The following is a 57671-nucleotide window of genomic DNA, read 5'->3' on the forward strand; positions in this document are numbered from 1 at the left end:
ACAATCCCCCACAAGACGCCTTGGAAACAGCCAGATCATCGTTCGCCGAATGCTTCTCTCGAGCACAGATGATAGTCCCGGAGCCCGTCCTGCTAAGAGCTCAGGCAGCATCGTATGCGCTGGGTGACGCATATCGACTACTGACGACCAGGCCTGCCCAGGATGCGCCGGCGCTCTCAGCGAGGGAGCAGACCGAAATCGTCCAGGGCAGTACTCGAACCGCAGTGACCGCGCTGCGGGACGCCATGCGCGCCGATCTGGGAATCAAGGTCGTCCAGGGCGCGCAGGTCGCGGTAGCGGCGCGGGGCCCCGGATTCGAGCATGCCGTCCTGGACGAACGCGGTGAGCAGGTCGTTGCCGGATGGCGATCCCGCTGAGGGGTCGGCGGCGGCCCACAGCGCGGGCATGGCGGTGCCGATCGGCTCGCCGACGCGGCGGGCTTCCACGGCGCGCGTCCATAGCTCGGCGTGGAAGCAGCGCACCGGCCAGCGTTCGTCGAGCAGGTTCTCGGCGGTCAGTTCCGGCTTGCCCAGCAGGGCTTGCAGGCCGTCGTAGGTCTGCACCAGGTCGTTGTGGTCGAGTTCGACGTGCATGTGCGGGGCGAGGTGCAGAATGTCGGCGGGGCCGGCCTCGCCGGCGTCCTGGAACAGCCGCCACAGGCCGCCGCGGCGCCGGTGGCCGCGGGGTGCGTTCTCCGCGCGCAGGCGTGCGTAGTCGAACAACCGCTCCCACCAGTCGAACAGCGCGGCCTGCCGGCCGAGGGTCGGCGCGACTCGCTGGTCCTGGGCCGGTGTCGGGGGCAGGTAGGGGTCGGTGACCGGCAGGAAGTCGAGGTCGAACCAGGCGGGTTGGGCGGTGAAGCCGCCGCCGGTCCGGCGGAACGCGGTTCCGGCGAAGTGGTCGGGGTGGTCGATCCGGTATCCGAGCTCTGATTGTCCGTCCTCGTGGCGGCGGGCCGACAGCTCGAAGCGATCGGTGAGGCGCAGTGCCAGAAACGCGCGCTGGTAGGTGCGCCGGATGTCGCGCAGGGTGGAGGGGTAGCGGCCGTCGATCGCGGCGCGGGCGGCCTCGGAGTCCAGGTCGAGGTCGGCGCCGAGGGTCCCGGTCTTGGCGGCGATGAACAGCCGGCTGCGCGGGACCGTCACCAGTTCCTCGCCGGTGTCCGGGCCGGCGTACTTGAGCTGGAAGCCGGTGTGCTGACGGCGGATGTCGTCCGGCTGCCGGAATCCGGGAGCGGGCCGCTGGAATTCCACGGTGATCGTGTAGGCGCCGCGCCGCATGTCGAGTTCGGTCTGGTGCGCGGTGTCCGGCTGGCCGGACCAGCCGTGGCTGAGCAGCAGCCAGGTGCGCGGGCCGCGGTCCAGCCGGATGCGCCAGGCGCAGTGTTCGGCGCGCTCGAAGTCGGGGTATTCGCCCTCGGCGGTGGGCGCGCCGGCCGCGAAGCGGTGGCGGCCGCCGTGCTCGATCAGCAGGACGCCGGTCCAGGCGACGGTGTGGCCCTGGGCACCGCCCAGGAGCCGGTCGGACTCTTCGGAGAAGGCCAGGCCGTTCTTGACGGTGGCGTTGACGCCGGCCGGGGTGCTCGCGTCCAGGGCCGGAAGCAGGGTCGGCAGCGGGGCGTCCGCGTGATCGCGGACGCGGCCGAACGCGTCGAGCCCGCCGGAGGTCTCGCGCCACAGGATACTGCCATCAGCGTTCGAATACTCGGTGCGCAGTCCGGTCCCGCACAGGCCGAGCAGCGCGGCGAAGGCTCCGCCGGTGGCCTGGGGCCAGGTGAGCGGCGGGGGCGAGCCGCCGGACTGCTCCCACGGTGTGGTGGCGGCGTTCTCGTCGGCGTGGAGCGATTTCAGGACGAGCCAGGAGCGGTCGAAGGCTTCGCGCTCGCCGTCCTCATGCTCATGGCAGTCCGGGTCGGCGTGCCGGGCCAGATGCTCGGCGATGATGCGGCAGCGCTTGCGGGCCAGGACGAAGGCGTGCTGGAAGTAGTGCCACCGCGCGTTCTCGTCGCCGTGCTGGATCAAGTGCCGGTCGGCGTCGGCGAGGTCGGGGAACAGGAGGCCGAGGGCCGCGAGGTCCGCCCGCGGCTGCCAGTACAGCTCCTGGACCGCCAGCAGTTCGCTGCTCCCGGCGGGGCCGTCCTTGAGCTGCCGCAGCCGGGCCAGCGACTTCAGCACATTCTCGTCGGACAGCGGCAGGTCGGTCCACAGGTTCGCGGTGGCCGCGTCGTAGTGGAAGGCGCCGTCGGGGTCGCCGTTCCACATGCCCGGGGTGGTGCTGCCGACGCTCAGGGGACTGAGATAGCGGCGCTGGACCGGGGTCACCGGCTGGCCCTCGCGCTCCAGGACGTGGGGGAACGCGTGCCGGGCCAGCGAGGTCAGCGGGTCGCCGGAGCCGGTCGGGGCGTATCCGAACTCCTCGGCCAAAGCCGCCTGGATCCGGGGCCAGGTCCAGCGGTCCAGGTCGTCGTGGTCCACCGTTGCGTCGAGCAGCCGCGCGCGCAGCGCCCACAGTGAGTGCCCCCGGCCGTCGTCGGGCAGCTCCAACGGGTCGTCCTCGGCGTCGCCGGCGGACTGCGGCAGGAACGGGTCGTCGCCGCTGACGTGGGTCCCGGTGCACAACAGCTCGAGCTCGCCGACGGTGAACGACGAGGCGTCGATCTTCGCCAGCACCTCGACGAACCGCAGGGTGCGGGTCGGCGAGGCGTGCCAGGTGTCGGTCGCGACGGTCGGGTCGAAGCCGGCCAGCACGGACAGCCCGTCCAGCACCGCCGGCTCCAGCTTGACGTCCGGCGCGTCGCGGCGCGGACGGTGGTGGACCCTGACGGCGTACTCCTGCAACCGGTCCAGCAGCTCGCCGACCGCCCAGGCCCAGTCCTCCGGCGCGGCGTTCGGATCCCAGAGCGCGAGCAGCCGGAGCCGGACAACGCCGGTGAGGAGCTGTTCGGTGTCAGAGTTCTGGATCGTCACTTCGCCAAGCGGCAGGCACAGCAGGTCGCGGAGCATCTGGAAGGCGGCCAGCTGGGCGATGAAGTCCGGGTTCAGGGTCCCGTCGGCACCGAACAGGCCCAGGACCGTGCAGATGTCGGCCAGTTCGGCGAAGGTGTAGCCGCCGCAGCGCTGCTTCTTGAGCTTGCGCCACAGGCGGATGAACACGGCCAGCTGGCCCAGCGCAGTGGCGGTCGGCGATCCGTTGCCGTCGCTGGAGTCAGAGTCCTGAGTGAAGCGGAGCCAGATCTTGTCGGGGTAGCACGGCGGACAGGTGTCGAAGCCGCCGCCTTCCCGATCGCCTTCGCGGTCGCCGCGTGAGAAGGGGACGAAGCCCGAGCGCCACAGGTCGACGAAGTCGCAGTAGTCCAGGCCGGTGCGCTTGAGGAATTCGCTGAGGATGACCGCGGTCTGAGTCCAGTCACCGGTCGGTACCCCATCACCAAACTGTGTCTTCGATTGCGCGAAGCCGTACAGGGTCCAAGCCGCGATCGGCGTGGTGAACAGCGCGTCGGCTTCGGCCGGATCGATGTGCAGGTACTCCACCGCGATGTCACGCTGTACCGGGAACCGCCACAGCGTGCTGTCGAATCCGGCCGGGTCGGGGCCGGCGAGCACGAATTCGGTGATCTGGGCCCGGAAGTGCCGCAGCAGCTCGAACCGGTCGGTGCCCAGCTCGCACAGATGTGAGCGCGAGACGTCGAGCGGCTGGCTGTAGGGCAGTTCGGGGCTGGAGAAGTCGGTGGCGAGCGCCGGATAGCCGCCGGGCTCGGCGACCGGGCTGGCGGGTGAGGAGTACTCGGGCAGCGCGCGGAACAGGGCCGCGGCCTCGTGCCGGAACGGCGGTCCGGGCTCGCTCGCGGCTCCGGGCGGCGCGAGGCGGTGGTCGCGCACCGAGGACACAGCGGTGTCGTGGACCACGCCGCCGACCCCGGTCGCGGTGCCACCGCCGGCCACCACCGCGGCGGCCAGGTGTTCCAGGCTCTCGGTCACCAGGTCGACGAGCGGGATCGGGGTGATGAGGTTCGCGGCGTCGGCCTGCAGGGCCGCCAGGTCGCCGCGCCTGGTCTTCAGCAGCGTGGCGAAGTCGACCCCGGACGGCGACACCGGTTGGGCGCAGGTGGAGTCCGGGCCAGCCTTCAGCAGTTCGCTGAGATACGCGATCGGGCCGAGCGGGGACAGTTCTTCGGGCGGAACGCAGTCCATCAGGTCGCCGTCGGCGTTGACCGGGACGAACGGGCCCGTCGACCCGCCGGGCGGGGTCAGGCTGCCGCCGGCCGCGGTCCAGATCGCGCCGGCCCACTGGTGGGCCACCGAGCCGGCCACCGCGGTCTGGAAGTCGGCCTCGTCCAGCACGGTGATCGCGTCCTTGCCGGTGAAGCCGCGGGTGTACAAGGCCTCGATGATCGAGAACTGGAGGCTCGCGGCGTTGGCGGACGCCGCCGGGATCAGCCCGTCGGTCACGGCGGCGAGCTCGCCGATGCTCTTCACCGCCGCGGCCAGCCAGGCCGCCGCGTCGGCGTCGTCCGGGAACACCGCGGCGATCGCGGTCTGGGCCGCCGCGTCGTCGGGCGCGGTGGTCCCGAAGACAAACGCGGTGCCGGTGCCGTTGTAGTACTCGACGAGGAACGCCTGCAACGGATCGAAGCCGTAGCGGTCGAGCTGCGGCGCGCTGCCCGGGGTGAGGACGACGTCGGCCGGCGTCGTGGTGCCGACGCTGTAGAAGTGCTGCAAGATGCGCAGGAACGCCCGGATCCGGTCCGCTACCGAGACCGTCGCGCCGGGCGGGCTCGTCGAGGCGGGCAGGAACTGCGGGTGCGCGGTCAGGAAAACGGTCCACTCGTCGGCGGTGACGGCGGCCAGTCCGTCGGCGTCGGTGATGCCGAGCCCGCCGCTGCCCGGCGGCGTGCCGAGCGGCTGTTGGACGGCCGCGACCAGATCGCTGAGCGTGGTGGCCGGGGCGACGTCGTCGAATCCGGTCAGCGCGCACAGGATCAGCCGCAGCTGGCCGCGCCGGTTGGCGGCCTTGGCCGGGGTGCTGCCGGTGAGCAGCGTGCTCCACAGGGTCTCGTCCGGTTTGTCGCTGGCCAGCCAGGCGGTGACCAGCTTCACCGGGTCGCCGATCGGGCCGATCTTGCAGTGCGGGTCGGTCCCGCTGGTCAAGGTCAGCGCGATGATCCGGCGCGCCGCCTGCAGCGGTGTGATCAGCCCGGTGACGTCGATGGTGCCGGCGTCGATCGTCTGCTGGAAGAGGTCGACGAGCGCGGACTCGGACTTGCCGCCGGCGATCGTCAGCCGGGTGGCGGCGTCGATGCTGGTCGGCATGGTGCAGCCGAGCGCGTAGAAGTACTCTGCGGGAACCTCGAAGCTCGGCGTCAGCCCTGGCATGGCTGCCCCTCATGGTTGCTCTGCCGGACCAGCTCGGCTGGATCCGGGTCGCCGGCCTGATCGGATCAGGCGTCGTCAGTTGTGCAGGACCACGCGGGCCTCGGCGGCCTGCGCGACGCCGGGCACCGAGGTGACGCGCACCGGGAAGGTGAGCGCGGCGTCGGGGGCGGCCTTGGTGGTGGCGTTGCAGTTCAGGGCGGCCGACCAGGCGTAGATGAAGCCCGCGAGACGGCTCGCCTCGGCGTCGAGGGTGGCGTAGTAGGACTGCAGGGTCGACTCGAAGTGCTTGCGGTCGTCGTCGCTGCCGGTGGTGTAGAGGACCGGCACCGCCGAGGAAGGGGCCGGCAACGGAGCCGCGTAGCGGTTGCTGACCAGTTCGCGGGCGATGTGCAGACACTGCTGCGCGGTGAGGTCCGTCGGGTCGGCCATGCCCGTCGGGTCCTCGGCCAGGATCGCGTCGACCGCGTTCTTGATGTCGGTGAACGAAGGCGCGCTGCCGTCGGCCGGCGGCACCAGGTAGGCGGTCCCGGACCCGGCGTCGAAAGCCGGATCGGGCAGCGGCAGATACCGGCCGACGACCCCGCCGCCCGGCGAGCCGTCCAGCGTCAGCGATGTGCCGGCCACGCCGAGCGCGAAGGACGCCGGGACGGCGTAGGGGCTGCCGGTGCTGCCCCACAGCTGCACGTCGTAGTCGAGGCTGTCCTCGCGGATCGTGTTGCCGTCACGGGTCACCGAGAGCACGACGTTGACCAGGCTCTCCGGCGAGGTGTACTTGGCCAGGATCGCGCTGTCGACGTCGATCACGGCCACCGCCGCCGAATACAGCTTGGTGTCGAACAGGTCGGTGAGCTGGTAGATGGTGTTCGTCGAGTCGTTGGCGGCCGTGTACTCGGCCGACCCGATCACGGCGTGCGGGGGCTCGGGGAGCGTGTCCGGGTGGCCGAAGTCGACCTGGTACGCGGTCACTACGAGCTTGTGGAGGTACTTCTCGAAGTCCAGCGGATCGCCCACCACTTTGGGCGGATGCAGGACCACGAGCAGAGCGACACCGCTGCTCATCGGCCGACCTCACCGGAATCCATGCGTCCCGCCTTCCGCAACGACGTCTCGCCACGGCGGTGGTACCCGACGAATGCGGTGGTGATACCAGGTTTCATGAGAAACCCCTATAAGAGTCGAGATACTGGACATTCGACTGTTAGGGCCTTCTAAGTTGCTCAGACGCTACCTCTGCGGCACGGGCTCGGACACTCGGTCATAGCCCTTACGTGGCCACGCCACGACCAGACCGAGGACGCACCCGGCGAGCAGACCCACGCCGTGGTTGTTCGCGATCGCGCACAAGAACACTCCGGCCGCCAGGATGGCGGTTGCGTTCGCCCGCTGGCGCTTGGGGCTGGCGGCACGCACCAGGCACAGCGCGGCGAGCGCCCCCACCAGCCCGCAGATGGCGACGGAGCAGCCGCCGCCAGTCCGGCTCCAGCCGGCCTCGCTGACGACGTTGGCGGCCACACCGCTACCGAAGAAGACCAGCAGCCAGCGCCGGGGCCCGAGGACGCGCTCGGCGACCGGGCCCGCGACGGCTAGCGCGGGCACGTTCACCACGATCTGGACCAGGCCGGAGGACTGGATGAACAGAGCCGTGAACACCCGCCACCACCGGCCGTCGCGGAGTGCGTCCGGCTGCCGCATCAGGTGCCCGGACAGACCGGGCACGGTGTACTGCAGACCGATCATCACGAGCACCACCGCCAGGACCACGGCGGTGGCCCACGGCCAGGGCCTGCGGCGCCAGATCGCCGACAGGACCTGGACCGGGCTCCGTTCCTCATTCCGGGCGCCGGACAGCGCTATCAGCAGCGGCTGTCCGGCACCGATGACGACTGCTGCGCTCGCGTAGAGCTCCAGCTCATGCGCGCCGGCCATTCCCGACCCCCCTCGGCCTTGATTTTCTTGATCACCTTAGCCGGAAACCGCGGCCGGCTTCGGCGTCAGGGGTATTCGGTGTCAGGGGTATTCGGCGTCAGGGGTAGATGTATTCCGCCTGCCACTGGTCCCGTGGCTGCCGGTGCAGCTCCAGATAGACCGGAGCGATGGCGGCGGGGGCGAAGCGTGCGTCGTCCGGGCGCAGCAGCCCCCGGATCGTGACCGTGGAGACGTGCACGCCGGCCTTCAGCTGTTCGGCGTGCAGGGCCAGGGCGTAGGCCCGCAGCGCCGCCTTGCCCACAGACAGCGTCGTGTAGTCGGGGGACGGAGCCACGGCGAAGCCACCGCCGGTGAGCAGAACCGTGCCCCGGCCTTCGCGGAACGCCGGGATCACATGGCCGGCGGCCACGGCGGCACCCGTGACGTTGACCGCCAGGCTGTCCGCCCAGTGCTCCGCAGTGGCCGCGGCGGCGCCGGTCGGGGTGTCGGGCCGGGCTGCTGCCGCGTTGTAGACCAGCACTTCCGGGGCGCCCAACTCGGCGATCGCCGCGTCCAGCGCCGCCTGAAGGTCCTGCGGCCGCGCCGCGTCGGCCGGTTGGACGTGGACTCTGTGGCCCCCGCCCTGAAGGACGGCGGCCAGTTCCCGAAGCCGCGATTCGCCACGGCCCAGCAGGGCGACCGCGTGGCCGGCTTCGGCGAACACCCGCGCCACCGCCAGACCCAGCCCCGGCCCGGCGCCGAGAATCAGGACGCTGCCTTGCTCGGTCATCGCTCTCCCCCAGAGTTGTCTCCGCTGCCTGCACTGCCTGCACAGCCTGCACTGTCTGCGCTGCCTGCACTGCCTGCCGCCGGTGCGGCGGGCCGGAACCCGTACTCCTGCCAGTTCGCCAGCACCCGCTGCCGCACCTCGGCGGGCCAGTTGTGCGCGAAGTCCGAGGCCACCGGCCGCTGATCCGCCGGGAAGCGGTCGGCGAGCAGACAGTTGTAGACGACCTTCGTCGCGTGGTAGCTCAGCCGCTCATGTTCGTCCAGGTAGACCGGGATGATGTTCTGCGGCTGGTTCTCGAAGTGCTCCTCGCCGTGCTCCGGGTGCGCCCGGCTGGCGAAGGCCCAGATCAGCTGGGCCGGATCGGCGATGTCGAAGTCGTGCTCGACCAGCACCAGCTTGGGCACGCCGAAGGCGAGCTTGCCGGCCCCGAACACCACCTCGCCGACCCGCCGGGCCATCTGCTGCGAGGTCAGCCCGGACACCTCGTGCCAGTCCGGCCGCAAGGCCACGACCCACCAGTGCGCCGCCGACTCCAGCACGCCCCAGCACGCCGAGACCGGCAGCCGGCCCTCGCGCAGCACGTACGTCATCTCCGCGGCGTGCGGCAGCCCCCAGCCGGTGTGGTCCTCCTCGACCGGCGCGCCCGCGACGGCCACCGGCAGGATCGCGTCGTCGCGGTAGGTGACCGCGGTGACGTGCAGGACCGGCTTGGGCGAGTGGCTGCCCCGATCCAGATAGCCGGGGTACTCCCCCATCGGGCCCTCGTCGGCCACGTCGGTCAGCGAGACCCGGCCCTCGATGACGATCTCGGCCGTGGCCGGGACCAGCAGGTCCACCGTCTCGGCCGGGACCAGCTCCAGCCCCTCGCCGAAGTAGCCGCCCAGGAAGTGCGCCTCGTCGTCGCCCTCGGGCAGCGGCATGCCGCCGACGTAGGGCAGCGCCGGTTCGACGCCGAGTGCGACGGCGATCGGCAGGTCCTCGCCCCGCTTCTCCCACAGGGCCCTGATGATGCCCAGGTGCTGCGGCGGCGGAATGAGGCAGGCCAGCCGGTTCCGGTCGACCAGCATCATGCGGTTCACCGACCAGTTGGTCCAGGAACCGTCCGGGGTCTTGGCGATGTTCATGCCGTAGGACTGGATGTAGCGCCCGCCGTCGCCGTCGTGGATCAGCGGCGTGGGGAACTTCAGCAGGTCGACCTCGTCGCCCTTCATGATGTTCTCCTTGCACGGCGCCTCCGAGGCGTCCACCACCCGCGGCGGCACCGGCTCGCGCTGCCGCGCGTCGGCCAGCGCGGTGACGATGTCCGCGCCGCCGGTGCCGGCCGGCAGGCCCAGCGCCAGCGCGATGCGGGAGTACGTCAGACCGGGCTGCGCCGACAGCCCGCCCGGCGCCGACAGGACCCGGAAGCCCTTCTCGATACCGGTGATCGTGGTGAACAGCGGAGCCGGCGCGCGCAGCTCGTACGTCCGGCGCGCGACGGCGCCGATCTCCAGGTTCCAGTCGACTTCCTTCTCGATCGGCTGCACCTCGCCGATCGCCGCCAGGTCGTCGATGAATTCGCGCAGGCTCTTGGGGTGTTTCAGGGGTTCCACGGGGACGTCCTCCTTCGGTTCGGAGGCCGACGGTAGGAAGGCGCGACAACGCGGACGTATCTCGGCGATATCTCCGCCGCTCAGGCCGTGGCGGACGCCGCCGCGGTCCCGATGGTGTCCGAGCAGGCGCAGGAGCAGGCCCCGAGTCCGCCGGCGGCATGGTCCTGCCCGGCCCGGTGATCCCGCCGACGGGGGTGCGCTGCGGCCAGGCCGCGCTCGGATTCGCAGACGCCTGCGACGTCGCCGAGGGACCGGTACAGCCGCAGGGCGCGCCCGAATTGGAAACGCGCGGTGTCGTACTCGCCGGCGAACGCCAGGGCGCGCCCGATCTGCCGATAGGCGCGCGCCTGGGCCGCCGGGTCGCCGAGCCGCTTGGCCGCAGCCAGGCCGATCCGGGCCTGGCGGGCGTCGTCGTGCCAGCGGCCGCGCAGCATGAGGCTGCACGACTGGGTCGCCGCCAGGCGCCAGGCGTAGGAATCGAAGCCGGCCGCCGCGGCGTGCGCCACCAGCGCCATCAGGACGTTCTGCTCCTGGTCCAGCCACGCCATGCCCGCGCGCTCCTCGGTGAAGGGCCGCGCCGCCAGGCCCGGCGGCAGCGGTACGCGGTCGGGCTCGATCCCGGTCGGCAGCGAGGTGTGGCTACGCTCCCCGGCCACGGCCCACAGCAGGTGGTATTCGAGCAACCGGTGCTGGGCCGCGCGGCGCTGCTCGGCGGTGGTGTCCTGCTCGACGAGCTCGGTGGCGAAGGCGCGCACCAGGCCGTGCATCGTGTAGCGGCCCAGGGTCGTCTCGGTCAGCAGGTTCACCGCGGCCAGCTCGGCGACCAGCGGCGCCGCCTCGGACGGCGGGAGGTCCGCCAGGGCCGCGACCGCCGGCACGGTGATCTCAGGGCCCGGATGCAGTCCGAGGAAGCGCAGCGTCCGGGCCGCGGCCGCCGGCAGCTGCCGGTACGACCAGGACAGGACGTTGCGGACGTCGCTCGTGTCGTCCCCGGGGTTCAGCGCGTTGAGCGCGTTGGACTCCAGCTGGGCGGCGAGCGCCTCCAGCGGGACGTTCGCCAGGACCACGGCCCGGGCGGCGGCGACGGCCAGAGCCAACGGCAGGTTGCCGCAGCGGTCGGCGATCGCCTCGATCGCGCGCTCCCGGCCCGAGACCCGGCCCGGCCCCAGCCGGCGCGCCAGCAGCTCGTGCGAGTCGGCCGCCGTCAGCGGCTCCAGCGTGAGCGCCTCGGCGCCGTCCAGCGCGACCAGCCCGGTCAGGCACCGGCGGCTGGTGACCAGGGCGCGGGCGGCGCCGGCGGGCAGAAGGGGACGGGCCTGGGAGGCGTCGCGGGCGTTGTCGATGACCAGCAGGACCCGCCGGGCGGCGACCCGGCTCCGGTACAGCGCCGCACGGCCCTGCGGCGTGGCGGGCACCTCCTCGGGCGGTACGCCGAGGAAGTCCAGCAGGGCGCTGACGGCGGCGTCGGTGGACAGCGGCCGGCCGTCGGCGGCGAATCCGTTGAGGTCCAGGTACATCCGGCCGTCGGGGAAGGCCGCGGCGGCCTCGTGGGCCCAGGTCAGCGCCACGGTGGTCTTGCCGACCCCGGCCGGGCCGGACAGCACTCCGACCCGGCAGACCGACTCGGCTTCGCGGGCATCGCTGGCATCGCGGGCGTCACGGGGGTCGCGGGCCTCGTCGGGACCGGCGAGCAGGCGTGTGAGCGCGGCCAGTTCCGTACGCCGGCCGACGACCAGCCGCGGTCGGGGCGGAAGCTGCGAGGGCGCGGCCGGGGCGGGTAGCAGGTGCTTGCCGCCGCGATGAGCCACCTCCCGATCGGCGCGCCACACCGCGACCACTTCCGACACAGGCGCTTCCTGCAGCACCAGCTGATGCAGCAAGCGCAGACACGGCGACGGATCCGATCCGACGGCCTCCCGCAGCCGGGCCCGGACCGCGCGATAGGCGTCCAGCGCCTCGGTCCGCCGGCCGGCGCCGTACAACGCGACCAGACGCCGCTCGTGGAGCGTGTCGAGGAACGGATGCGCGGCTATCAGGGCACTGAGCAGCGGCAGGGCCCGCTCGAACTGCCCCAGGCACAGCAGCGCGTCCAGGCGGGTCTCCTCCAGACGCAGACGCAGCGCGTCGAGCGCCGGACGGCAGTCGCCCTGGAGCCGCTCGCAGGGTACGTCCTCCAGCGGGTCGCCCCGCCACAGCGCCAGCCCCTCGTCGGCCAGCTGCCCGCCGGCCTCGAAACCGCCGCCGCACAACGCGTCTCGGGCCCGGGACTCCAGGGCGGCGGCGTGGAGGTGGTCGAGCTCGCACGGATCACGCACGTCCAGCAGATATCCGCCGGACGCCGTCCGGAGCCGCCCGGACGCCTCTCCCATGGTGCGGCGCAGCCGGGCGACGTAGTTCAGCACCGCGGCCTTGGCGCTCGACGGTTTCGCCTGCGGCCACAGGGCTTCGGTCAGGAAGTCGGTGGAGACGGTGTGGTTCGGGCGCAGCGCCAGGGTGGCCAGGATGACGCGCTGCTTGGCGGCGGCGACCGGCGTCGGGTCCGCGGCACCGGTCCCGACCCGCACCGGTCCCAGGATCGCCACGTGCATCCCAGCTCCTCCCCGCTGATGATCTGCTGGCATCCAAAACCCTAACTCCTCTTCTCAGTGGGGGGCGCGCGTTATCGGCGGGATAGGTCTGGCTCCTAGCTTGCGGCCGTAAGCACCCTGACCCGAGCTTGAGGAGCAACCATGCTGTCCGTCCCCACGTACTCCGCGGCCGAGCGCGACCGGCGCTGGGAGGTGGCCAGGGAACTGATGGCCTCCGAGGGCCTCGACGCGCTGGTCGCCTACGGCGAGCGCGAATGCGCGGACCTCGCGCCCTTCGCCCCGGACACGTACTTCACCAACGACCGGCCCGGGTCGATCGTCGTCTTCTGCCGCGACGCCGACCCGGTGCAGCTGGTCTGGTCCACGCTGCCGATCCAGGACCACATCGAGGCGATGAAGCGCGGCGACCAGCTGTGGATCCCGCCGCACGACATCCGGGTCGGCCGGAACGCGGCCGGCGTCGTGGAGGTGCTGCGCGAACACCGGCTGGAGAACGCGACGATCGGCGTGCTCGGCCTGGACCCGTTCCCGCCGTTCCACATCCTGCCGATCATGCCGTACGCGCTGTGGTCCGAGGTCCTGGCCGAGCTGCCCGGCGCCACGTTCAAGCAAGTCGGCATGAGCTACCTGTTCGCGACCATCCGCCAGTCCGAGGAGGAGCTCGCGGTCATCCGCTACTCGGCCGACGCCGGGGAGGCGATGGCGCGCGCCATGCTGGAGGCCACGGCCCCCGGCGTCGACGAGGCCGAGATCTTCACCGCCGGCATGTCCGCCGCCTTCCGGCGTGGTTGTGCGGCCCCGCAGATGCTGCTGTGGTCCGGGCCCGGTTTCATCTCCTGGGGCTCCCCGGCTTGGGCGTACCGGCCGCAGAGCCCGCGGGTCGTCGCCGAGGGCGACGTCGTCATGGCCGAGGCGTTCTGCCGGTTCGGGATGAAGGAGACCCAGACCCAGGTCGCGATCGCGGTCGGCGATCTTCATCCGGACCTTGAGGAGGCCGCGGTCATCGCCCGCGCGGCGTACGAGGCGGGGCTGGCCGCGGCGGTCGTCGGCAACACGTTCGGGGACCTGGCCGGGGCGATGCTCGGAGTGCTCAAGGAAGCCGGCGCGTGGAACGTGCACCCGATGGTGCACACGCTCAACCCCTACGGACCGGTGTGCGGCTTCGGCCAGGGACTGCGCCGGGTGCCGGAGGCGCTGGAGTACGGGCGGCTGTTCGAGCTGCCGACGATGGGCGGCGAGCTGCCGCTGGCGCCCGGCATGACGTTCGCGTTCGAGCCGAACGCGGTGGTCGACGGCAAGGCGGTGAACCTGGGCTGCACTGTCGTCATCGGACAGGACGGCCCGATCGAGCTCAATCCGTTCACGGCACAGTTGCTGCGGGCCTGAGGCCGGTGCGACGTTTCACTCCTCAACGCCGATGAGGACGACGAACACGCGACCACCGTCCGCCGGCAATCCCCCGCCGCGGCGCGCATAGGCCGCAACGGACACCGAACCGCTGGTGGAGACACCGCGCCTGCCACCGCGGCCCCGGCATGACGTAAGCGATCCAAGCCGACCGCCCCGCGAACCAGAGCGTCAATTGACTGATGTCCCACCGACGCCGCGCGGGTCAGGGTGACCTGGCCCGCAAGCGTTGAAAGGACAAGCCACCACCATGACCGTCATCGGCGACCCCGAGGATGAGCGCGCGACACCAGCGGCCGGCATCACCGGAACAGTCCTAGTGCCGGGAGACGACGAATACGCGGCGCAGACCGCGCTGTTCAACCTCCACCTCCCACTGACCCCGGACATCGTGGTGATCCCGGCCGACGCCGCGGACGTGCAGGCCGCCGTCCGGTACGCGGCCGACCGGAAGATGCCCATCGCGGTGAAGAACAGCGGCCACCAGGTCGTCCTGCCCGCCGAGGGCGGCCTGCTGATCAACACCCATCTCATGCGCGGCGTCGCCGTCGACCCGGAGCGCCGCACCGCCCGCGTCGAGGCCGGCACGCGCTGGCACGAGGTCCTCGAAGCGACCGAACCGCACGGCCTGGCGCCGATTCCCGGCTCCGCCCCGCACATCGGCGTCGTCGGCTACACCCTCGGCGGCGGGCTCAGCCCCGTCTTCGGCCGCAGCAAGGGATACGCGGCCGACCATGTCGTCTCCCTGGACGTCGTCACCGCCGACGGGGAGCTGCGCAAGGCCGCCGCGGACAGCGAACCGGACCTGTTCTGGGCCGTGCGCGGCTGCAAGGGCAACTTCGGCGTGGTCACCGCGATCGAGATCGAGCTGTTCCCCGTCACCCGCGTCTACGGCGGCGGCGTCTACTTCCCCGGCGAGCACACCGCCGAGATCCTGCACGCCTGGCGGTCCTGGGTGGCCACGCTGCCCGAGGAGGCCACCTCGTCGGTGGCCGTGCTGCGGCTGCCGGACCTGCCGCAGCTGCCCGAACCGCTGCGCGGGGCGTTCGTGCTGCACCTGCGGTTCGCCCACCTCGGCAGCGCGCAGGACGGGGAACGGCTGCTGGCGCCCATGCGCGCGATCGCACCGGCGCTGATCGACGCCGTGGCGGACATGCCGATCACCGGGATCGGCGCCATCCACAGCGATCCCGTCGACCCGGCGCCGTACTGGGACCGGGTGACGACCCTGCGGGACCTGCCCGCCGAGGCCCTCGACGCGCTGATCGCCGCGGTCGGGCCGGACTCCGGCTGCGGCCTCACGAGTGTGGAGATCCGGCACCTGGGCGGCGCACTGTCACGGGAGGCGGCGGTGCCGAACGCGGTGCCCAGCCGCGAGGCCCGGTTCACCGTCTTCGGGATCGGGATCGGGCCGGCGCAGTTCGAAGCCGGGCTCACCGCTCAGCTGGAGAACTTCGTCGACGTGCTCAAGCCCTGGTCCACTCCGCACCTCATCCCGAACTTCCTCTCGCCCTGGGAGGCGACCACCCCGGAAGCGGTGCGTGAGATCTACGGCGCGGCGAAGTACGAGCGGCTGCTCGAGGTGAAGGCGACGTACGACCCGGAAAACCTCTTCCGGGTCAACCACAACGTCCGCGCCCTCTGATCAGCCCTGACCGTGCTGGTCGCTCGGGGCGGGGTCCGGCGAGTACGAACCCTGCCCCGGCACCTGCAGCGGGACGCCGAGCTGCTCGGCACCCTCGACGGCGTGCGGCATGGCGGTGATGAAGTGCTGGACGTCGGAGTTCCAGATCCGGTGGAAGTTCAGCCGCTTCGGCTTGGTCTCACCGGGGAAGGCGAAGTACATCCGGCTCCAGAGCAGCCAGCCCTTCTTGATGCCGGTGATCGGGGAGGCCGTGATCGGCACCGCGAAGACGAACTCCTTCGGCTTGTTGGTCACCCGGGCCGCCCGGTGGATGACCAGGCTGGTGTTCGTCAGGGTGATGAAGTAGTAGTCGCGCATCGAGTAGATCACGATGCCGATCAGCCCGCCGACGAACGGGATGCGCTCCAGGACGTGGGCCAGCCACGGGCTCAGCCCGGTCTCGCAGTGGACGCACGCGACGAACCGCTCCCCGGGCGGCGCGACCTGCGAGAGGTTCTCGATGACTTGCTTGCGCATTCCCGCTCTGGTCAACGCCATGAAGGTGCCTCATCTGGGGTAGTGGCGGGCCGGCTGTGCGCCGGGGCCCGGAACCGGCGACGTGCGCGACGGCTCGGCCGAAGGTATCGGCCCGGCAGGGCGGATTCAATGTCCGGTCAAGCTTCGAGTCCGGTATTGAGGGGAAACCCCGATACGGCGCGGCCACGGTCAGACGGGCGGCATCAGATCACTCTCGCTGACGGTGTACGCCAGCAGGGGGTAGGTGAAGTCCACTTCGGTGTTCTCGCGACGCCGTAGTCGGTAGAACTCGCGCCGCTGGTCGTCGTCGGCCGCCGTGAGGCGCGCGCCTTGCGGAAGGCGCACCTCCTCGTCCCGGAACCGGACGAGGGTCTTCGACGTTCGAAAGGTCACGCCCAACCATTGGTTGTCCGCGTTCTCGGCGGGCCCCTCCAAGACGATCCTGTGCCTGAGGCGCCGGTTCAAATCGACCGAGAACACGACGACTCCGTTGTGGACCAAGGCGACCTCGAACTTCTCGCCGCCGGATTCCTTCGATTCGAAGATCAGCTTTCTCGGCGGACCCGCCTCAGGATGCCGGTAACAGGAGAAGACGGCGATGGACGACTCGTCGGCCAGGTCGAGGGCCTGGTCGGAATGGGCGCCCATGGTGGTGTAAGCGTTCGTGTAACCCTCGATCAGGGCATTGTTGAAGCCGACCGAAAGCGCCGCGCGTTCTTGAATACGCTGCGCCAGCTGGTCGTGCACCGGTCGGAAACGCTGCGCCGGGTTGCCGTAGCCGGTGGTGGTGCGCACGAGCGGCACATCACCCGCCTCGCCGACCTTGACCAGCACGGCGCCTCGCCGGCCCTTTCCGACGTCTTCCCAACTGACCGAGGCGGACAGCTCCTCGACGACATCGGCCTTGGCAGACAAGGCAAACGAGCGGATCCCGTCGGAGATCCTAGATTCGGGGAGCATCGTAATCCCCCATGTTCATGCTGAAGAAGATCTCGTCGCCGTAGTCGATGAAAGCCGAGGTCCTGTTCTCCTCGGCGTACAGCCTGCGCAGCTCGTCCATTCCCTCGGGCGTGGGCGGTTCCAGCTGCACCAGTTCCCCGGCTGCTTTGAGGAAGGTCTGGCCGTCCTTGTGAACGGCTTCGGCACTCGAACAGCGCACCACGTAGCCCAGGCGGGTCGGGAGCAGATCTGCGTCCAACATCGACGGCCGGATCTCGTGCGTGTACAGGCGGTTGGTGGACAACGGCATGAAGAACACGGAGCCGGGATAGAGAGTCAGAGCGAACTGCGCGGGGAACGCAGCCTCATCACGTTCTTCGGCCGGCTTCTTGAGGCGGAAGTGGAGTCTGGTCAACGCGCTGGCGTTCTTCACGCCGTAGTCGAAGGCGTCTCCGGCCAGCGGCCGCAACGTGTCGAGTCCGTCATAGAAGGTGCAGAAGGCCATGATGCCGTTGCCGGGCATGTCCTTGGTCTTGTCGGCATGGGACGAGATCTTGGCCTTGGACTGCTTGCGCTCAGCCGTGGCGAGGGTGTTGTGGTAGATCTGGGCCAGGACATGGTTCAGCGGCGCCGGGTTGTCGAAGACGGTGGTCGCCTCACGGTTCAAGGCATCCACGACGTCCCGGTCGGTCGGCTGGAAGCCTTCGGTCGGCCCCGAGAAGTTCGTGGAGCACCGGAGCAGGCGGAAGTGGAGTTCGTCGCCGTCTCGGGTGACCGGCGTCAGGTAGATCCCGCTGCGATGGGCCGTTCCGGGCTTGGTGGACTCCGTCAGGGACTGGAATTCATGCTCGGCGCTGATGCGTCCGAAGTGATCGGCACCGGGCTCGAAGAAGCGGCGGTAGTACACGCCGACGCCGTGCACGCGCATGGGAACCCGGCCGATGTCGATGAGGGTCCAGGGACTGCCGGCGTCCTCCGGGTAGCCCTGTGCCAGCTCCCGGACGACGAACACCCGGGCAGCCGTATCCAGCAAGTGGCCGCTGATCTCCGATACGTCGCCGCAGAGGTAAACGGTCTTCCCGGCGGGGTCGGACGCGCCGGCGGCAAGGTCCTCCGGCGTGATGACGGTCCCGAAGAAGCCCCTGATCACGTCACTGTCGTGCACCGTCGCGGGTGCGACCAAGATGTTGCCGGCATCATCGATGCGGGCTTCCGTCAGCTCTGATATGCGCATCGAGCCTCGATGCTCTCACGAGGGCCTCCGGCTTCATGGCCCGGGGCTGCACCATGATGCGGAGCAGGGCGAAGAAGCCGATGGCGACGGCTCCGGCGATCACCACGAGCACGCCGCGCTGCCACCACGACAAGCCCTTCGCCACGATGCTCGCCGCGCTTCCGCCCAGCACGGCGATGATCGCGGTGAACACGCCGAGGATCTCCACGACCCGGACCAGGCTGTCGTTCATGGTCCGCCGCACCTCGGCGACCTGGTCGGCCACGAGGCGCTCCAGATCCGCGGTCGCGGCCCGGACCTGCTCGTCGGCCGCGAGGCGGGCGGCCTCGGCCTGCTCCCGGATGGCCTGTTCGGCCAGGATCAGGTCGCGTTCCTGGACGATCCGCACGCGGTCGCGCACCTGGAGCGGGGATATGCGCTGCAGGCATTCGTCGACGGCCCGCAGCGCCTCGTCGTAGCGGCCGAGCTTCCGCAGCGCGAACGCCTTGCGGTACAGCGGATCGGGGCTGGCGGACTCGGCCATCACCGGGCGGTCGAGCAGGCGGAGCATCTGCTCGCCCTGGTCCGGCACACCGCGGCTCAGGCGCAGTCCCTCGACCAGACTCAGGGTGACGCGGTAGTCGTCCTCGGCGACCTCGAGCAGCGCGTTCATCTCGGCCAGCGCGTCCGGGTGGTTCTCGGCCAGCAGCGCGAACACGTGGTAGGCGCGCGAGTAGGGGTCCAGCTCGCCGATGTCCGGGCCGAGCGAGACCAGGCACTGCTCCATGTCCTCCCAGCGGTAGGCCAGACGCAGGGCGGCGAGGTGCAGGTGCAGGAGTGCGCGGCCGACAACGGACCTCGGGTCGCTGCCCTTGATCGCCGCCAGCGAGATGGTGTCGGGCTTGTCCGTCAGGTAGGCCTGGAACCCGACCTCGGCACAGACGTTGGCCGACTCCTGCCAGGTCGCACCGCCCAGGTCGAGCCAGGCGACGGTGGTGTCGACCCAGGACTGGCCGTCCTCGGCCAGCTTCGCGATGGCGTCGAACGCGGCGAGCCGCCAGATGCCGCGGCGGGCGTCGGCGCTGTGCGGGCCCAGCTTCCTCAGCCGGTCCAGTGCGTAGTCCCGGGCCCCTGGGAGCCTCAGCAGGGCCTGGGCGGGATCGCGACGGTGCCCTTCGTCGGTCGTGAGGTAGGCCTCGAAGGCCGCGGCGAGATCGGCATCGGCCCGGTGGCCACGGATCACCGGCGCAGGCACCTCGCGCACCCCCTGAAGACCGTCACAGACCTCGGCAGCGTCGTCCGGCCCGCGAACGCGCCGTTTCGCCAGTAAATCAGTGGTCTGTTTGACCGTCCAGACCCGCGCGGCCCCGCCCGGAAGGTCATCCGGGCGGGGCCGACGCGTGCCCATGTGATGGCTACTTGTAGCTGACCACCAGCTGCTGGCCCACCGACTGGGCCGGCGCCTTGACGGTGAGGGTGTGGGACGCGCTGTCCCACGTCCACTTGTCCGCCCTGACCCTGGTGCCGTTGATCGACACCGACGTCGGTGCCTGGGCGTTCTGGAACGCGATGGTCCATGCCCGCTGGCGCACCTGGCCGGTGAAGGTCCCCTTCGCCGGGGCGATGGTCACCTTGTGGTCGGCGTAGCGGATCTCGGTCGTCGCGCTCTGGGCGGTGTTCGTGGTCGTTCCGTTGTCCTCGTAGAGGGTGAAGGATCCCGGTGTGCCTTCGGCGACGGTCGCCGTGGCGTTGGTGAGCGGGTTCTGGTCGTCGTTGGCGACGGTGCCGGTGCGGGTCGCCATGATGCCGCCGGACTTGATGAACACCGGCATGGTGTCCAGCCCGGCCGTGATGTTCTGGACCGTGCCGCCCTGGTAGGTCTGTCCGGTGAAGTAGTCCGTCCAGGAGCTGCCGGCCGGGAACCACACCTGGGTGGTCGCCGAGTCGCCCGCCGTGGTCACCGGCGCCACCAGGACGTCCGGGCCGTAGAAGTACTCGCTGTCGTCGAACGCGTAGGCGTCCTGCTGGTCCGGGTACTGCAGGTAGGTCGGCCGGGTCACCGGGACGCCGGTCGCAGCGGCCTGATGGGCCAGCGTGTAGGTGTACGGCACCAGGTCCTCGCGCAGGTTCAGGAACTTCTCCGCGGAGTCCTTCGCGGCCGTACCGTACTGCCACGGCAGCCGGTCGCTGTGGTTGCCGTGCAGCCGGTCCACGGGCTGGAAGGCGCCGAGCTGCACCCAGCGCGCGTACAGGTCGTCCGGCAGCTTGGTGCTGCCGGGCTCGGCGCCGGTGGTCTGGTCGCCGGCGTTGTTGAAGCCGCCGATGTCGTGGCTCACCGCCGACAGGCCGGTCGAGGCCGACTCGCCGGGGGTGTAGCCGACCTCCATGGCGAGCGTGGCCCAGCTGGAGGTGGTGTCGCCGGTGAAGTGCACCGTGGTGCGCTTGTCGGCCCACGGCCCGGTGGCCAGCCCGACCGAGCCGCTGTAGCCGCCGGCGTTGAGCGAGGAGTAGGCCCGCGAGAACGCGAAGCCGCGGCCGACGGTGGAGTCGGTGTCCCACGCGTAGTTCTGGTTGATCCACGAGTCCGGCGTGACGCCGGCCAGCGAGGAGGTGGAGCTGTCACAGCACCAGTCCAGCCACCAGAAGTCGTCGCCCTGGTTCTGGATCTGCTGGTGCAGGCCGAAGTACGCCGACAGCTGCGCCGGGTTGCCCCAGTCGAAGCAGTACTGCCCCGAGCCGCACGACGGCAGCGAGCCGCCGGCCGCCGCCAGCGCCGCCGGGTACTGCGGGTCGGCCTGCTGGACGCTCGGGTGCACGTTGAGCGTGGTGTGCAGGCCCTGCGAGTGCGCCCACGCGAAGTACGCGCTGGGGTCGGGGAACTTGGAGGAGTCCATCTCCCAGCCGTCCCAGGTGCTCACGGCCTTGAAGTCGGTGTCCGTGACCAGGACGTCCAGCGGCGTGTTCTGCGACCGGAAGGTCGGCAGGATGGTGTTCTCGTAGTCGGCCGCGGTGTGGTCGTAGTACTCGGAGTACCAGACGCCGTAGGCCCAGCGCGGCAGGAGCTCGGACGGGCCGGTCAGCGTGGCCAGGTCCTTGAGTCCCTGCTGGTAGTCCTGGCCGTAGCCGAACACGTAGCCGTCCTGGTAGGGCTTGCCGCCGGTGGACGGACGCTGCGACACCTGGTGCGCCGAGCTGTTGAAGATCGCGGAGGCGGTGTCGTCCAGCAGCGTCCACCCGTCCTGGTAGAGCAGGCCGGGCGTGCTCAGGACCTCGCCGTTCTGGCCGTCCAGGCCGCGCCGGTAGCCGCCGAGCGCGGCGTGCGGGGCCAGCAGCGGGGTGCCGTTCTTGACGACCGCGACGGTGTCGAGGTTGACGTGGCAGGCGTCCGCGGTGGGGCAGCCGAGGGTCACCGTGTTGTCGCCGGCCGCCAGGGTGACGGGGATCGAGACGGTGCGCCAGCTGTCCCAGCTGCTGGTCGGCGCGAGCGTGGTCGTGGCCGGGGCGCCGGTGCCGACGGCGACCGAGATGGTGCGCGGGTTGGCAGCCCCGGTCTGGCCGAGGTCGGTCTGCCAGTTCGCGTAGCGCAGCTGCAGTTGGTAGGCGCCGGCCTGCGGCACACCGGTCACGGCGATGGCGTCGGCAGCGGTGGTCGAGCTGAGACCGCCGACGAAGCCCGCTCCGGCGTAGTCGTTGTGGTTGTTCTGCAGGGAGGCACCGCCGGTGAGCGCACCGGACTCGGCCTGGCAGATCGTGCCGAAGGCGCAGGGCTGGGCCTGCGGCGCGCCCGGGCCCGGGTAGCTCGCGCCCGGCGTCACGACGGCCAGGCTGTCGAGGTTCACGTTGCCCGAGTCGGAGGCCGTGCGCGCGATGGTGACGGTGTTGGCCCCGGCGTTCAGCGTCACCGGCGCGGTGGCGACGGCCCAGGTGTCCCAGTTGGCCGTGGTCGGCAGGCTCAGCCGCGCCGCGGCGCCGCTGCCGACGGTCACGCTCAGGGTGCGGGTGACGTTCTGGCCGTCGCCGCCGGTGCTGTTGGCGTAGCGGGTGGCGAGCTCATAAGTGCCCGCCGTCGCCGCGGTGACTTGGAACGACAACGAGTTCCCGGTGGCTTGGAAGCCCGCGGCGAAGCCGGTCCCGGTGAAGCCGCTGTGATCGCTGGCAACCGAAACGCCGTTGAGGTTCAGGCCCTCGGCCTCACACAGAACGCCGAACTGACACGTCGGCATCGGGGGCGGAGCCCAGGGCTGAGAGGTGACGCTCTGCTTGCCGGCCCGCTCGGTGATGATCAGGTTCCCGGCCGTGAAGGGGCCGGAGCCGACCTTGTAGCGCAGCTGCTCCTGGCCGGTGTCGATGGTGAGCCAGCCGTTGGCGGTCGACTTCGTGAAGTGCGTGGGGGTGAAGCCGTCGCGGCCGATGGCGTTGAAGGTCGGGTCGTTCTCGAAGACGCCGTTCCCGGCGTATTCGGTGCGGATGAGGGTCGGTGAGAGGACTTCGAACCTTGCGTCGCCGGAGACGACGGCGCGCTTGGCCGCGCTTTGCGCCGTCGCGGCCGACGCGGCTGACGCCGACACCGCGGTCACGGTGCCGGCCAGGACGAAGCCTGCGGTGACGGCCGCGGTCGCGAAACGCCACCGTGCTCGTCGTGGGGGACGGATGGGCATCAGAAAGCTCCTTCAGCGAACGGGAGGGAGGGAAGGAGGGACTAACTACGGGACACAGGACTGGTCGGTGAAGCGGTTGGACTCGGACAGGACGAGAGCCAGGGCGCCCATCAGCGAGGCACGCGGACCCAGCGCCGAGGCTCGCACCACCGGCGCTCCGAACGGCACGGTCGCCAGCTCGGCGTGGACGGGGTCGAGCAGCAGCGGACCGAGCGCGGTCAGCTCGCCGCCGAGGGCGATCACCGAGGGGTTCAGCACCAGCGCGAGCGCGCCGAGCGATCGGGCCAGCCGCCGGGTGCCGTCGCCGACCACAGCCAGGACGTCGGCGTCGCCGCCCTCGGCCCGGAGAATCAGCTCATTGACGTCATCGATCCGGATCCCGCGCGCCGCCAGCCGGGCGAGCATGCCCTCGGCGCCGGCGTACAGCTCCAGACATCCCCGCCGGCCGCACCAGCACTGCGGGCCGTCCGGGTCGGAGGTGACATGGCCGAGCTCGCCGGCGTACCCGTCGCGTCCGCGGTAGATACCGGAACCGAACGCGATACCGAGCCCGACCCGGCTGGCGACCTTGACGTAAAGGAGATCCTGCCCCTGCGGCGACGCGGCGACCGACTCGCCGAGCGCGCCGAGATTGGCGTCGTTCTCGACCGCGGCCGGGATCCCCCACGTCCGGCCGATCTGCTCGGCCAGCGCCGGCCCGTTCCAGCCCGGCAGCACACCGGGGACGAGCAGTCGCCCGCTGTCCGGCGCGATCGGCGCCGCGATGCTGATGGCCGCCCCGACGATCTGGTCGCGGTCCGCCTCGGCCTCGGCGAGCGTGGTCTCGATGCTCCGCATGACGATGTGCATGCCGCGCTCGGCCGAGTGCCCCTGCGGCAGGGGCACCCACCGCTCGGCCAGCACACTGCGCGACAGGTCCCCGACCGCCACGGCCACGTGCCGCACCCCGACGTCGACCGCGATGGCCAGCCCGGCGGCCCGGTTGAGCGCGAGCCGCGTCGGCGGCCGCCCGGGACTGTCGGCGGCGGGCTGTGCGTATTCCGAAACCAGCCCGCGATCCGCGAGCTCCCCGATCAGGCTGGACACCGTGGCCCGCGAAAGCCCGGTACCGATGATCAACTCAGCCCTCGTAGCGCTGCCGGAACGCCGCAGTATGTCGACGACCCGCGCGCGGTTTCCCGCACGGATCGCCTCACTGGTCGGCTGTACCCTGCGCTGCATGGAGCCCTCTCGGGTCGAAGACTGACGCCACACACCCTTGGCGTGCGGCGGACTTCCGTCAAGACTTCGACAAAAGGCTGTAGTTTTGCCAACCCCTGGGTAACCCTGACGCGTAACCACGTGATGGCATGCACAGCATCCGCAGCCGAGACGAATGAGCAGAGCCCTGTGACGGCCTCGTAACCCGAAGTATTTGGGAAACAGCCCTCGCAGTACGCCTACAAGGTCAGTGAGTGCCGCGAGACCGTGTCGCGTCGACGGCAGCAGATCGCTTCGCGCGGCGGGAGATGCCAGCACGGCGGAACAGATGGACAGTACTCAGACTGTTGACGTCTTCACGGACGGCTTTCGTTCCTTCGGCGAAGCTTGCGGTCAGGACACCGCACCTCTCGGCCGCCTCGTTGAAGTCTTGCCAGCCCTGCGCCGACAGACGCCTGCGTGTCCTTTCGGCGATCGTGTCGAGTTCGACGTACGCGTTCGTGAGCTCCCTCGCCAGTGACGTCACACGGTCGGGAGCCTCCAAGAGCAAGATCGAATATGATGTCCATCGGTCGTGCTCATGACCTATGACCTGAGCGTAGAGCTGATCTCGCTCCTCTGACGTGCTCACGCCTTCACGCAGGCTGATCAGGAGCCTTCGCCACGCCAACTCGTACTCAACGCCCGCGCGCAGGAAGTCGGCATATACGGCCCTGGTCACTTTGGTCTCTTCAGCCACGATCGCTGCCCGCGTCTGCGCCTGACTCAGCCGCAGCTGCGTCCGCGCAGTGGTGACGCTGCCCCACATCGCCGCCCCCGCACCGAAGGCCGCGCCGATGAGCCCTGCCACTGCACTGGTGACGTCCGACCCCATAATCACAGAATTATAACAGAATACTGATTCAACCTCGCCGCCGCGACCGTTGACACACGAACAGGCCACCCGGCCGCACCCGGCGCAGTCGAATGTCCACGGCCGGACAGAATCGCAGAATTGTCACGCCGCGAAACCGCGACTTCACCCGTCAACACAATGGCAATATAGACGTCACATGCTATATATAAACAAGAGCCTGTCGGCGGGAATCTCTCCGGAGGGCCGGCTCGACCACCAGCAAGGCGAAAGACCGTGCCCGCAATCCCCGCGCAGGCTCGAAACACAACGCCTTACCATCCTTCGCGCGCGAGCCCGCGCCACGATCGCCTGGCACGCCGGCAGGCCGACCCGCCGCATGGAGCCGCGACGCGCCCCGCACCCGACAGCTCGGCGCCGTTCACGTCCATATTCCTGAACTACGGTGCACCAGGCGAAACGAATCAGTATCCTGATCGCTTCCGCGAGGGCCGGCGCCGCTCACCCTCGGCCGACACCCGAGCCCGACGGGAAGCAGTCTGCATGACCGGCCTGCAAACTTTGGTCGTTTTGCGCCAAGATCATCCCTTACGTCCGGAGCTTCGGTATGCTCGAAAGGCCAGCTACCGAAGACTTCGAGCCAGGGAGGGCATCGTGAACGCAAGGTGGGAGGCGGACCACTCCGCCTCGTTCAGGCGACGGCTCGGCAAGTCGGCATCCGAACTGGAGATCACGGACAACAATCCGAGTTGCCCCGATATGTGGGAGCTGGACAACGGCGATTTCGCCATCATCGGGCGGGACGCCACCGAGGCCTACGACGGCCGGCTCCCCCCGGGCGTCAGCGTCGGCATGGACGAGAGACTCGTGGTGCTTCCACGGCTGCTGGTGGTTTCCGCCAAGGAAGACATTCCCGGTGAATAGCCCACCGCAGCGACCGTCCGGCGTCAGGCTCACCGCCGAAGAGTACATCAAAGATTTCTTCCCAAGATTCTGGCATATCTCCGACGGAGACTTCTGGAAACTCGAACGCATCCAGTCGTTCCAGGAGGAGAACAGCGAAAGCTGGAATGCGTTCGCGCGTGGTGACCGAGTCGAAGCCCTCCGCCTGATCGAGGACAGACGGAACTCGCTGGCAGATTACTATGCCAAAGTAGCGCAGAACGGCTTCACGACATACCGCGCCCGCGTAGTCGAGGAAGAGATCACTCCGTATCTCCAGTGGGAGCTCCAATCACTGCGCCAGCGAAACGAACTCGGCGAGCAGATCAGAGTGGTCAGTGCGACGGAGGTGGCCCCGCTGGAACGGCAAGGCATGCTTCCCGAGATCGTGACCGTGGGAACCGATGCCGTCTACGAGGTCCTCTACAACGAACAAGGCATGAACACAGGCGCGGTGCGCTCCGAAGCGCCGGCAGATGTCAACGGCTGGCGGACCTTCATCCGAGATCTCTTCTCAGTGGGCCAGGATATTGACATCTTCCTCGACCGGCAAGGAATCCCCCTGCACCGCGGAAACGGATAGTCGTACGAGCTCGACAGGTCAAGGGTCGTCAACCTACGGGAAAAATACATCATGAACCGGCCTCCCCATCGAGAAGAGCCGGAGGAAAACCGGCATCAGGCGCCCCGTGGCGCCGACTTCTCGGCACCACGACAGCTACCGAGTGATATTCGCTGCTTCGTGAACCGCGACACGTCGTTACGACAACTCGACGTGTTCTTCACCGAGGATCGAGAGCAAGCTCAGGTCTCGACGGTTTGCGTGGTTGTCGGCACCGCGGGCGTCGGGAAGACCTCGTACGCGATCCACTGGGCCCACGGAATCGTTGATGAGTTTCCTGATGGCCAACTCTTCGTCAACCTGCGCGGCTACGATCCGGGACCTCCCGTGGCCCCCGATCAGGTATTGGAGCGCTTCCTGAGCGCTTTGGGCGTACCCCACGCCGCCATTCCGGCCGATCTGGAATCACGGGCAGACCTTTACCGCTCCCAGGTCGCCGGGCGTAGAGTGCTGATCGTCCTCGACAACGCCTCAAGCGTCCGCCAGGTACGTCCGCTTCTGCCGGGAAGCCCAGGGTGCCTGGTACTGGTGACCAGCCGAAGCCGACTTTCCGGGCTGGTCGCAAGGGACGGCGCCCGGCGCCTGTCGCTCGACATGCTGAACGAGATGGAAGCGATCTCCCTGATCAGGAGTTTGATCAACGAGTACCGCCCCAAAGACGATCCCACCGATATCGCGGAATTGGTTCATCTCTGCGCACGCCTACCCCTGGCCCTGCGAATCGCCGCCGAGAACGCCGCCCGCCGGCCGCAGATGCCGCTGGGTGAGCTGATCGGAGAATTGCGGGATGAGTCTGCACTCTGGGACGCCCTGGCCACCGGGGATGATGAAGAAGCAGACGCGGTACGCTCGGTCTTCGCCTGGTCCTACCGCGCGCTCACGGATGCGGCCAGTCGCTTGTTCCGGCTGCTCGGTGTCCACCCGGGAGCTGATTTCAGCAGCCGGGCCGCCGCAGCATTAGCCGACATCCCGCTGGGAAAGGCACGGCGCCTCCTCGACGATCTCGTCGGCGCCCACTTACTTGAACAACAGTCATCGGACCGCTACAGCTTCCACGACCTCCTCCGCGCCTACGCGGTTGACCAGGTCCGCGACGAAGAAGATCCCTCATTTCTGGCGTCAGTGCTCCGCCGACTGCTTCTTTGGTACCTGAGACAAGCCGCCGCCGCGGCAGCCATCGTCATCCCTGGCACGGCTCCGGTGACCCTGGCCAGCTCTGGCAGTGATTCTCACGACATCACTTTTCCCGATTATCACGATGCCCTTCACTGGTATGAGCAAGAACGCTCCAATCTGATCGCCGCCACGCAGAGCGCCGCCGAGGCGGGCTTCCACGACATCGCATGGCAGCTACCGGTATGCGTGTATCGCATCTACGCGCGATACAACGACTTCGATGACTGGCGGATCACCAGTACGTACGCGTTGGCCTCGGTGAGAACCATGGGCAACCGAGGCGGCGAAGCGCTCGTCCTGGAGAGCCTCGCCAAGTTGCATACCCAGTCCCACGACCTTCCTCAGGCCATCGAATACCACGGGGCGGCGCTCGCGATCCGCAGGGAACTCAGCGACCGCTTGGGCGAGATCTCGTCGCTCAACGGAGTCGGATTGGCGATGCTCCGAGCGCATCGCCCGGCGGAGGCGAAGACCTATTTCTCCGAGACATACGCACTCGCGATCGCATCGGCGGACCGCGAATGGCAAGCCATCGCCGCCAACGCGCTGGCGTACGCGCATGTGGAGCTGGAGGAATTAGGGCATGCCGAATCACGCCACGAGGAGGCCGTCGCCCTCTTTCGCGAGTTCGGCGATCGTGCATCCGAAGGAGACGCCCTGCGCTGTGCGAGCCAGATCCACCGAAGCTCGGGCCGATTGGCACAGGCACTTGCCTCAGTCCAGAGTGCGCTCGCCATCGCCATGGATTTCGACAACCGGGTGTGGGAGGCCTGGTGGTTGATCGAGCTCGGCCAGGTCCAGGCGGCCCTCGGCAAGCACGACGAGGCCGTCGAGTCCTACCACCGATCAGGGGTCTTGCACCGCCGGATCGGTGATCGGAACCGGGAAGCGTGCTCGTGGGATGCCACTGGCGTGTCGTTCCTCGAGCAAGGGCAACCTCAACAGGCTGCCGAGTTCCATCGTCAAGCAGCCAATGCCTTCAGGACGGTTGGCAACCAGTGGCAGCTGGCTCTGGCCTCGGCGAATCTCGCCACAGCTCTGGCAGCAAGCCACAAAGAGCAGGAAGCGCTGATCAGCGCCAACGATGCGCAAGGGTTCCTCACCGAGTTCGAAGATCCTGCAGCCAAGCGCCTCCTGGCGAGGGTGCGGACCTTGCTCTCGTCGTTGACGCCCTGATCACAGCGCTAAAGGTTCACAATTCCGCTCAGGAGATGCCTTATGGCCAGGGCCCTTAGGATTGCGCTCGTATCGTTTCGATCGGATATCTTCACGGCACTGCACGCGGGCTGTTTCCAAGCCGGCCACGAGGTGGTTCTCTACGCGATCGGCAGGTCCGCCCGGCCAGGACGACAAAGCTATCCCACCATGGGAGAGAAGGTGTCCGATGTCCTGACCGTCGTCGCACCAGAGACCACGCTGGTTCTGCCGGGCGACATCGACGGTCTGTCGACCTCGGTCCGTGGATTCGGCATCGACCTGGTCGTGGTGTGCGGCCTGACCTGGCGGCTCACGGCACAGGCTCTCCAGGCGCCACGGTTGGGCGTCATCAACGTGCATACTTCCTCGCTTCCGAGGTATCGCGGTCCCGCGCCGATCCAGTGGGCGATCCGCAATGGGGACCAGTCAATCGGCGTCACAGCACACTGGATGAACGAACGGATCGACAGCGGGAGCATCATCGTCCAGCGCGGCGGCATCCCGCTGCCCGAGTATGTGCGATTCGATGAGCTCTGGCACGATGTCGCCCCTGCTATCCGTGATCTAGTCGCGGAGGCGGTGACACTGGCCGCAGATGGCTACGACGGCGTTCCTCAAGACGAGAGCAAGGCGACCTACGCAGGCATGTTCGGGGCTGAAGACTCCACGATCAACTGGTCATGGCCAACGCATGACGTGCACAACCTGGTCCGCGCCTTCCACTTCGGCACGGGCATCCCGGGACCTTTCGCGACGGTTGACGGAGAGCAAGTCCGCGTTCTCCGGACCCGCCTCACGCCTGGTGCGGGTACCCGGGTAGAGCTACCAGATGGACCGTTGTGGATCGAGGAGGCTGAGCCCACGGCGGCCATGCCGGCCGCCGACCTTGCATGATGGGCCGACCTTGCATGATGGGCCGCACGCGGCATTCGGCGCGTAACTCAATCCGTCAGCGGAAGCGGCCGCTGCTCCGCCCACAACGCCGAAGCGTCACCGGCCGTCACCGGACGCGAGTACAGATACCCCTGCCCGGCCCGGACGCCGAGCTCCAGCAGCCGCCGGTGCTGGTCCCAGCCCTCGATGCCCTCGGCGATGGTGCGGATTTCCAGGGTGTCGCTGATCGTCAGCAGGCCGCGGACCAGGCGGCGCATGCGGTCGGAGGTGGTGAGGCGGCTGGTGAAGGATTTGTCGATCTTGATGATGTCGATCGGCATGTCGTGCAGCGAGATCAGCGAGGCGTAGCCGGTGCCGAAGTCGTCCAGGGCTATGGCGACGCCCAGTGCGCGCAGGTCCCGCAGGCGCTCGCGGACGCCGACGTCCTCATGGTCGAGCAGGGCTGTCTCGGTCACCTCGAGGACCACGTGGCGGGGGTCGATGCCGGTCTCGGCGAGGACGTCGCGGACCGCCTCGACGAAGCCCTCGCCGCGCAGTTGGTGGACCGAGACGTTGATCCCGATGAAGCAACCCTCGCCGGTGCGCGGGACGTTCCAGGCCACGGCCTGTTTCACCGCCAGCCGCAGCATCTGGTTGCCCAGCTCGCGGATCTGGCCGGTCTCCTCGGCGAGCGGGATGAAGGAGTCGGGGCTGAGCAGGCCCAGGGTCGGGTGCGGCCAGCGGGCGAGGGCTTCGAAGCCGGCGATGCGGCGGGTGTTCAGATGGACGATGGGCTGGTAGAAGACGTCCAGCGAGCCGTGTGCGAGCGCGTCGTCCAGGGCCGAGCGCAGTTCGGCGCGGCGGACGGCCTGGTCGAGCAGTTCGGCGTGGTAGCGGCGCCAGCGGGCCTTGCCCTCGGCCTTCGCCGCGTACAGGGCCAGGTCGGCGGCGCGCATCAGGGCGTCGGGATCCCCGTCCTCCTCCGGCCCGTGTCCCCCGCCGCCGGAACCGGCCGTCTCGCCGAGGACCGCCAGTCCGACGCTCGCGGTCACCCGCAGCGGTCCGGCGTTGGACTCCACCGGTTCGTCGAAGGCGTCGAGGACGCGCTGCGCGACGGCCTCCAGCCCGGCGCGCTCGGGGCCGTGCGCCATCAGGACGGCGAACTCGTCGCCGCCGAACCTGGCCACGGCGTCCTCCTCGCGGACGTTCTCCGTCAGCCTCCCGGCGACCGCCACCAGCACCTCGTCACCGATCGGGTGCCCGAGGGTGTCGTTGATCTCCTTGAAGTCGTCGAGGTCGACCATGAGCAGGCCCGCGGCGCCCATGCGGCCGGTTCCGGCGTCGAGGTCCTCGTGCATCAGGAGCCGCAGTCCCTGCCGGTTCATCAGTCCGGTCAGCGGGTCGGTCAGCGCCTGCCGGCGCAGTTCCTCCTCCAGCCGGCGCTCCTCGGTCACGTCACGCAGCGTCAGCACGATCCCGCGCACGGTCGGATCCGCCCGCAGGTCGCTCCACCGGGCCTCGGCGCGCACGATCCGGCCGTCCCCGGTCTGGACGCGGACGGCGCTGGGCCAGTCCGGGGCCGCCTGCGGGTCGCCGAGCTGGTCGAAGCAGCGGGCGACCAGCGCCTGGTCCGGCTCGGAGAACAGGTCGGCGACCGAGCCCTCACCCAGCCTGTCGCCGAACAACTGCTTCGCGGACGGACTGGAGAAGCCCACCCGGCCCTTCGGGGAGACCACGATGACGGCGTCCTGCGCGTCCGCGATCAGCGTGTGCAGGTAGGCCTGCGTCTCGCCTTGCAGCGTGGTCGCCTGCCACGCGCGCAACGCCTGGAGGAGCCGGGCGAAGACGAGCAGGAACAGCACGACACAGCAGCCGGCGAGCACGAGGGTGTCCGTCGGCGCGGCGCGGTATGCGGTGATGAGCAGGAGCACCGGGCTGACCAGCGCCGCGGAGCACAACACGGCGACCCAGGTGCGCGGCGCGACCAGGGCCCAGGGCCGGCCGCTCAGCGGCCGCACCAACTGCGCCATCGACGGCAGCAGCGCGGCCAGGCCCCACGCGATGTAGAACGCCGCGTAGCCGATGATCTCGCCGGGCACCGACCAGGACGGATGCAGTTCGGCCACCGCGAAGTATTCGTCGCCGTACAGCATCCCGAGCGCGCCGACCAGCAACAGCGGAACCGGCGCCGCTCGCCCCCGCCCGGCGAGCGGGAGTTGCAGCGCCAGGGCCAGGAGCAGCGCGTCGCCGAGCAGGTAAGTGATGAGGACCGTCTTGTCCAGCCCGGGCTGGTTTCCCAGGCGCCCGGACGGAATGACGAAGACGCTCCAGGACAGCGCCCCCAGACCGATGGCCACGATCAGGATGTCGAGCAGCGTCCCGCGGCGGTACTCCGACGTGTCCCGCAGCACGAATCCCAGCAGGGCGACGGTCGCGATCGGGTAGACGGTCACGTAGATCGCATCGGCCACGGTGGGGAACGGGCCAGCCCCGCCCACCGAACCGCCCAGCGCCTGGTACACCACGTCGCCGATGGCCTCGACCAGCAGCGCGGCGCCCACCAGCAGCCAGGGCAGCGCCGGCCGGGGCCGGTACCGGACGATCCCGACCGCCACAGCCGCCACAGAGGTCAGCGCCAGCACCGTCCACCACAGCAGCTGCCCGGAAGGCAGCAGCTCATAGGCGGCGAACGCCCCCGCCGAGATCAGTAGGAAGCCGGCGATCAGGCCGCGGGTGGCCGCGCGGGCGCGCCGCACCGGCTCAACGGCCGTCGGAGCGCCGCTGAGTGGGGGAACCTGTCCCGGCGTCGAATCCCACAGATCCAATTTTGCGCCTGGTACCGCCACACCAGCAGCCTGCGTTGGGCCAAACGATGCGCGCCCGGCTCCGCGGCAATTCCGTTGCGCCACCGCCGACGCTGCTGCGAGCATCGCGACCATGAACACGCGGAAGGTCGACGGCACCGTCGGCGCATGATCCAGGCAGAACGCCGGGAGGCGTTGCACCAGGCCATGATCGACCGGGACTTCCCGGTCATCGAGGAAGCACTGCGGGGAGATGACCTCGCGCTCAGGCGCGCCGCGTTGCGGGCGGTCAGGACCCTCCCGGTGGCCGACGACGCCGCGGCGGCGGTCCTGACGGACGCCTCGCTTGACCTGCGGCGGGCCTTCTACCGGACCCTGTTCCACGCGCACCGGACCGCGCTGGCCGACCGGCTGCTGCCGGCGGTGCGGCAGCAGTGGGGCGACGGCGAGGCCGCGGCTCTGCTGCCGGCGTGCTCGGCGCGGGTGGCGGCGGATCGGCTGCCGGGGCTCGCGCACGCGGTGGGTTCGTGGACCGCGCTGGCCCGCCGGCACCCGGAGGCCGTGCTGGACCACATCGAGAGCGGCGATCCGGCGCTCGCCCTCGGCTACGGGTTCTGGCGGCGGTGGGAGAACGTCCTCGCCATGCTCGCGGAGTCGCTGCCGGCGCGGACGATCGCGTTTCTGCAGACGCAGGACACGCGCTACGGCCTCCACCTCCCGGCGCGCGCGATGACCGCGCTGGTGAAGGCCGACCCGATGGGCGCCTGGCCCGTGGTGACCTCCGACCAGCGGCCGCGAACCAGCCGGCTGCACTACCGGGCTGTGTCAGCCCTCGATGACGCCGCGATCATCGACTACGTGGACGGCGACGTCTACTCGCTGTGGGCGGTGCTGGGCCACCTGCCGACGGCACGGCGCGAAGCCCTGGTCGACGCGTTCGCCGCGGCCGCTCCGGAGCGCCAGCCGATGTGGGCCGAGCCGCTGCTCGACGTGCTGCCGCCGGCCCGCGCCGCGGCCGAGGCCCGGCGGATGCTGGAGTGGTACCGCCCGCAGTGGCACGCGGTCCGGGGACGCTCCCAGGCCGAGGCGGTCGAGCTGATGCTGGCGTCGTATCTGCCCACGGCCGAGGCGGTCACGGTGCTGACCGAGGCGGTCGAGTCGGGCACCTCGACGGTCCGGGTGGCGGCCCGGTCGCTGCTGTTGCGCTGTGTGGCGCGGACCGGCGAGGCGGCCGAGGTGCTGCGGCAGGTCGAGGCGCTGGTCCCGCGCGTACTGAACGAGCCGGATCCGGTGCGCGGCAGCTTCCTGGAGTCGCTGGTCAGGCTGCCGGTCGCGGTGTTCGGAGACGACTGGGTCCCGGTGCTGGAGCGGCTGACGACGGTCGCGATCCAGGCACGGGACGGCTCGGAGTCCACGCGGCGGTCCCTCAGGATCCTGGCCGGCCGGACCCTGCGGCATCAGACGTCGCCGGGCTTGCGGGCGTGGGCTTTGGACGTGTACCGGCGGCTGGTGGCCCGGTTCGGCGCGGCGGGGCTGGCCGTGCCGGCCGCCGAGGTGGTGAATCCGCCGCCCGCGCCTCGGCGCCGCCGCGGCCGTGGCTACCGTCCGCCGACGCCGCCGGACGACTGGCGGCTGGACCTGGCGCTGTTGCCGGGGCAGGAGCGGGAGCTGGTCGAGGTGCTGCGGCCGTGGCTGGATGACGCGGTGGTTGTCAGGGAGCTGCGACGGGCTCTGGGCCGGCGGGCCGAGAACTGTGCGGAGCTGCCGGCACCCGTCGCCGAGGCCGCCGAAAACACTGAGGCCGCCGAAGCCGCCGAAGCCGACGGAACCGCCGAGACCACCGAGGCCACCGAGGCCACCGAGGCCACCGAGACCACCGAAGCCGCCCTGGCGCGCCTCCTCGCCGACGCGAACGGCCCGCGCTCCCCCGAAGCCGTCGCGGCCCTCGCGGCGTGCTGCGCGCGAGTCCGCCCCTCCGTCCTCGGGCCGGCGCTCGAATCAGCCCTCTTCGCCCCGGACAGCAAGGTCACCCTGCGCAAGCAGGCGGTCCACCAGCTCCGCCGCACCCGGATCCCGGGCCACCTGGACGTCCTGCTGCGGGCCTGGCATCGGCCCGACACCCACCGCGACGTGCGGGTGGCGATCGCGGTCGTGCTGCGCGGCGCCACCGAGGAACCGCGCGCGCTGGAGGCGGTCGCCGCCTCGGTCCGCCCGGGAATGAGCGAGCTGATGATCCGCACGCTCTTCCAGCCCCATCCGCAGCAGTACCCGCCGCAAGCGCGCGCCGCCTACGCGGCCCTGGTCCGGGACCTGCTGCGGGCGTCGGACGACGGCGGCGTCCGGTTCCGGGGCCTGAAGGCGTTCCGGGTCTGGGCGCCGTGGTACCGGGGCGGCATCGACGAACTCGTCGACACCCTCTTCGGGCCGGATCCCGACGAGGCCGAGCTGGCCGCCTCGCTCATCTGGGCTCTGATGTCGACCGGATCCGGGGTGGACCGGGCCCCGGAGGTGCTGCGCCGCCTCGCCGACGATCCGGCGCGGGCCGGGCACGCCGCCATGCTGACCACTGCCATCGCCAATCTGCGCAACCGGTATCAGACGCCTGAGCCGTGGACGCTGGACCTCGTCGAGCGGTCGCTGGCGGCGCTGGCCTCCGAGCCCGGGCACGTGCGGTTCGCGCTGCCGCTGGCGCTGGCGCTCGTGGATCCGACGGCCGAGGACCTCGACGGGCGTCTCATCGCCTACGCGGACCTGCTCGCGGGCCGTCCCTATCTGGCCGGCGTCTCCGAGCACGGCCTGCGGGAGCGGATCACCCACCAGACGGGACCGCGGCCGCCGGCCCGGCTCCTGACCGCTGCCCGTACGCTGGCCGATCGCGGCGATCTGGCGGGCGGCCTGGTGGCCACGCAGCTCGCGAAGGCGGTGATCGACGCCGGGAGCCGGGACGAGGGCTGGCGCGAGGTGGTCGCCACCCTGCGCACCTCGGCGCACCTCGAGGTCGCCGACACCGCGCGGGCCATCACGCCCCGCAAGCCAGGAGAAGAAGGGCACTGATTCCCGCCGTTACCGTGATGGTCGTGGCGAAGACAGCAATCGGACCCGACGAGCTGGGCCGGCGGTACGACGCGTCGGCCTCCATCACCGATGTCATGAACGAGGGGCAGGTGCACCTGGCGTACTGGTACGGCCGGGAGGACACCACACCCTTGCGCGAGGCATCACGGCGCATCACCCGCAAGGTGGTCGACGCGCTCGGCCTGCACCCCGGCGACCGGGTTCTGGACGCCGGCTGCGGCCTGGGGCTGCCCGCCCTCGACGTGGCCGAGGCCACCGGCGCGCACGTCACCGGCGTCACGGTCAGCCAGGCCGAGGTGGACGCCGCGACGAAGCGCGCCGCCGAGGCCCGGATGCAGGAGCGGGTGGGCTACCGGCGCGCGGACTTCATGGCGCTGCCCTTCCCCGACGCCTCCTTCGACGCGGTCCTGGCGATGGAGTCGCTCGTCCACGCACCCGACCTGGGCCGAGCGCTGCGCGAGTTCCACCGCGTACTGCGCCCCGGCGGCCGCGTGGGGCTGGTCGAGTACACGCTGGAGTCCGCGGGGAGCGCGGCCGAGATCGAGGAGTTCTTCACCAACCTCGGTCTGAGCAACCTGCTCACCACGCAGGGCTGGATCGAGGCGTTCGCCGAGGCCGGCTTCGCCCTCGAGGAGTACACGCAGTGCGGCCCCCGGGTGTTCGGCATGGGCCCGAAGTACATCGAGGCCGCGCGCGGGATCCGTGACCGCGTCGTCGCCCAGTTCGGCGACGAGGCGTACCGGGGGCTGGAGGGCGGCCTCGCCGGGTTCTTCGAGATCAGCGCGGGACGGGTGGGGTACGTCGTCGCGGCGTTCGGCAAGCCGGGCGGCTAGCGGCTCCGTCACTCATGTCGCTTTCTCCGACTTCGCTCCGACCACCGGGTAAAGGCGCCACGCGCGGGGTGCCACCCACTGTGGTTAGCGAGGAAGGATCTGCCATGAGTGACAGTGACACGACCCAAACCGCGGCCCCGCTTGCCGGCCGCCGGGAATGGCTCGGCCTGGCCGCACTGGCGTTGCCCACGCTGTTGGTCGCCTTCGATATCGGCGGCCTGTTCCTGGCGCTGCCCCACCTGAGCGCCGATCTGCACGCCACCGGGACCGAGCAGCTGTGGATCACCGACATCTACGGCTTCATGCTCGCCGGGTTCCTGATCACCATGGGCACGCTGGGCGACAGGATCGGCCGGCGCAAGCTGCTCATGATCGGTGCGGGCGGGTTCTTCGCCGCCTCGCTCCTGGCGGCGTTCTCGACCAGCCCGATGATGCTCATCATCGCCCGGGCACTGCTCGGCGTCGCCGGCGCCACGTTGTCGCCGTCGACGCTGGCCCTGATCAGCAACATGTTCCGGAACCCCAAGCAGATGGGGACCGCGATCTCGCTGTGGGCCTTCTGCAGTTTCGGCGGGGCCGCGCTGGGGCCGGTCATCGGCGGGGTGCTGCTGCAGCACTTCTGGTGGGGTTCGGTCTTCCTGCTCGGGACGCCGGTCATGCTGTTGCTGCTGATCGTCGGGCCGATCCTGCTGCCGGAATACCGTGACGCCGACGCCAAGCGGCTGGACCTGATCAGCGTGGTGCTGTCGCTGGCCGCGATCCTGCCGGTGATCTACGGCATCAAGCAGCTGGCCGCCGGGGAGAACAGCTCGCCGGCGTGGTCGGCGCTGGCCATCGTCGTCGGCCTCGGGTTCGCCGCCCTGTTCACCCGGCGGCAGTTGCGGCTGCCCAATCCGCTGCTCGACCTGCGACTGTTCCGCAACCTCAAGTTCAGCAGCTCGCTGCTGGCCATGCTGCTGGCCTCCGGGACGCTGGCCGGGCTGGGCCTGATGACCAGCCAGTTCATCCAGAGCGTGCTCGGGATGGAGCCGGCCAAGGCCGGGCTGTGGCAGGCCCCGACGGGCCTGGGCATCGCCATCGGCGTGCTGGTCACCCCGGTGCTCGTGCGGAAGATCGAGCAGAGCACCGCGATCCTCGGCGGCCTCGTGCTCTGCTTCGTGGGTCTGGTCCTGCTCAGCACGGTGCGCAGCACCAGCAGCGCAGGTCTGGTGTCGTTGAGCGTGGCGCTGGTGGCGCTGGGCATCGGGCCGCTGTTCGTGCTCGGCACCAGCCTGGTCGTCGGGTCCGCCCCGCCGGAGAAGGCCGGCTCGGCGGCGTCGATGTCGGAGACCAGCAACGTCTTCGGCTCGACGCTCGGACTGGCCCTGCTGGGCAGCGTCGGCGCCGCGGTCTACCAGTCGAGCATGTCCGGCTCGGCGGTCGCCGGGGCCCGGCAGACGCTGGCCGACGCGGTCGCCGCCGCCGCCAACCTCCCGGCCGGCCAGGCCCAGCCGCTGTTGAGCAAGGCCCGCGACGCCTTCACCGACGGGCTCGACATCGTGGCCTACAGCGGCATCGCGATCATCGCGATCGTCTTCGCCTTCGCGTGGGTGACCCTGCGCCAGAAGGCCCCGGCGCCGTCGGCGCCCACCGAGCCGGATCCGGTCGCCGAGCGCCCCATGGTGACCGAGTCCTGAGGGAAGTTCCGCCCGGTACCCGCCCCGCATCGGGTACCGGGCGGAACGCCGTACCGGGCGGGACGCCGCACCCGGCTCAGCCCGTGGTCGCGGCGGCGCTGGCCTCCGTCTCCACCGCGGGCACCGGCCGGCGTGACCGGGGCCTGGCCCACCTGCGCATGACCGGCATCTCGACGAACCGGTAGAGCAGCCAGGCCAGGAAGATGCTGATGGCCAGACAGGCCAGCAGGAACAGCACCGCCACCGGCGTGCTCCACGACGTCTGGTCGTAGTCGCCGTATCCCATCCACTCCCCCTTGAACGCCGCCTGCACCGTGTGCAGCACGTTGAGATGGATGAGGAAGAACGCATACGAGATCTCGCCCAGGAAGACGGGCACCCGATGCGTCAACAGAGTCCTGCGACCGGCGATGTCACTGGTGGCGGCCGCCGAGACCAGCAACCCGAGCGGGAAGCTGTACGTCGCCGCGAACACCCAGAGCTGGGGCAGCCACAACGACGGCACATACAGCACCGCGACCATAAGCGCCGCCGGCCCGAGGCCCAGCCGGATGAACCGCCCGCTGATGACGATGCGCGCGAACAGGATGCCGACGACGAACTCCAGGCAGCGCACCAGCGGGAACTGGTAGACGAACCACATCTGCGGCCAGGAGAACTGGGTGTACCCCGGGAACATCGGCGAGTCCGGCACGAAAGCCTTCGCCAGCAACGGAACCGACAACGACAGCGCCGACACCCCGATGACCCAGTACCAGAGCCGATCCTCCCGGATCCTCGCGATGGCGAGGACCAGGAACGGGAACAACATGTAGAACACGATCTCCGCGGACAGCGACCAGGTGACCCCGTTGACGGCGTAAAGCAGGTTGTTCATGCTCGGCGCCCAGGAGTTCACGAGGAACAGGTTGGCGATAGCGGGCTCGACCATCGTCTTGGTCCCCGACACCACCAGCATGACGAGGATGACCAGCCAGATCACCGCATGGTTCGGGAAGATCTTGAAGAACCGCCGACGCCAGAACTGACCCTTCGTGTCGGTCGGCCGCGCGACCCAGGTCAGGACGAACCCGCTGAGCACGAAGAAGAACCCGACGCCCATCGTGCCGGCACTGTTGGTGACGAAGTCGTAGTGCTTCTCCAGCCGGGTATCACGGAAAACACCCAAGTAGGTCACATGGTAGGTGAAGACCAGAAAAGCGGCGACGAATCGCAAGGCGGTGAGGGAAGGAAGCCTGGCCGGACGTTGTGCCATTGCCTCTGTCATGGGTACCTGCCTCGTCGATGAGGGGTCGGGAGAGAGCCACAGCGGGTCTACGGGAGTGGAGTCTGCGGGCCGCCCGGCGGGGCGTGCATCTTCCAGGGTGCGGGGTTGAGCCGAAGCCGCAGCCGATGCGTCCGCTCCCCGCGAAACGCACCGGCTGCTGTCGACGCCACGCCCGCTACATCAACGGATTCGCACCGCGCGGCCTGCTGGAGAGCTCCTCGTGCGTCCGCTCCAGCAGCAGGAGCGGGTCCTGCGTCTCGACCTGGCCGAGACCCGGAGGGCAGCGCTCCCAGCCGAGCAGGCGCTGCACTTCCTCGGGCAGGGTCTGGACGGTCTCCCGGGAGACCGCAAGGTACTGATTCTCCTCCTGCCGCAGATTGCCCAGGTCCAGCGCGACCGACAGGCTGTACCGCGGCGCGTCGGTGGTGTTGGCTCCGCCGCCGTGGTAGACCCCGCCCGGCCAGAGCAGCGCGGAGCCGGCGGGCATGACCGCCGGGACGGTCTCGGCGTACGCCGGGGCCCGCTCGTCGTCCCAGCGGTGGCTGCCGGGGATCACCAGGGTCGCGCCGTTGGCCGCGGTGAAGTCGGTCAGCGCCAGCATCAGCTGGAGCCGGCACGGCGGCCCCGGATGCCGCCACAGGTGCATGGCGTCGTCGCGGTGCAGCGGCTGCCGGCCCTGGCCCGGATCGATCCGGATCGCCTGGGTGAAGCTGACCTGGATGCTCGGGGTCACCTCCATCCGGACCTTGCCGATCCACATGTGCGTGGGCTGCTGCAGCAGACGCCGGGCCGCGCCGAGGAACTGCGGCTGGAGGACCACGCCGGTCATGGGCCCCGGCGAGCGCTGGAACAGGCTGGACAGCCGCTTGGTCTTCTGCCCGTCGTAGCCGCTCTCGCTGTAGCCGGCCGCCTCCAGGCCGGGCGCGAGGTCCGCCCGGAGCGCGGCCAGCGTCCCGGCGTCGGCGAAGTCCTCGACGATCACCGCTCCGTCGCGGTCCAGGACCTCGACGACGTCGTCGAGCGCGGTGGCGGGGGTGACGTGGGTCAGTGCGGCCATCGGGCTCACCGCTCGGGGGTCCGGACACCCGAGCGGGCCAGGATGTCCCGGGTGAGGGTCTCCAGGTCCGGGTCCTCGAACAGGTCGCCGATGTCGAGGGTGACGCCCAACTGCTCCTCGACGGCCGCCGCGATCCGCACCGCGGCGATGGACTGTCCGTTGAGCTCGAAGAACGTGGCGCCGGGCCGGTCGGAGCCCGGGCCCAGGACGTCGGTCCAGATGGCGGCGAGCCGCTGGGCGACGTCCGCGGTGGCCGGCTGCTGCTGAGTGGTCATTTCACTGCTCCTTGCAGGAAGTGGGTGGTTCAGAGGTCGAAGGTTCAGAGATGGACCGGAAGCTCGGCACGGCCGTTCATGATGAACGTGCCCTGACTCGCCAGGTCGTCCGGCTCGACGGCGAGCCGTACCTCGGGGAAGCGCGCGAACAGCGCCTCCACCGCGATACGCACTTCCATCCGGGTCAGCGCCGGGCCGACGCAGCGATGCACGCCGTGGCCGAACGCCACGTGCCGCTTGTCCGCGCGCCGGGCGTCGAACTCGCCCGCGTCAGCGCCGTACAGCTCGGGATCGCGGCCGGTCGCGGCGTAGCCGACGATCACCGGGTCGCCCTTGGCGATGGTCACGCCGGCGATGTCAATGTCCTGCGTCGCGAACCGGAACGGCAGGTGTGCGACCGACGCGTCGGTGCGCAGCGTCTCCTCCACCACGTCGTCCCAGTCCACTTCGCCGTCCATCGCGAGGGCGCGTTGGTCCGGCCGGGCGAGCAGCGCCAGGACCGCGTTCGTGATGAGATTCCGGGCCGGCTCGGCGCCGGTGTTGATCACCAGCTGCGCCAGGCCGACCAGCTCCGCGTCGGACTCGGTGTCGGATTCGGTGCCGGATTCGGATTCGCCGGCGGACTCCGCGTCGGCACTGGCACCGGCCACCGGACAGCCGCTCGGCAAGGCTTCGATCAGGTCACTGATCAAGTCCTCCCCCGGCTCCAGGCGCTTCGCCGCGACCAAGTCCTGGATCTTGCCCTGCAACTCGATGAACTCCGCGCGGGCCTTCAGCGGATCCGGCTGGATGTACCCGGCGCGGTCCAGGACGCCGTCCGGGTCGCCGTCGGGCACACCGAGCAGTTCGCCGATCACCCGCGAGGACACCAGATGCGCGTACCGCAGCTTGAGGTCGACCGGCTCGCCGGGCCGCGCGGCCGCGTACTCGGCCAGCTCGTCCAGCGCCCACGCGACGACCTTCTCGACCCGCGGCCGCAGCATGGCGATCCGCTGCGGGCTGAACGCGCCGACGACGAGCTTGCGCTGCCGGGAGTGCGCCTCGCCGTCGGCGGTGGACATGTTGTCCATCCGGGCCCAGGCGATCAGCGGGAAGTCCGGGCCGAGGGCGCCCTCGACGTAGGCCGGCCAGTGCTCCCGGGCGTTCTTGGCGAACCGGTCGTCTGCCAGGACCTGCCGGGCGGCGTGGTAGCCGGTCACCGACCAGGCCGCGACGCCGCCGGGCAACAGCACCCGGGTGACCGGCCCGCGGGCCCGCAGCCGGGCTCCCTCGCCGTGGATGTCGGTGCCGGCCGGATCGATGACCAGCGGATCGGTGCGGAGCGGATCGTCGTCCACGTCTACCTCCTGTGCAACTTCAGCTGGGCGTATCCGCGGTTGGCCACGGTGGTGAGCAGCACGGCGGAGCTGGCGTGCGTACGGCCGGTGGACAGGTCGCGCCAGACGCGTTCCAGGCGCGTTCCCTCCCGGACGGCCGGGCTGCCCGCGGTCGGCTGGAGGATCTCGTCGACGGCCCGCCAGGCCAGTTCGGTGGCCTCTCGGCAGGTGATCGCGACCCGAAGGTCCTCCTCAGCGGTGAACGCCCCGACCGGCTGCCCGGACAGCTCGTGCCAGCGCCGCGACGCCGCGAGCACCAGCGTCTCGGCGGCGTCGATCATGCCGCTGGCCTTGCCGTACCAGAGCTGGTAGTCAGGGTCCTGCGCTCGCGGCGCGAACGGCGGCAGGATCGTGGTGCGGGTGAACATCAACTCCGTGTAGGCGTCGAGCGCGCCCTGGCACATGCCGAGCGCGATGTGCGCGCCCTCCAGGGCCATCGAGCTGGCCGGCGCGCCGCCGTACTGCGGGTGCTCATGCAGCACGCGCCCCGGCGTGCCCTCGGTCACCGAGATCTCCTCGAAGTTCACCTCGATGCCGAAGTGCTCGGGGATGTGCCCGCCGGAGATCCGGATGCTGTGCGACCCGCTGCCCTTCAGGCCCAGCTGCCCGCCCCAGTCGTCGAGCATCTCCCACTGGTCGCGGGGCGCGATGAACAGCAGCCGGCGCGGCGCGTCCGCGTCGTCGCCGACGATGACGGTGTTGCCGATCAGGTGGGTCGCGTACGGCGCGCCGGAGCAGTACCGCCAGACGCCGTCCAGGATCCAGCCGCCGTCCTCGGCGCGCCTGGCCGTCCCGTAGGGGGCGTTGACCAGAGGCGCGATGAAGTCGCCGCCGCTGAAGATCTCGGCCTGCGCCTTCTCGCCGAACATGCTGCCGGCGAACAGCGAGTGCGCCGCGCCGAGGCAGTACATCCAGCCGGTGGACGCACAGGCGCGAGTCAGGATCATGACGATCTGCAGGAAGGTGTCGAAGCCGAACTCGTAGCCGCCGTACCGCTTGGGCACCGTGATGCGGTAGAAGCCGGCATCCCGGAACGCCTGGTGGGTGTCCTCGGCGTAGTAGGTCCGCTGCTCGGTCTCGTGCTGGCGCGCCACCAGGTCGGGAACCATGGCCTTGGCCCGCTCGATCAGCATGGCCGGGGTGACGTCCGACTCGGGAGGCGTGGCCGCGCCCCGCACCGCGTTCTCAGTGGTGGTCATGACGCCGCGCCCCGAATCGCCGAGTCCGGGTCGGCCACCATCTCGCCGATCACCCCGAGGAAGCCGTCCACCTGCTCCTCGACCTCGGCCCGCTCGAACAGGTGGCGGCTGAAGCTGAGCCCGCCGACCACTTCGTCCGCGCCCAGGTGCATCGACCAGATCATGCCGTCCGGGGTCTCCGAGCCGAGCGGCTGCGGGATGACGCGCCGCCAGATCGCCGTGTATTCGAGGTCGCCGATCTTCTCGCTCTGCGTGAGATAGGGCGGTTGGACGGCCTGGAACAGAGTCGGCACGGCGTCGGGGCCGGCCGAGGACATCAGCTCGGGCGCCTCGGCGAGCAGGTGCAGCAGCGGCAGCTCGTGCGAGAAGGCGCCGATGCAGGCCGTCCGGGTGCGGGCGATGACGTCGCGGAAGCTCCGGCAGCCGTCCAGGTCCACGCGCAGCGGGACGAAGTTGAAGAACGACCCGACCGTGGACTGGAAGCGCGGCTCGCGGCCCGGCCCGAAGGTGGGCACCACGATGTCGGTCTCCTTGGTCCGGCGGTTCACGAAGACGGTGAACGCGGCGAGCAGGACCATGAACGGCGAACTGCGCGTCGCCCTGGCCAGCCGGGACACCTCGACGCTCAGCCGCGCCTCGGTGGTGAAGCGGTGGTAGCTCGTCGCAGGGGTCTGACCCGAGCGGTGCACCGGCGCGACCAGGATCCTGGCGCCGCGCAGCGTTTCGCGCCAGTACGCCCGCGAAGCGGCCACCGCCGGCCCGGCCGCGTCCTCCTGCTGCGCGGCGACATAATCGCGGTACTGCGTCGCCTCGGGCAGCCGCGGCTCTTGCCCGGCCACGCGAGCGGCGTAGCACTGCGCCAGATCCCGCAGGACCACCTGGATCGACCACACGTCCGCGGCGCTGTGGTGGGCGCACAGGACCAGGACGGAGTCCTGCTCGTCGAAGCGGCCGAGAACCGCGCGCAGCAACGGGATCCGGTCGGCCGGGAACGGCCGGGTCTCTGCCTCGATCATGAGCTGCTCGGCGCGCCGGTCCCGGTCCGCGCCCGGGGACTCGTCCAGGTCGACCAGCAGCAGTTCGGGCTGCACGGCCGGCAGCACGCTCTGGCCGCCGCCGTCCTCCAACCGCACCACGGTGCGCAGCGCCTCGTGCCGCTCGACCACGTCCGCCAGCGCCTCGCGCAGGGCGGCAACGTCGACGCGGCCCTGGATCCGCCAGCCGAAGACCTCCGTGTAATGCGGCCCGAACGGCCCGGCTTCGAAGCCTTGGGCGAAGATGCACAGGAACTGCTGCTGCAACGACAGCGGCGCGGTCACCTGCTGGGTTTCCGGAGTCGTGGTCATGTGAGCTCTCTCCTGAAGTGAAGGCTGACGCTGGTCAGTTCCAGGGCTTTTGGACGGTGACGACCGCATAGCCGATCCGGTCCGCCCCCGGCGCGAAGAAGTGCTCCAGCGTCTGCCGGAGTTCGTCGACGGCGTCCGGCCCGAACCGGGCGGCCAGGTCCTCGCGCCGGGTTTCCACGGCCTGCAGGTACTTCGGGCCCATCCCGAACACCCGCGGCCCGCACTGCAGGTACTCCAGCAGCTCGAATCCGTTCTCCCGCAACGGGTCCAGCCACTCGGCGACCGACAGCAGCCACTGCGCCCCGAAGGCCTCGGCGTGCTCGCTGGCGGCCACCACGCCGAGGCCTTCCCGGGTGGGCTCGGTCAGGGTCAGCCGGCCGCCGGGGCGCAGCACCCGGTGCAGTCCGCGCAGCGTCGGCCCGAGGTCGCGGACGTAGACGAGGGCTTCCATCGCCACGACCGCGTCGAAGCTGCCGTCCGGGAAGTCCAGCGCGCTGAAGTCCGCGGTCACGAACGTGACCTGGTCGCCCAACCCGGCCGCCTCGGCCCTGGCGTGTGCCTCGGCCACCTGGCGAGTGCTGATGTTGACGCCGGTGACCTGCACCCCGTACTCGGTGGCGAGCTGGATCGCCGGCGTGCCGAGGCCGCAGCCGACGTCCAGGACCCGTTCGCCCTTGCGCAGCCGCAGCGACTCGGCGACTTTGCGGGTCAGCCGCTGCGTCGCCTCGATCAGCGGGGACTGGTCCTCGTCGTCGTACCAGTAGGCCAGGTGCACCTGGCCGTCGTTGAACGCGTCCGACATGTCGGAGGAATCGTCGAACATCTCGGCGATCCGGGTGATCTCGCTCTCCATGGCTTTCATGGTCGCCAGGGCGCCGAGGGCGGGCATCTTCATGGTTGCGCCGGTGGCCGCGGCGCGCGGCGGCGGTGGCCCGCGCGCAATCCAGGAGATGCCCGGCCCGGGCCGCAGCGCCGATCGTGAGCTCATCAGCGCACGATCTCCAGGAGGTGGGCGAGATGCCCAAGGAAGCACCCCGGCCGGCGGCCGACGGCGACCCGACCCGCGCCGTCGTGCTGGGCGGCAGCATCGCCGGGCTGTTCGCGGCCCGTGTGCTCGCCGAGGCCTACGACGAGGTCCTGGTCGTCGACCGGGACGCGGTCACCGGAATCGACGGCCCGCGCCGCGGACGCCCCCAGGGCAAGCACATCAACGCCATGCACGTGCGCGGCCGGGTCGTGATGGAAGAGCTCTACCCCGGCATCACCGACCAGCTCATCGCCGACGGCACCCCCTTCGGCGACTTCTCCGGCTCGGTCCGCTGGTACTTCCGCGGCCGCCCGGTCAAGCGCGCCGACATCGGCTACATCGCCGTCCCGGCCTCGGCCCCGCTGATGGAGCGCCGGATCCGCGAGCGCACAGCGCAGCTGCCGAACATCGGCTTCATCGAACGCTGCGACATCCTGGGCCTGACCGCCAGCGCCGACCACGCCTGGGTGACCGGCGTGAAGGTCCAGCGCAACGACGGCAAGGCCGGCGAGACGATCGCCGCCGACCTGGTGGTCGACGCGACCGGCCGCGGCTCACGCACCCCGGTGTGGCTGGAGGAGATGGGCTACCCGCGGGTCGAGGAGGAACGGACCAACATCGGCCTGGGCTACGTCACCCAGAACTACAAGATGAAGGCCGACCCCTACCACGGCGACCTCGCGATCATCGCCGTCGCCTCCCCCGACGTCCCACGCGGCTGCATCTTCACCAAGACCGAGGGCGACAAGACCCTGCTGACGGTCTACGGCATCCTCGGCGACCACCCGCCGACGGACCAGCAGGGGCTGTACGAGTTCGTCAAGGGCCTGCCGGTCCCGGACATCCACGAGGCGCTGAAGCACGCCGAACCGCTGGACGAACCGGTCGCCTTCCGATTCCCCACCACCCAGCGCCGCCGCTACGAGCGCATGAGCCGGTTCCCAGCGGGCCTGCTGGTCATCGGCGACGCAGTGTCCTGCTTCAACCCGGTCTACGCGCAGGGCATGACGGTCGCGGCCCTGTCCGCCCTCACCCTGCGCCACCACCTGCACTCCGGCACCACACCGGACTCCCGGCAGTACTTCCGCGACCTGGCCCGCGACGTCATCGACCCGCCGTGGGAGATGACCCGCACCGTCGACCTGGGCTTCGACGGCGTCGAGGGCAAGCGCGACCTGAAGGTCCGGATGGGCCAGCGCTACCTGGCGATGGTCCAGGTCGCGGCCACCCGCGACAGCTCGGTGACCCGCGGCTACATGCGCGCCGCCGGCATGCTCGACCGCCCGGAGCAGCTGATGCGCCCCGGCATGGTCGCCAGGGTGCTGCTGAACGCGCTGCGCGGGCCGGCCGGGCCGGCCGCGGTGCCGCCGGCGGTGGCGGAGGCCGGGGCGGATGCCGGGGCGGAGCCGGTGCCGGGGCGGGTGTGAGGCGGCGCGGCTGACGAGCCCACCGGGGCGGCGACCGATAGAGGGCGGTCGCCGCTTCGGTGCTGGTTTTCGCGCCTCCGGTCGGCAGTAAACAGATCAGCGGCGCGCCGTCTCCGACGCACCGCCGATCCCGCCACGCCCCACAGCCACGCCTACCGCGCAGCCACCTCCGCGTTGTACTCATCCAGCCGCCGCTGCGCCGCAACCGTCGCCTGCGCGAACCGCCGCTCAGGGTCAGCACCCTGCTCCAGCACGTCAGTCATCGCCTCGATCAGATCGACGTGCATCCCCGCGAGCTCCCCGACCAGCGCGCCGGTCGCAGCCGGCGATCCGTCGGAGGCATCGAGCTGCGCCGGGGCCACAAGGTGATGCGGCTTCTCGGCGAACCAGCCTTCTGCTTCCAGCAGTCGATGCGCGCTGCGCGTCACCGGGATGAAGCCGCTCGACTTGTGCCACTCGGCGGCGCCCTCGGGGTTGAGCAGGTACTGCAGGAACGCCAGCGCGCCGTCCTGAACCTCCGGCGACAGCCCCGCTGCCAGCCACAGCGAATCGCCGCCCAGGACGTCGCCGGAGTACGGCACGTCGCCGTTGTGGGGCAACCGGTTCGCCCGCACCTCGATCCCCGCCTGCGCTCCGGCCGACACCACCGGCTCGGCCATCACCGAGGAGTTCCAGAGGAACGGCACCCGGCCCGCGATGAAGGCCTCGAACGTCCCCGCCCAGTCCTGGGCCACGCCGGTGTGCAGGTACACCCCGTCCTTGTGCAGCCGCTGCCACCAGGCGGCCCAGGCCAGCAGCTCATCAGAGGCCAGATTCACCTTCTGCGCCCGACCCGCCCGGCCGTTGGCGTTGTCCACCAGCAGTCCGCCCTGCTGGGCCACGACGTGCTGGAAGAACCAGCCGTCATTGGCCCACGCGACGCCGTGCGACGGCCCGCCCTCGCCCCCCATAAGGAGCCGGCAAGCCACCTCCAAAGCGTCCCAGTCCCGCGGCACCTCGGTGATCCCGGCCGCCCGCAGCATGGTCATGTTCGCGTACAGCAGACCCGTGGAGACGCTGAACGGCATCGACACCAGTTCGCCGTCGTAGCTGTAGTACCGGTGCGCGGTGTCGACGAAGTCGTCCAGCACCACCGGCTCGCCGAGGATCTCCCGGCGCCCGCCGACCGCCCGCTGCACCGGGGTGAACAGCGGCCCGCCGGTCGCGGAGACCGCATCGCGGGCGCGCTGGGTCTCGGTGAAGAAGACATCGACGATCGCCGGGACCCGGCCGGAGTCCAGGATCCCGATGAACTCGTCGCGCCCCGTGAACGTCCGGTACGTCGAAATGCGGACCTCGTACCCGGGATGCGCCGCACCGAACTCCGCGGCCCGCCGGCGCACCGGGTCCAGGAACCCCTCCCGAACAGGGTGTTCGGCGAGCAGGATCCCGATGACGATCGGGTCCCCGCCGCCCACGCCTCAGCCCTCCCGCTTCGCGGTGAGGAACACGAACGTCCCCGGCCCGGACTCCTCGACCACGCTCAGCCCGGCGGCGGCCAGCCAAGCCCGGATCTCCTCCGGCTCGAACAGCAGGTAGCCGTCGGGCGCGGCCGGGAAGATGTGCGAGTGCTGGAAGTACCGGTACACCGCGTCGTCGGCCCAGCGGAAGGTCATCAGCGTCAGCACGCCGCCGGGCCGCAGACAGCGGCCGATCTCGGCGAGAGCCTGCGCCGCGTCCGGCACCGCCTGCAAAGCGTTCCAGAAGTTGACGGCGGCCAGCGAACCGTCGGCGACGGGCAGCTCCAGGGCGCTGGCACGGACCGCGGCGACCCGCGGCAGGCGGCCGCGCAGCCAGTGGAGCATGGCGTCGTTGAGGTCCAGGGCGATGACCCGGTCGGCGCCGACGGCATCGGCGACCACCCAGGTCCAGCGCCCGGCGCCGGCGGCGAGATCGAGGATCGGGCCGTCAGTGCCATCAGCGCCATCAGCGCGGGCAGCGGCCGCTATGCGCAGGCGATCAGCGATGTAGGCGTCCTCGATCGCCGGGGTGACGGCGCCGTCCCAGTTCTGCCCCATGATGCGGAGGAACGCCGGACGCAGCCCGACCTCGTAGTGCTGTCCCACGGTGCTCATCACGGCAGCGTTCTGCAGCACGTCGGCCTCGACATCCTCGGCCTCGTCACTCACGCCGGCGCCGGAGCGCTCCCGGCGGGACAGGTCGAGGATGCCGCCGAGCACGACCGGATAGAACGTGGAGCAGCCGGTGCAGCGTGCACCCTTCTTCTCGAACTCCAGCGGGCTCGCGCAGGAGGTACAGCGCAGCGCAGCCTCGTGGCGGGCGAACGTGGAGCCATCGGCGGTGCCGGGCGTCCGGTGCGGGGTCGACCAGTATGGACTCTGATCAGCGACCAGCGCGGGCAGCCCGTGGCTCATCGACCACAGGGCCTTGGCGCCGGCGGTGGCCCACAGCGAGCGGGTGTCGCTCTCCCAGGTCGTGGCGATCTGCTCCGGGGTCAGGGTACTGATCCAGGCGCGGTCGAAGTCGCGTTCCTGCTCGTCGATGTCCCAGTCGAAGGGCGAGGGCCAGGCCCGGCCCAGGTCGGGGTCGGCCGGGTCGAGCCGGGTCAGGCCGCGGTCCAGCCGGGTCCGGTCGTCGGGGTCGAGCGGCACGGTGTTGAACGCGGACTTGATGCGGTCGCGGTCGTCCTCATGCGGGAAGTGCGAAAGCAGGTACAGCGCAGCGAGGGTGAACGGGGTGACGGTGGTGGTGCCGCGAACCTGGTCGAGGACGACGTCCAGCCCCTGCCGGACGGCGGTGGCGACCGGGCCGTCCAAGGTCGGGTATTCGGCCTCGGCGAACAGGCCGAGGGCTATCGCGAGGTAGCCGCGATGGGCGGCGTCGGCGCCGTCGAAGGCGGCCAGCAGGTCGGGGACGGCCTCGGCCGCCGAGGCGGGATCGGTCAGCGCTCCGGCGGTCCAGAAGGTGCCGACCAGGCGGTGGAACGCCTCGGCCAGCGCTTCGGGGCCGGCTTCGGGGCCCGCTTCTGGGCCGGCTTCCAGGCCGGCTTCACGGAAGGCGGTCAGCGGTCCGGCGACAGTGGCCGGCTCGGCATGCGGAGCCATGGCGAATCCTCTCTTCGACAGGTCTGCATTCACGATCGATCCGGCCGGCGGCGGCCGACATCTTCGGGGGTGCCGAACGGGCTCGCCGGCTTCGCACGCAGCGAGAAGGGCGCTCGCGGTGGCGTTGCTAGCGTCCGAGAGCATGAAGACCGCGCTTCGGACATGCCCTCTGTGCGAGACCGCTTGCGGGTTGCGGCTGACCCTGGACGGCGCAGGTTCCGTACTGCGCGTCGAGGGCGACCGGGACGATCCGTTCAGTAAGGGGTTCCTGTGTCCGAAGGGCGCGGCGCTGGGCCAGCTTGATGAGGACCCGGATCGGCTGGCGCGCCCGCTGGTCCGGGTCGACGGGGAGTTGCGGCCCGCCAGTTGGGACGAGGCATTCGCCGAGGTGCACCGCGGGTTGACCGAGACCATGGCGGCGCACGGACGTGATGCGGTGGCGCTGTACTTCGGCAATCCGACGTTCCACACCATGGCCGGGTTTCTGTACCGGCAGCCGCTGACGCAGGTGCTCGGCAGCCGGAATGTGTACTCGGCGAGCACCATCGATCAGATGCCCAAGCATGTCGCCAGCGGGTTGATGTTCGGCGATCCGTTCGCTGTGGCCGTGCCGGACATCGACCGCAGCGATTACATGCTGATCCTCGGGGCCAATCCGGTGGAGTCCAACGGTTCGCTCTGTGTGGCGCCGGATTTCAAGGGACGGCTGCGGGCCGTGCAGGAGCGCGGCGGCAGGGTGGTGGTCGTGGATCCGCGGCGTACGCGTACCGCGGAGCTTGCCGATGAGCATTTGTTCATTCGGCCGGGGACGGATGCGTATCTGTTGTTCGGGATCGTGCACACGTTGCTGGATGAGGGTTTGGCGGCGGTGGACGTCGAGGTCACCGGACTGGGGGAACTCAGGGTTCTGGCTCGTGATTTCACGCCGGAGGTGGTGGAGCGGGCTTGCGGCGTACCGGCCGCGACGACGGTGCGGCTGGCGCGGGAGATCGCGGCGGCGCCGTCGGCGTGCGTGTACGCGCGGATCGGTACGTGTACCGCCGAGTTCGGTTCGACGGCGCAGTGGCTGGTCGACGTCATCAATGCCCTGACCGGGAACCTGGATCGGCCCGGCGGGGTCATGTTCGCCAAGACCGCGGGGCTGGAGATCTTCCGAAGCGGGCAGCCGTTCGGCACCGGGGCTTGGCACAGCCGGGTGCGCGGGCTGCCGGAGGTGCTTGGGGAGTTTCCGGTCGCCACGATGGCGGACGAGATTGAGACTCCCGGGGAGGGCCAGATACGGGCCCTGATAACGGTTGGCGGCAATCCGGCCCTGTCCGCACCGAACGCACCGCGCCTGAGCGAGGCGTTGTCGGGGCTGGACTTCATGGTGTGTGTGGACCCGTATCTGAACGAGACCACTCGGCACGCGAACGTGATTCTGCCGCCGCCGAGGATTCTGCAGAGTCCGCATTTCGATTTTCTGGTGCAGATCATCATGGTCCGCAACTACGCGCGCTTCTCGCCGCCGGTGCTGCCGCTGCGCGAGGACCAGCGCTCCGAGACGGCGATCCTGGCGAAGCTGCTGCTGATTCTGGCCGGGCAGGGACCCGACGCCGATCCGGCGGGGGCTGAGGAGATGCTGCTCGGGCAGTTGCTCGCGGCCGTTCCGGAACTGCGTGCCGGTCTGGATGGCGCGGACGGCACCGAGAGGATTCTGGACGCGCTACTGAAGCTGGGGTCCTACGGGCTGTCGCTGGACGCGATGAGGCAGGCGCCGCACGGGCTGGATCTCGGCCCGCTGAAGCCGCGGCTGGCGGAGATCCTGTGTACCGCCTCGGGCCGGGTCGATTTGGCGCCGCCGGCTCTGGTCGCGGACGTCACGCGCCTGCTGGGGCGGATGCGCGAGCCGGCGCCGGAAATGGTGCTGATCGGTCGTCGGCACCTGCGCTCGAACAACAGCTGGATGCACAACGTACCTTCGCTGGTGGGCGGCAGCAACCGGTGCACACTGCACATCCACCCGCAGGATGTGGCGCGCCTGGGCCTCGGGGAGCGCGCGCGGGTGCGGTCTGCTGCCGGCGAGGTTGAGGTCGTGGTGGAGGTTACGGACACCATCATGCCGGGGGTGGTGAGCCTGCCGCACGGCTGGGGGCATGCGGAAAGCGGACAGGCCGTGGCGCGCAAGAACGCCGGTGTCAACGCGAATGCGCTGACTGATGAGGCGGTCGTGGACCCGGTTTCAGGGAACGCGGTTTTCAATGGGGTGCCGGTGCGGGTGATGGTGGTTTGAGGGCGCCGGCTTCCTAGAGGGCGCCTGCTTCCTTAAGTTCAAAACCGGGCGTTCAAAGTGCAAGACCGGGGCGCCTGGCGACGCCCCGGTCCCGACTCCGCCCCCGGCACAGGGCGAAGCTCAGTGCTACTCGGTCCCGGCCGGCACGACGTTCACGTTCAGGTGGAAGATGTTCGCCGGGTCGTACTGCCGCTTCAGCTCCGCCAGCCGACGGTATGTCTGGTGCGGGTACACCGCGTCGATGTCCACCGGGAGGATGTCGCTCAGGAAGCCGCTGTAGGCGCCGGACAGCGACGGGGCCAGGGCGGACCAGAACTCCTCGTAGGTCGGCAGCAGGGGTTCGTTGTCCTCCGGGGAGCCGAGGAGGACGCCCATGATCAGGGCCTGGGTGGAGCGGTGGGCGAAGGCGGTCGCGTCCTCCGCCACCAGGCCCAGGGCGCCGCCGATGCTGCGGATCTCCACGTACAGGTTCGCGAGTTTGGCCTGCTGGGTGAGGATCGTGGTGACCATGTCCTCGGTGACGGCCGGGGCGAGGCGGTTGCGGACGCGGGGGCGCCAGCCCGGGGGGAGTTCGTTGGCGTCGGCCAGGACGTCGCCGTAGTCCATCAGGCGGACCTGGTCGTCCACGACGGTGCCGAGTTTGCGGATCGGGTCGATGGCCAGGCCCGCGGCTGCGTCGTCGTCGCCGGCGTAGCAGACCATGATGGCCAGGGGCGGGGCCTCCCCGCCGAAGGTCGGCCAGCACATGGCGGTGGAGGTGAGCTCCTCGGGGGCGGAGTCCATGTACGCGGCCCAGCCGCGCAGGACCGCGGCGGTCTCGTCGGGGGCGAAGGCGATCTGGCCGAAGAAGACCTGCTTGACCGGCTGGGCGATGACGGTGAAGGAGGTCACCACGCCGAAGTTGCCGCCGCCGCCGCGGATCGCCCAGAACAGGTCCAGGTTCTCCTCGGTGCTCACGGTCAGGACGCGGCCGTCCGCGGTGACCACGGTCGCCGACACCAGGCTGTCCAGGGCCAGGCCGTACTTGCGGGCCATCCAGCCCACGCCGCCGCCGACCAGCAGGCCGCCGACGCCGACGCTGGTGGTGTCGCCGGAGGTGAAGGCCAGGCCGTAGGGCGCCAGGGCCTTGGCGACGTTGGTCCACAGGGCGCCGGCGCCGAGGCGGACCAGGCGCTCGGATTCGTTCAGCACCTCGACGGTGTCCAGCGGGGACAGGTCCAGGACCAGGCCGCCGACGTTGGTGCTGAAGCCGGCGTTGCTGTGGCCGCCGCTGCGGGTGGAGATCTCCAGATCGTGCTCGACGGCGAAGGCGATGCCCCGGGCCACGTCCTCGTCGCTCTCGGCCCGGACGATCACGGCCGGGTGGCCGGTGTGGGCGAAGATGTCGGCGCGGGCGTCGTAACCGTCGTCCCCCGGCACAAGAACCTCACCGGTGACTGTGGCCCGCAGGGCCTCGACGGCCCCGGGCTCCACGGCGCTGTCCATGGTGGTCTCCCTTTTTTCTTCACGCTGGTTTGCGTCTCTACCGCGTAGTCGGAGCCGAGACGCCGATCCGGACATCCCCCGGCGCTCCGGTATCCGCACACGAGGAGATGCCGGGCTGGTGACGCCCCGCCGGCGGCGGACGCCCGCCGCCGGCCCCGGTCGGTCAGCCCTCGGGCATCTCCAGGAACGGCCGGACCTCCACGGCGGACCACTGCGCGTCCGGGATCATGGCCGCGAGCTCAACCGCACGCTCCTTGCCGGCGACGTCGAACACGTAGTAGCCGCCGAAGAACTCCTCGGCCTCGACCAGCGGGCCGTCGGAGGGGACCGTCTTGCCGTCGCGCACGCGCACCACGGTGGTCTGCGCCGGCTCGGCGAGCGGCTGCATGGTGACGAACTCGCCGGACTCGTGGGTGAGGCCGATCAGCTTCTCGTGGGCGGCCCCCACGGCGGCCTGCTGCTCCTCGGTCAGCTCCGCGTTGGCCTTCGGGTTCAGGTGGATCAGCAGCATGTACTTCATGGTTCCGCTCCTCATGATCGGGCGCCCGGCACGGACGCTCTCACCTGGTAGTCGGAGCCGAGGCGGGGAAGCGGACACGAATCACGCGGCGAGCACGCCGGGATCGGCGCATGGCGCGATGGGAGCGAGCCGAGATCGGTGGTGGCCTGGAGGGCCGGCCCTGCCCTCATGGCCCCGAGCCATCGCAGTGCGGTTCGAGCACCTGCCCGGTTCGCGGGCAAAACGGCTGATCGCCCGGCCACGTGAGCGGCCGGGCGATCAGTAGAGGCAAGATTCCTGCGAGGCGATCAGATCCTGATGAGGATCAACTCCCGATGGGGATCAACTCCCGATGGCGATCTGGCTCGCTGCGTTCCCGATCGCGGTCCAGGCGCCCGGGCCCGTGCCGGAGCCGTTGTAGGTGGACACGGCACTCAGATCGCCGGCCAGGCCTGCGATGTGGCTGTTGCCGACGGCGAAGGCGGCGGCCGGTCCGCCGATGGCGGTCCAGGCGGCGGGACCACTGCCGGTGCCGTTGTACAGGCTGATGCTGCCGTCGTTCGGGTTCGTCGCGAACAGGCCGTAGCCGCCGGCGTAGATCGCGGTCGCGGCGCCGCCGACGACGTGCCAGTTGGTGCCCGTCCCGTCCCACTCGGACACCGAGGACTTGTCGGGCGCGAGGCCGTACAGGTGGCCGCCGCCGACCGCGAACTGCGCGCCGGCACCGCCGACCACGGTCCAGGCCGCAGGCCCCGAGCCGGAGCCGTTGTACCGGCTGATGCTGCCGTCGTTGGGGTTCACGGCGAACAGGCCCGCGTCGCCGGCGTAGATCTGCGTCGCCGCGCCGCCGATCACCGTCCACGCTCCCGGCCCGGTGCCCGTGCCGTTGTAGACCGACACCGCGCTCTTGTCCGAGGCCAGGCCGTAGAGGTGGCCGCCGCCGACCGCGAACTGCGCCGCCGCGCCGCCGATGGACGTCCACGCCGCCGGGCCGGACCCGCTGCCGTTGTACTTGTTGATGCTGCCGTCGTTCGGGTTGACGGCGAACAGGCCCGCGTCGCCGGCCAGGATCTGGGTCGCCGCGCCGCCGATCGCGGTCCACGCGCCGGGGCCGGTACCCGTGCCGTTGTAGACCGAGATCGCGCTCTTGTCCGGAGCCAGTGCGTAGATCCGGTCGTTCGCGACGGTGATCGTGACTCCGGGGGTGTCCGCGGAGCGGCCGCCGGCGTTGGACGCGTAGGCGGTGATCGTGTGGGTGCCGTTGGTCAGGGAAGTGGTGTCCAGCGTGTAGTTGAACGCCGTGGCCGAGGTGGCCTGGCCGACTTCGGCCCCGTCGACCTTGTAGTGGACGGCGGTCGTATTGCTGCTGATGGCGGATGCCGTCAGCGTGATCATCCCGTACGCGAGGCCGGCCGGCGCGTGGAACGTCGGCATGGCCGGCGCGTTGGCGATGGTGATGCTGACCGCGGGGCCATCGACCTCGGCGCCGTTGACGACCGCGCCGATGAAGGCCTGGTAGCCGCCGTCGGGGATGGTGAGGGCGGGGCTGTCCGAGGCGCCGGTGGTGTCGAACTGGTAGCTGAAGGAGGTGCCGCCGGCGATGGCCGGGTGGGGGACGATGTCCGCGCCGCCGGCGGCGGGCCGCAGGTGCAGGTAGTACGCGCTGGCGTTCGGCGACGCGCTGCCGGTGACGGTCACGGTGCCGTGGTAGGTGCCGCCGTTGGCCAGACCGCCGGGTGCTGACACCGAGGGGGCGACGTCGCTGCTGGTGTCGTGCATCCAGTGCACGTCGCCGGAGCCGCCGAGGACGTTCTCGACCATGCCGTTGCTGACGGAGATGCCGTCCCATTCGCCCGGAGTGGAGGGGACCTCGTTCCAGTTCTGGTGGACCATGTCGATGGTGCCGTTTCCGTTGGCGTCGACGTGGCTGGCCAGGACGACGCCGGTGTGGCCGGCGCCGCTGTCGTAGTAGGCGATGACGTCGCCGGGTTGCGGTGCGGTGTGGTCGGACAAGGAGTTGCCGCGCAGGACGAAGCGTCCGGGGTGGATCTTGTTGAGCGCGGCGGTGAGGTTGTCGGCCTGGTCCTTGCCGTCGCCTCCGTCGTTGCCGGTCAGGCCCCAGCGCTGGATCGCGTAGCGCATAGGCAGCTCGGCGCACTCCCATTCGTTGCCGCCCCAGCCGGTCGCGCGGTCGTTGCCGTTGCTGTAGCCGCAGACCTGCAGGCCGTCGATCTTCTCGTTGAGCAGGCTCTAGTAGCCGCCGTCACAGGTGCCGTTGCCGTGGTCCCAGTAGCTGGACGGGACCGAGGCCAGCGTCCCGACGGAAATGGCCGGGTCCCCCGAAGCCGCGGCAGTGGCGGCCTTGAGCGCTGTGTGCGGCTGGGCGCCGGTGTTGGCGGCGGTGACGTTGACCGTGGTCGGCGTCGACAGGCTCGCCGCGGTCACGGCAATGCCGGTGCCGAACCCGGTCGGGACGGCGGGCTCGGCATGTTCGGCGCGGATGATCCAGATCCGTTGACCGGCCTCGACGATCCACTGCGCCGTCTGGATCTTCGAGGTGCCGTCGGCCTCGTGCCGGACCTGCGCGGTCACCTTCTGACCGAACAGCGTCGCGACCGGGCCGGGGACCGAAGCGCCGCCGACCGAACGCCAGGCGGCCGCACCGCCGGGCGCCGCGACCGGGTAGTCGGACTTCGGCAGCCGTTCGCCGAAGGGCACCGCCGTGACGGAGAAGAACCGGAACGGTCCGGAGGCCTCGGCCGACGCGCTTTGCACCGAGTCCCCGGGCTTGGGGGTGAACGAGGCTCCGACCGGCATATCAGGGTTCGTCACCGTGAGTGCGACACCGTCGACGCTCATGGCGTGCTGCGACGGCGCGGTCTTGACGCTGACGACCGGAACCGGGCCGGCGGACGCTGCGGCGTGCACGACGGGCATCGCGCACAGCGGTGCGGTCAGCGTTCCGGCGACGATCATGGCGGACAGGCTGCGGCGGATACGAGGCATGGAAGTCTCCAGGAATGGCGGCAAGGGAATGGGGATACGAGGTCACGACGACGGCGCCGACGGCACGCCGTGCTACCGAGCCCTCGTCACGTCGGACAACGGCAGCGCGGCCATGTCGTGCAGGCCGTAGTCGGTCAGCGTGTGAGTGCACAGCGCGCGGACGCACAACCCGGTCGCGGTCCCGACGGCCTCGGGCTGCGAGTCGGCCCGCACCAGCAGGACCAGGGTGATGCCGCCGGTCGGGTCCGGGGCCGTTCGGACGTGGTCGAGCTGGTCGCCGGGGCGGGCGTGGGCCCACAGGAGGTCGGCGAGGATGGCGGGGCTGAGCGGCGGCGCCTCGGGCGGGGGCTCGAGGCGCGCGGCGACGGCGTAGCGGTCGGTCATGGCGGTTACCAGCAGCTCGTGCAAGCCTTGACGGCCGCGATGGTCGTGTGGGGCGTGGTCGTCGTGGCGGC

40 protein-coding genes (1 of these 40 only partly in view) are annotated in these 57671 nt (G+C 70.3%); 11 read left to right on the forward strand and 29 right to left on the reverse strand.

Translation table 11 applies throughout. From position 1 onward, the window contains the following. Positions 1-176: 176 nt before the first annotated feature. From ABH926_RS10655 to ABH926_RS10680, 6 genes are all read right to left on the reverse strand, one after another. Positions 177-5372: a hypothetical protein gene (locus ABH926_RS10655; protein WP_370365267.1), complete on the reverse strand. Its 5196-nt coding sequence runs from the start codon at positions 5370-5372 to the stop codon at positions 177-179. Positions 5373-5447: 75 nt separating this feature from the next. After that, positions 5448-6431: a hypothetical protein gene (locus ABH926_RS10660; protein WP_370365268.1), complete on the reverse strand. Its 984-nt coding sequence runs from the start codon at positions 6429-6431 to the stop codon at positions 5448-5450. 165 nt (positions 6432-6596) lie between these two features. Next, on the reverse strand, positions 6597-7298 hold the full coding sequence (locus ABH926_RS10665) for a rhomboid family intramembrane serine protease (protein WP_370365269.1): 702 nt from the start codon (positions 7296-7298) through the stop codon (positions 6597-6599). A gap of 97 nt (positions 7299-7395) precedes the next feature. Then, a complete protein-coding gene (locus ABH926_RS10670) occupies positions 7396-8067 on the reverse strand; it encodes an SDR family NAD(P)-dependent oxidoreductase (RefSeq protein ID WP_370365270.1) in 672 nt (223 codons plus the stop codon). Then, positions 8064-9659 (reverse strand): UbiD family decarboxylase, encoded by a 1596-nt coding sequence (locus tag ABH926_RS10675; protein WP_370365271.1) that lies wholly within the window; start codon positions 9657-9659, stop codon positions 8064-8066. Before ABH926_RS10675 ends, ABH926_RS10670 begins: the two co-directional genes overlap by 4 nt. Positions 9660-9739: 80 nt before the next feature. Beyond that, positions 9740-12247, reverse strand: coding sequence for a BTAD domain-containing putative transcriptional regulator (locus ABH926_RS10680; protein ID WP_370365272.1), 2508 nt, complete (start codon positions 12245-12247; stop codon positions 9740-9742). Positions 12248-12388: 141 nt separating this feature from the next. Between ABH926_RS10680 and ABH926_RS10685 the strand changes: the two genes are divergently transcribed. After that, the gene (locus ABH926_RS10685; protein WP_370365273.1) at positions 12389-13633 is read left to right on the forward strand and encodes a M24 family metallopeptidase; all 1245 of its coding nucleotides are present in this window, start codon (positions 12389-12391) and stop codon (positions 13631-13633) included. 271 nt (positions 13634-13904) lie between these two features. Further along, the gene (locus tag ABH926_RS10690; protein ID WP_370365274.1) at positions 13905-15299 is read left to right on the forward strand and encodes an FAD-binding oxidoreductase; all 1395 of its coding nucleotides are present in this window, start codon (positions 13905-13907) and stop codon (positions 15297-15299) included. On the opposite strand, the gene ABH926_RS10695 is transcribed toward ABH926_RS10690, so the two are convergent. From ABH926_RS10695 to ABH926_RS10725, 7 genes are all read right to left on the reverse strand, one after another. Beyond that, positions 15300-15836 (reverse strand): hypothetical protein, encoded by a 537-nt coding sequence (locus ABH926_RS10695; protein ID WP_370365275.1) that lies wholly within the window; start codon positions 15834-15836, stop codon positions 15300-15302. A gap of 168 nt (positions 15837-16004) precedes the next feature. Continuing rightward, a complete protein-coding gene (locus tag ABH926_RS10700) occupies positions 16005-16775 on the reverse strand; it encodes a hypothetical protein (RefSeq protein ID WP_370365276.1) in 771 nt (256 codons plus the stop codon). Then, positions 16759-17988 carry a hypothetical protein gene (locus ABH926_RS10705; RefSeq protein WP_370365277.1) on the reverse strand — a complete coding sequence of 410 codons (1230 nt, stop codon included), beginning with the start codon at positions 17986-17988 and terminating at the stop codon, positions 16759-16761. The genes ABH926_RS10700 and ABH926_RS10705 overlap by 17 nt, the downstream gene beginning before the upstream one ends. Further along, positions 17951-19210 (reverse strand): hypothetical protein, encoded by a 1260-nt coding sequence (locus ABH926_RS10710; RefSeq protein WP_370365278.1) that lies wholly within the window; start codon positions 19208-19210, stop codon positions 17951-17953. The genes ABH926_RS10705 and ABH926_RS10710 overlap by 38 nt, the downstream gene beginning before the upstream one ends. A 172-nt stretch (positions 19211-19382) precedes the next feature. Then, positions 19383-22625, reverse strand: a complete 3243-nt coding sequence (locus ABH926_RS10715) for a TIM-barrel domain-containing protein (RefSeq protein ID WP_370365279.1) — start codon at positions 22623-22625, stop codon at positions 19383-19385. Between the two features lie 45 nt (positions 22626-22670). Next, on the reverse strand, positions 22671-23744 hold the full coding sequence (locus ABH926_RS10720) for an ROK family protein (protein WP_370365280.1): 1074 nt from the start codon (positions 23742-23744) through the stop codon (positions 22671-22673). A 328-nt stretch (positions 23745-24072) separates the two neighbouring features. Next, positions 24073-24699, reverse strand: coding sequence for a hypothetical protein (locus tag ABH926_RS10725; protein ID WP_370365281.1), 627 nt, complete (start codon positions 24697-24699; stop codon positions 24073-24075). A 633-nt stretch (positions 24700-25332) separates the two neighbouring features. On the opposite strand from ABH926_RS10725, the gene ABH926_RS10730 reads away from it, so the two are divergent. The 4 genes from ABH926_RS10730 to ABH926_RS10745 all read left to right on the forward strand — a co-directional run bounded on the left by ABH926_RS10730 (position 25333) and on the right by ABH926_RS10745 (position 29509). Further along, entirely contained in the window at positions 25333-25602 is a 270-nt protein-coding gene (locus tag ABH926_RS10730) for a hypothetical protein (RefSeq protein ID WP_370365549.1), read from the forward strand. Continuing rightward, entirely contained in the window at positions 25595-26203 is a 609-nt protein-coding gene (locus ABH926_RS10735) for a DUF6879 family protein (protein WP_370365282.1), read from the forward strand. The genes ABH926_RS10730 and ABH926_RS10735 overlap by 8 nt, the downstream gene beginning before the upstream one ends. Positions 26204-26362: 159 nt before the next feature. After that, positions 26363-28594, forward strand: coding sequence for a tetratricopeptide repeat protein (locus tag ABH926_RS10740; protein ID WP_370365283.1), 2232 nt, complete (start codon positions 26363-26365; stop codon positions 28592-28594). A 42-nt stretch (positions 28595-28636) separates the two neighbouring features. Next, entirely contained in the window at positions 28637-29509 is an 873-nt protein-coding gene (locus ABH926_RS10745) for a methionyl-tRNA formyltransferase (protein WP_370365284.1), read from the forward strand. A gap of 47 nt (positions 29510-29556) precedes the next feature. Here the strand turns inward: ABH926_RS10745 and ABH926_RS10750 are convergent, their stop codons facing one another. Next, on the reverse strand, positions 29557-32244 hold the full coding sequence (locus tag ABH926_RS10750) for a putative bifunctional diguanylate cyclase/phosphodiesterase (protein WP_370365285.1): 2688 nt from the start codon (positions 32242-32244) through the stop codon (positions 29557-29559). A 216-nt stretch (positions 32245-32460) separates the two neighbouring features. Between ABH926_RS10750 and ABH926_RS10755 the strand changes: the two genes are divergently transcribed. From ABH926_RS10755 to ABH926_RS10765, 3 genes are all read left to right on the forward strand, one after another. After that, positions 32461-35346: a hypothetical protein gene (locus ABH926_RS10755; protein WP_370365286.1), complete on the forward strand. Its 2886-nt coding sequence runs from the start codon at positions 32461-32463 to the stop codon at positions 35344-35346. A 23-nt stretch (positions 35347-35369) separates the two neighbouring features. Beyond that, positions 35370-36200: a class I SAM-dependent methyltransferase gene (locus tag ABH926_RS10760; RefSeq protein WP_370365287.1), complete on the forward strand. Its 831-nt coding sequence runs from the start codon at positions 35370-35372 to the stop codon at positions 36198-36200. Between the two features lie 104 nt (positions 36201-36304). Then, positions 36305-37876, forward strand: a complete 1572-nt coding sequence (locus ABH926_RS10765) for an MFS transporter (protein WP_370365288.1) — start codon at positions 36305-36307, stop codon at positions 37874-37876. Positions 37877-37952: 76 nt separating this feature from the next. On the opposite strand, the gene ABH926_RS10770 is transcribed toward ABH926_RS10765, so the two are convergent. The 7 genes from ABH926_RS10770 to ABH926_RS10800 all read right to left on the reverse strand — a co-directional run bounded on the left by ABH926_RS10770 (position 37953) and on the right by ABH926_RS10800 (position 45384). Then, a complete protein-coding gene (locus ABH926_RS10770) occupies positions 37953-39143 on the reverse strand; it encodes an acyltransferase family protein (RefSeq protein WP_370365289.1) in 1191 nt (396 codons plus the stop codon). 175 nt (positions 39144-39318) lie between these two features. Beyond that, the gene (locus ABH926_RS10775) at positions 39319-40200 is read right to left on the reverse strand and encodes a phytanoyl-CoA dioxygenase family protein (RefSeq protein ID WP_370365290.1); all 882 of its coding nucleotides are present in this window, start codon (positions 40198-40200) and stop codon (positions 39319-39321) included. A 5-nt stretch (positions 40201-40205) separates the two neighbouring features. Next, the gene (locus ABH926_RS10780; RefSeq protein ID WP_370365291.1) at positions 40206-40475 is read right to left on the reverse strand and encodes a phosphopantetheine-binding protein; all 270 of its coding nucleotides are present in this window, start codon (positions 40473-40475) and stop codon (positions 40206-40208) included. 44 nt (positions 40476-40519) lie between these two features. Continuing rightward, the gene (locus ABH926_RS10785) at positions 40520-41812 is read right to left on the reverse strand and encodes a cytochrome P450 (RefSeq protein WP_370365292.1); all 1293 of its coding nucleotides are present in this window, start codon (positions 41810-41812) and stop codon (positions 40520-40522) included. Positions 41813-41814: 2 nt separating this feature from the next. Further along, positions 41815-43050, reverse strand: a complete 1236-nt coding sequence (locus tag ABH926_RS10790; protein ID WP_370365293.1) for an acyl-CoA dehydrogenase family protein — start codon at positions 43048-43050, stop codon at positions 41815-41817. Continuing rightward, a complete protein-coding gene (locus ABH926_RS10795) occupies positions 43047-44396 on the reverse strand; it encodes a condensation domain-containing protein (protein WP_370365294.1) in 1350 nt (449 codons plus the stop codon). The genes ABH926_RS10790 and ABH926_RS10795 overlap by 4 nt, the downstream gene beginning before the upstream one ends. Before the next feature lie 34 nt (positions 44397-44430). Further along, positions 44431-45384 (reverse strand): cyclopropane-fatty-acyl-phospholipid synthase family protein, encoded by a 954-nt coding sequence (locus ABH926_RS10800; protein ID WP_370365295.1) that lies wholly within the window; start codon positions 45382-45384, stop codon positions 44431-44433. 29 nt (positions 45385-45413) lie between these two features. Between ABH926_RS10800 and ABH926_RS10805 the strand changes: the two genes are divergently transcribed. Further along, entirely contained in the window at positions 45414-46850 is a 1437-nt protein-coding gene (locus ABH926_RS10805) for an FAD-dependent oxidoreductase (RefSeq protein WP_370365296.1), read from the forward strand. A 152-nt stretch (positions 46851-47002) separates the two neighbouring features. Here ABH926_RS10805 and ABH926_RS10810 read toward each other — a convergent pair whose 3' ends face one another. Together ABH926_RS10810 and ABH926_RS10815 are read right to left on the reverse strand one after the other, a co-directional pair. Next, on the reverse strand, positions 47003-48307 hold the full coding sequence (locus ABH926_RS10810; protein WP_370365297.1) for an extracellular solute-binding protein: 1305 nt from the start codon (positions 48305-48307) through the stop codon (positions 47003-47005). Between the two features lie 3 nt (positions 48308-48310). Continuing rightward, a complete protein-coding gene (locus ABH926_RS10815; RefSeq protein ID WP_370365298.1) occupies positions 48311-49954 on the reverse strand; it encodes a methyltransferase domain-containing protein in 1644 nt (547 codons plus the stop codon). 142 nt (positions 49955-50096) lie between these two features. Between ABH926_RS10815 and ABH926_RS10820 the strand changes: the two genes are divergently transcribed. Then, positions 50097-52226 carry a molybdopterin oxidoreductase family protein gene (locus tag ABH926_RS10820; RefSeq protein ID WP_370365299.1) on the forward strand — a complete coding sequence of 710 codons (2130 nt, stop codon included), beginning with the start codon at positions 50097-50099 and terminating at the stop codon, positions 52224-52226. A gap of 126 nt (positions 52227-52352) precedes the next feature. Here the strand turns inward: ABH926_RS10820 and ABH926_RS10825 are convergent, their stop codons facing one another. The 6 genes from ABH926_RS10825 to ABH926_RS10850 all read right to left on the reverse strand — a co-directional run. Then, positions 52353-53711: an FAD-binding oxidoreductase gene (locus ABH926_RS10825; RefSeq protein ID WP_370365300.1), complete on the reverse strand. Its 1359-nt coding sequence runs from the start codon at positions 53709-53711 to the stop codon at positions 52353-52355. A gap of 163 nt (positions 53712-53874) precedes the next feature. Further along, positions 53875-54231, reverse strand: a complete 357-nt coding sequence (locus ABH926_RS10830; protein ID WP_370365301.1) for a YciI family protein — start codon at positions 54229-54231, stop codon at positions 53875-53877. A 321-nt stretch (positions 54232-54552) separates the two neighbouring features. Further along, positions 54553-56352 (reverse strand): tectonin domain-containing protein, encoded by a 1800-nt coding sequence (locus tag ABH926_RS10835; protein WP_370365302.1) that lies wholly within the window; start codon positions 56350-56352, stop codon positions 54553-54555. A gap of 108 nt (positions 56353-56460) precedes the next feature. After that, positions 56461-57216, reverse strand: coding sequence for a hypothetical protein (locus ABH926_RS10840; RefSeq protein WP_370365303.1), 756 nt, complete (start codon positions 57214-57216; stop codon positions 56461-56463). 72 nt (positions 57217-57288) lie between these two features. Next, positions 57289-57600 (reverse strand): hypothetical protein, encoded by a 312-nt coding sequence (locus ABH926_RS10845; protein ID WP_370365304.1) that lies wholly within the window; start codon positions 57598-57600, stop codon positions 57289-57291. A 5-nt stretch (positions 57601-57605) separates the two neighbouring features. Next, positions 57606-57671 carry the final stretch of a hypothetical protein gene (locus ABH926_RS10850; protein WP_370365305.1) on the reverse strand. 81 nt of this gene lie beyond the right edge of the window, so only the last 66 of its 147 coding nucleotides appear in the window; the start codon falls outside the window, past its right edge; the stop codon is at positions 57606-57608.

Source organism: Catenulispora sp. GP43, from assembly GCF_041260665.1.
Classification (GTDB): domain Bacteria; phylum Actinomycetota; class Actinomycetes; order Streptomycetales; family Catenulisporaceae; genus Catenulispora.

Bases quoted from the DNA above. Each gene is read 5' to 3' on its own strand.
- ABH926_RS10655 (WP_370365267.1), bottom strand. From the start codon at position 5,372: ATGCCAGGGCTGACGCCGAGCTTCGAGGTTCCCGCAGAGTACTTCTAC.
- ABH926_RS10660 (WP_370365268.1), bottom strand. From the start codon at position 6,431: ATGAGCAGCGGTGTCGCTCTGCTCGTGGTCCTGCATCCGCCCAAAGTG.
- ABH926_RS10665 (WP_370365269.1), bottom strand. From the start codon at position 7,298: ATGGCCGGCGCGCATGAGCTGGAGCTCTACGCGAGCGCAGCAGTCGTC.
- ABH926_RS10670 (WP_370365270.1), bottom strand. From the start codon at position 8,067: ATGACCGAGCAAGGCAGCGTCCTGATTCTCGGCGCCGGGCCGGGGCTG.
- ABH926_RS10680 (WP_370365272.1), bottom strand. From the start codon at position 12,247: ATGCACGTGGCGATCCTGGGACCGGTGCGGGTCGGGACCGGTGCCGCG.
- ABH926_RS10685 (WP_370365273.1), top strand. From the start codon at position 12,389: ATGCTGTCCGTCCCCACGTACTCCGCGGCCGAGCGCGACCGGCGCTGG.
- ABH926_RS10690 (WP_370365274.1), top strand. From the start codon at position 13,905: ATGACCGTCATCGGCGACCCCGAGGATGAGCGCGCGACACCAGCGGCC.
- ABH926_RS10695 (WP_370365275.1), bottom strand. From the start codon at position 15,836: ATGGCGTTGACCAGAGCGGGAATGCGCAAGCAAGTCATCGAGAACCTC.
- ABH926_RS10700 (WP_370365276.1), bottom strand. From the start codon at position 16,775: ATGCTCCCCGAATCTAGGATCTCCGACGGGATCCGCTCGTTTGCCTTG.
- ABH926_RS10705 (WP_370365277.1), bottom strand. From the start codon at position 17,988: ATGCGCATATCAGAGCTGACGGAAGCCCGCATCGATGATGCCGGCAAC.
- ABH926_RS10715 (WP_370365279.1), bottom strand. From the start codon at position 22,625: ATGCCCATCCGTCCCCCACGACGAGCACGGTGGCGTTTCGCGACCGCG.
- ABH926_RS10725 (WP_370365281.1), bottom strand. From the start codon at position 24,699: ATGGGGTCGGACGTCACCAGTGCAGTGGCAGGGCTCATCGGCGCGGCC.
- ABH926_RS10745 (WP_370365284.1), top strand. From the start codon at position 28,637: ATGGCCAGGGCCCTTAGGATTGCGCTCGTATCGTTTCGATCGGATATC.
- ABH926_RS10755 (WP_370365286.1), top strand. From the start codon at position 32,461: ATGATCCAGGCAGAACGCCGGGAGGCGTTGCACCAGGCCATGATCGAC.
- ABH926_RS10765 (WP_370365288.1), top strand. From the start codon at position 36,305: ATGAGTGACAGTGACACGACCCAAACCGCGGCCCCGCTTGCCGGCCGC.
- ABH926_RS10770 (WP_370365289.1), bottom strand. From the start codon at position 39,143: ATGACAGAGGCAATGGCACAACGTCCGGCCAGGCTTCCTTCCCTCACC.
- ABH926_RS10775 (WP_370365290.1), bottom strand. From the start codon at position 40,200: ATGGCCGCACTGACCCACGTCACCCCCGCCACCGCGCTCGACGACGTC.
- ABH926_RS10780 (WP_370365291.1), bottom strand. From the start codon at position 40,475: ATGACCACTCAGCAGCAGCCGGCCACCGCGGACGTCGCCCAGCGGCTC.
- ABH926_RS10790 (WP_370365293.1), bottom strand. From the start codon at position 43,050: ATGACCACCACTGAGAACGCGGTGCGGGGCGCGGCCACGCCTCCCGAG.
- ABH926_RS10795 (WP_370365294.1), bottom strand. From the start codon at position 44,396: ATGACCACGACTCCGGAAACCCAGCAGGTGACCGCGCCGCTGTCGTTG.
- ABH926_RS10800 (WP_370365295.1), bottom strand. From the start codon at position 45,384: ATGAGCTCACGATCGGCGCTGCGGCCCGGGCCGGGCATCTCCTGGATT.
- ABH926_RS10805 (WP_370365296.1), top strand. From the start codon at position 45,414: ATGCCCAAGGAAGCACCCCGGCCGGCGGCCGACGGCGACCCGACCCGC.
- ABH926_RS10815 (WP_370365298.1), bottom strand. From the start codon at position 49,954: ATGGCTCCGCATGCCGAGCCGGCCACTGTCGCCGGACCGCTGACCGCC.
- ABH926_RS10820 (WP_370365299.1), top strand. From the start codon at position 50,097: ATGAAGACCGCGCTTCGGACATGCCCTCTGTGCGAGACCGCTTGCGGG.
- ABH926_RS10825 (WP_370365300.1), bottom strand. From the start codon at position 53,711: ATGGACAGCGCCGTGGAGCCCGGGGCCGTCGAGGCCCTGCGGGCCACA.
- ABH926_RS10830 (WP_370365301.1), bottom strand. From the start codon at position 54,231: ATGAAGTACATGCTGCTGATCCACCTGAACCCGAAGGCCAACGCGGAG.
- ABH926_RS10835 (WP_370365302.1), bottom strand. From the start codon at position 56,352: ATGCGCTACGCGATCCAGCGCTGGGGCCTGACCGGCAACGACGGAGGC.
- ABH926_RS10840 (WP_370365303.1), bottom strand. From the start codon at position 57,216: ATGCCTCGTATCCGCCGCAGCCTGTCCGCCATGATCGTCGCCGGAACG.
- ABH926_RS10845 (WP_370365304.1), bottom strand. From the start codon at position 57,600: ATGACCGACCGCTACGCCGTCGCCGCGCGCCTCGAGCCCCCGCCCGAG.